Here is a 57,671-nt window from a genome sequence, read left to right on the forward strand (position 1 = left end):
CGCCGATCCCCGGCGACGGCGTGACCAGGCCGGGCGGCGGGTTCCATGTCTCGAGGCGGTCTTCGCTGCGATCGTGCGGATGACCCGGCGCTACGTCGCGCGCGCCTCAACCGCGGCTCGACCGACAAGCAGGGCGGAAGCTTGCCGCGCTCTGCCATCGGTGCCACATTATCCACGACGCAGCCGAGCATCGCAGGCATCGTTGTTTGAACGCTTACGAGCGTCGAGTGGTAGGTGGCGCATGCTTTTGCAGGAACCCCATGTGGCGTGAGTTCTGCTTCAACGCTGTCCAAGGAGCCATGCTTGAGCAGACGAATGAGCACCGGGAGCGGATCGCGGGTCGTCTTCCGGGTCAGGGAGTGGCGCGGGGACGCAGCTGCGTGGGCAACCGACCGTACAATGTATAAGGTCTATGGACGGCGGCATTGCGGCTCGGTTGCTAGACTTGCCGAACGTAGCGTTACCGCCTCGCGCTTGCACTCGTCTGTGAATCGACGCTGAGTCGTACTTGCCATCCTGCACCTCCTGGCTCCGCATAGCCTATCATCGGCGACCTCAAAATCGGCAAAAGGTCATGCGATGGATCGTCGCACGCGCTCATGATGGCACAAAGGCGACGCGCTGTCCCTCGGACGGGGTGATGCGTTCTACCTCGTAATGAGCTATGGTCGTTCCAACATGACATCGCGGCGATCCGACCGATCGGCAGATGCGCTTGCGCGGCGATGGCAGCCTGCGCTGTTCGCGTTCTTCCTGCGGCGGTTGCGCGATCCCGCTGAGGCAGAGGACCTGACGCAGGAGGTACTTCTGCGACTGCTGACCCAGCCTGAGGCTCGAGGGGACAGCTATGTATTTAGGATCGCGCAAAACCTGCTGGTCGATCGGCATCGTCGCCTCGCCATCCGCAACCGCCATGCCTTTACCACGGCGGCCGAGCCGCAGAGCGACCGCGACCCCTTGGATGCGCACGCGATCGTCGAGGGTCAGCAGCAGCTCGCGATCGCAACCGCGGTGTTGGCGCGACTGCCCGAACGTACCCGCGCGATCTTCATCCTCTATCGTTACGAGAAGATGAGCCAAGACGAGATCGCCGCATCGTTCGGCATTTCGGCAAGCGCGGTCAAGCAGCAGGTCGCCAAGGCCATGGCGGCGCTGTCCGCTGCTTTAAGAGACGCACAATGAGGCTGGTACGCAACGATGCTCTGGCCGCGTCCAACCGCGACGAGCAGGCCGCACTGTGGTGTCTGGAGTTGTCCGATGGCATCCTCTCCGCGGATCAGCGTAACGCTTTCGAACAATGGTATGCCGATGCCGAGAACGCCGCTGCATTTCAGCATGCAGCGGCGGCCTGGGACACGGTGGAGGCGATCGCCAACACGCCGGAGGTCGTACAGATGCGTAGTGAGGCGCTGGACACGTTCCGCCGCGTGAACCTGCGTCGATGGCGCGCTCCCCAGGCCCGCCTGCTCTTGAAATGGGTCGGCGGACTCGGCACAGTGGCAGCGGTGGTCGCGGGCATGCTCGCCTTTGTGACGATGCCAGAGCACGATGTTTTCCGCACAGCGGTCGGTGAGCGGCGCGTGACGATGCTGGAGGATGGATCACGTCTCTCCCTCGATGCAGATAGCGAAGTTGAAGCGATGCTCGATGGCAAGCAACGGGCGCTTACCTTGGCGCAAGGCCGCGCGAAGTTCGACGTCGCGCACAATCCGCTGCGCCCCTTCACGGTGACCGTGGGCGACACGCTTGTGGTGGCTACAGGGACATCCTTCAGCGTGGAGAAACTGGGCGGCGAGATCCACGTGATATTGTTCGAGGGCCGCGTCGCCATCTTGGACAAGGCCGGTGTTCCGGTAAAAACGGCGACCGGCGGGGCCGCCGATGCAGAGCTTGCGCCGGGACATGAGCTGACGGTTCCGTTCGCGGGCGGCACCGCCGCTCACGTCGCATCGACTGGCACGCGGGATGCCCTTGTCTGGCAGCAGGGACAGGTAAGCTTCGACGATGCGCCTCTTGGGTTAGCGGTGGAGCGGATGAACCGCTATTTGTCCGAGCCGCTGGTGGTCGGCGATGCGCGCGCGGCGCAGGTGCGGGTGACCGGCGTTTATGACGGAACCGATGCCGCAGGATTCCTGGAGGCATTGCGCCAATTGAATGGAGTGCGCGCCGAGCGGAGAACCGGAAAGGTTCTGCTGACGAGAGGATGACCGGGCAGGCCAAGCACAGGAAGGGACGGCGAAGCAGGGCAGGGCGGCCGGTTTTCTGGGCTGCCGTTCTCCTCGCTGTTTGTTCGGTTGCGTCCGCACAGCAACCGACCACTCGCTATGATCTGCCGGCGCAAGATCTGGGCACGGCACTACGGGATCTCGCTCGTGCATCGGGCCGCCAGGTTGCGTTCGACAGCCGATCCGTCGCAGGCAAGCGATCGCAGCGGTTGTCGGGGAATTGGAGTACGGAGGCGGCGCTGAGGCGACTGCTCGCGGGAAGCGGTCTCGGCTTCACCCGGGGCAGATCGGGCATCTTCATCATCGTGCCGCTGGAGCGAGCTCCGGCGAACCCGCCGCCCCCCGCCACGCCGCCCAGCGACGACATTATCGTGACGGCCCGCAAGCGCGAGGAGAGAGCGGTTGACGTGCCGATCGCGATCAGCGGGGTGAGCGGCGCGACGGCGGAGCGGAACGGTGCGGCCGATCTTTCCGCCGTTCTTCGCGAGACGCCGGGCGTGGCTATCTTCGACACCGGCGTGGGCCTCCAGAGGCTCGTGATCCGCGGTATCTCCACGTCGCTCGGCGCGAACGAGAACGGCTATTACCTGGACGACCTGCCGTTCACCGGCGTGACCGTGCCAATCGCACCGGACGTGCGCGCGTGGGATCTCGACCGGGTGGAGGTGCTGCGCGGACCGCAGGGAACGCTGTTCGGCGAAGGCTCCCTGGGCGGCACGGTCCGTATCCTGACCAAGGGGGCCCAACTGACCGGCTGGTCGACAAAGGGGCAGGATTACCTCTCCGCCACCGCCGGGGGCGGCACGAATGCCGGGTTCAAGGCGGCGCTCAACGTCCCCGTCATTCCCGACATGCTGGCCTTCCGTGTCTCGGGCACTGCGGAGCGCCTGTCCGGCTGGATCGACGACGATGCGGCGGGCGAGCACGACGTGAACGGCCAGCGCATCGTGACATGGCGTGCGCGGATGCGCTTCGATCCAGCCCGGCACCTGTCGATCGATGGAAGCTACTGGTCTTATCGGGGCCGCTTTCCCGCGAGCGCCAGCGCGACGGACGATGGCCAGCGGCCACGTACCGACGGGCTGGAAAACGACCTGCGCTATGACCTCTACAATGCAAGCGGGCGCTACGACATGGGCAGGACGGAGATCTTCTATGGCTATTCGCGCAGCGAATTCTCACTGCCGTGGCGGGGGCGCTACCTGGGCGGGACGCTGATCTCAGATATCGGCATCAAGGTGGGATCGCACGAGCTGCGCCTGGCGTCGAAGGGAGACCGGCCGCTACGCTGGACCGTGGGCGCCTATGCTCGTGATGCGTGGCGCCGTGACAATTTGCAACTTGCGCTTTTCGGCATCGACAATCTCAGCGTGACCAATTCGAAGGCTCGCGCGCTTTTCGGCGAGGCGACATGGACGCCGCCTTCCGCGCCGATCGACCTGACCGTCGGCCTGCGCTATTACCGGGAGAAGCTTGCCGGCTCGGCAACGGATGCCAGCACCGTCGGCCCGAACGTCGGCGATGTCTACAGGAGCTGGAACCCGCGCTTTTCGGTGGCGTGGCATCCCGTAGACGATGCGACCATCTATGCCAGCGCCGCCAAGGGGTTCCGTGCCGGCCAGCTTCAGCCGACTGCGTCGGCGAGGCTGGCCGAGGCGCTCGGCATCGCGCTGCCCGCCACGTTACGCCAAGATTCAATCTGGACCTACGAACTTGGAGCCAAGGTAGATCTGCTTCCACGGCTGACGCTGGAAGCCTCCGGCTATTACAGCGACTGGCGAGACGTGGCGGTCCGCGTGCCGATCGGCACAACCGGTTTCAATGGGTTGGTGAATTCGGCCGGCACAAGGACGATCGGCGGCGAAATGGCGGTCGCTCTGCACCCGATTCGCGGGATGACGCTCACCGGCAGTGCGTCTTACGCCGACGCCGTCTACGTCGCGACGGTGCCGGGTACAGGGATCGTCCGAGGCCGGGCAGTGGACGAGGTTGCAAAGCTGCTCGCAAACGCCGCCGTCGACTATCGCACCAGGCTGGGAGGGGATGCTCAGGGCTTTGGCCGGATCGGATTGCAGCACAGCAGCCCTCGCCGGTTCGTCTCCTTTCCTGGCTATCTGCCGGGGGATCGCATCAGCCGCATCGACGCTCGGGTCGGCCTGGAACTGGGGCAGGTATCGATCGCACTGTTCGCCGACAACCTGCTGAACGAGAACGGCGCTGTTAACTCCCGCACGGTGCAGCAACAGCCGTCAGGTCCGGACGACATCTTCGCCGTCCGGCTACGCCCGCGGACGCTCGGTATCGAGCTCAGCTTGGGGCTTGCCGCCAGACCGTAAAAAATGTCGCGGCGATGAAACTTTTTGGCAAAGTCTCGCTGTCCCGCGCGCGCGCTCATCCGTCTTAGGTTCACCGATACAAAAAACGGGGGCCTTCATCATGACGCGCATGACGTACAGTTGTTCGATGCTGGCGTTGCTTGCCGGACTTGCGCCGGCGGGCGCCCTAGCTCAATCAGAACCCGCAACGCCTGCCCCGACGGAGGCGAGCACGAGCGGCGGCGACATCATCGTCACCGCGCGCAAGCGCGAGGAGCGCGCCATCGACGTGCCGATCGCGATCACGGCTGTGTCGGGCGACACGCTGGAACGGCGCGGCGCGAACAACCTGTCAGACTTCCTCCAAGAGGCGCCTGGCGTCGGCGTCTATGACCAGGGCACCGGCACGCAGAAGATCACCATCCGCGGCATATCGACGTCGCTCGGCGGGAACGAGAACGGATTCTACCTGGACGATCTGCCGTTCACCGGCGTGACCGTGCCGATCGCGCCCGACACGCGTGCGTGGGACCTGGACCGGGTAGAGGTGCTGCGCGGCCCGCAAGGCACTCTGTTCGGCGAAGGGTCGCTGGGCGGCACGGTGCGCATCCTGACCAAAGGCGCGGACCTCGACAATTGGGAGGCACGGGGATCCACCTTTGTCTCCAGCACGCAGGATGGCGGAACGAACCGCGGAATAAAGGGCGCCTTCAACGCCCCGATCGTGCCCGGCGTGCTCGCGGTGCGCGTGTCGGGCACCGGCGAACGTTTTCCGGGCTGGATCGACAATGCGGCCACCGGACAGCGCAATCTCAACGATCAGACCTATACCACCTTCCGCGCCAAGGCGCGCTTTGATCCGACCGATCGGCTTACGATCAACGGCAGCTACTGGTATTACAGGGGCGATTTCCCCGGCGGCGGAAGTCAGGCGACGGACGATGGCGAGCAGTCGCAGGCGGCCGTTCTCGCCTCCAGCGCGCGATACCGGCTATATGGCGCCAGCGCCCGCTACGACCTGGGCGGCGCGGAGATCTTCTACGGTTATTCGCACAACAGCTTCGAGCTGCCGCAGTCGGGATCGCTATATGGTGGAACTCTGATCTCCGACATCGGGATCAAGGTGGAGGCGCATGAGCTTCGGCTCTCGTCCAGCGGCACCGGTCCGTTCCAGTGGACGATCGGGGGCTATGTCCGCGACTCCCGTCGCGAGGACAATTTCGTGTTCGCGCTGTTCGGCCTCGACAACATCGACGTGACAAAGTCGCGGGCGCGGGCGGCCTTCGGCGAGGGCACCTATACCCTTCCCTTCGCACCGATCGACCTGACCGCGGGACTGCGCTATTTTGAGGAGAAGCTCGACGGGTTCGAAGCCAATGCCGGCGTGATTACCACGGATGATGGACGCACATACAGAAGCTGGAATCCCCGCTTCTCGATCGCCTGGCATCCCTCGGCCGATGTTAACATCTATGCCAGCGCCGCCAAAGGCTTCCGCGCGGGACAGCTTCAGCCGACGGCGTCGGTTGCGCTTGCCGCGCCTCTCGGCATCCTCCTGCCGCGGGCGCTGGATCAGGATTCGATCTGGACCTATGAGGTTGGTGCCAAGGCGGATCTGTTCGAACGGCTGATGACCATCGAGGGCGCTGTCTACTACAGCGACTGGAAGGACGTGACGGTCCGCATCCCCATCGCGCAGACCGGCTTCAATGGCCTCATCAACTCCAACGGCACCAAGACCAAGGGGGCCGAACTAAACGTCGTCCTGCGTCCGGCTGCCGGCATGTCCCTGAACGCAGGGGGGTCGTACAATGATGCGACCTATTCGGGTGCGGTCGCCGGCACCGGCATCGTCGACGGCGCACCAGTCGACGATGTAGCCAGGTTCACGGCAAACGCCTCGGCGGACTATCGCACGACGGTTCGGGAGGGCTTGGATGCCTTTGGCCGCGTCGGCTGGCAGCACAGCTCGCCACGCCAGTTCGTGTCGTTTCCCGCCTATCGGCCGGGCGACACCATCGACCGCGTCGACGCTCGCGTCGGGGTCGACCTGAAGCAGCTGACGATCGCCGCATTCGTGGACAATCTCACGAACGAGACGGGCGCGACCAGCTTTCGCCAGGTGCAGCCGCTTGCGTCGGGTGCGCTCGATATCGTGTCCAACCGCCTGCGTCCGCGGACGATCGGACTGGAATTGACCGCACGCTTCGGCGGCCCGGCACGCTGAGGAGTCAACGACCATGCATAAGACCATCGTCACCACGCTCCTTCTCGCCATGGCCACGGGGGGCGCCGCGCAGGAAGCGCGGCCCGACCCACGTCGTCCCGGCACGCCCGTCCTGAAGGGCGCGCCCGATCGGCCGCTGACCGATCCGAAGAGCCTTACCTCGCCGGCACTTCCCGCGGCGCGGCCGGTGCCGATCGCCGACCTGTTCTTCACTCGCTCCAGCTATTTCGCGACATGGACGCCGGACGGGCAGGTGGTGATGGCCACTGACCTGACGGGGCGCACCAACCTTTGGCGCGTGCCGCGGGGGGGCTTTCCGGTCCAGCTCCAGCAGTCTGAGGACAAGACATATTATCCCGGCGCGACGCCGGACGGAAAGCTCCTGCTCTACGCCTCCGACGTGGGCGGGCGCGAGATCTACGACATCTTCGCCATACCGGCGCAGGGGGGCGCCGCCGTCAATCTCACCGCGACGCCGGACGCATCCGACACCGGGCCATTCGCCTTTACGCGGAATTCGACCCTGGTCGCCTTCAATCGGCGCGTTGCGGCCGAACCGAGCACCAACGTCGCGGTGATGTCGCTGGCGGACCGCAAGGTCCGGCTCTTGACGCAGGAGAAGGAAGCCGGCGTCTACTGGTACGTCCTCGATTTCAGCCCGGACGGGCGCTTCCTCTACGCCAATCGCATGAACGCCGCGCAGACCGGGAGCAGCGTCTGGCGGCTGGAGGTGGCGACCGGCACCGCGACGCGGATCGCGGGCGGACCGGCCGAGCCGTTCGAACGCGCGGGCGCGCTCTCGCCTGACGGCCGCGCCCTGTCGCTGACGAGCGAGAACGCGGCTGGACTGCATCAGGCGATGCTGCTCGATCTGACATCGGGCAAGCGGCTGCCGATCCGGCCGGGACCCTGGCCGCAGACGGCGGGCGCCTTTTCGCCGGACGGGCGGACCGTGATCGCCGTCGCCAATGTCGACGGCCGCGACGAGGCTTATGCCTACGACCGCGCAAACCGGACGACAAAGCGGCTGCCGCTGCCGGACGGCAAGGTCAGCGACCCCTTCGGCATCCTGCCCGGCTTCTCGCCCGATGGGCGGCAGCTGCTGTTTCCGCACGCATCCGGCAGCGCGCCGTTCGATTACTGGACCTATGACATGGCAACGGGAGCCACGACGCGACTCACCCGGCTGGGTCTCGCCAGCATTGATCCCGACACGCTGCCGCGCACCAGCATAGTCCACTATCCCAGCGCCGACGGCACGGTAATCAGCGCGGTGCTGTGGATGCCGTGGAATCTGAAGCGCAACGGATCGGCGCCGGTCGTCGTCCTCGCCCATGGCGGCCCAACCTATCAGACCTCCGACGACTTCGACCGCACGGCGACGGCACTCGCCTCGCGCGGGTACATGGTGATCGCGCCAAACGTCCGCGGTTCGACCGGATACGGCAGCGCCTTCGAACAGGCGAACCGGCGTGACCTGGGTGGCCGCGATTTGGAGGACGAGGCCGGGGCCGCGAAGTTCCTTATCGCGTCCGGCTATGCCGATCCCAGGAAGATCGGCATCACCGGCGGCTCCTATGGCGGCTTCATGACGGTTATGGCCGTGGCCCGGATGCCCGACTTCTGGGCAGCAGGCGTCGAAGAATACGGCATCGTCAATTGGAACACGATGTGGGAGCGCGGCTCGCCGGCACTACGCGAATATCAGCGCGCCTTGATCGGCGATCCGACGAAGGACAAGGCGGTCTACACGCGGGTCAGCCCGCTCACCTATCTGCACGACACGAAGGCGCCGCTTCTGGTGCTGCAGGGCGCAAACGACATCCGAGTGCCCGCGCACGAGGCCGAGCAGATCGTCGATGTGTTGAAGCAGGCGGGCCGGACCGTCGACGTGAAAGTCTATGCCGAGGAAGGCCACGGCTTTCTCAAACGCGAGAACCAGATCGACGCGGCGGAGCGGACAATCGCCTGGTTCGATCGCTATCTGACGGGTGCGAGCAGTGACCGCTAGGCGACTTAGGGCGATTCCGGCGATCACCATCGCCACATTGCTCGCTGCATCGGCGATGGCGGGGGCGCCAAGCGCCGCCTACCTGAACTTGCAGGAGCTCGCGTTGGTCGTGCGGGGCTCGACTCAGGGTTGGAACGTTACCCACAACCGCCTGCGCTGGCGCGGGGTAAAAGGTGACGGCACGGATCGCCATCCTGAACCTGGAGATACGGTAGCAGCGCAATATATCGGCAACCTAGTTGATGATGCAAAATTCTACAGCTCTTTCGACCGTAACAAACCGGCCACCTTCTCACTGGGCAATTTCTTACCAGTATGGCAAGAAAAGTTGCAAGTGACCGGCGTCGGCGATGTACTTGAAATGGCAATTCCCTCGAAGCTATACTATGTCGCACAGGACAAGGGGGCAATTCCCGCAGGCGCCACGCTACTTTCTTCTATCCAATCGCTTACGGTGAATGCGCCATTGAGTGCAAAGGGAGAATGAGGATGAGGTTTTTGTACACGGTGTCGGCCCTTGCCATGTTGTTGGCGTCGCCGGTTGCAGCACAGGACAAGTTTCGTTGGCTGGAAACCCCGACTGATTCCAAGGCTCTCGACTGGGCGCGTCAGCAGACGCAAAGGGCGCAGACGGCGATCGCCGCCATGCCCCAGCACGCGGAGATCGAGGCAGAGCTGAAGGCGCTGCTCGCGGCCGGCGATCCGCCGCCTGAATATCTGCTGTTCGGATCCGTAGCCCTGCGCTTCCAGCGGTCGGTCACCCATCCGCACGGCGTCCTGTCCGTCGGCCGCCGAGGCGCCGATGGTGTGCCGGGCGGCTGGCGCGACGTGCTCGACATCGACGCGCTGCGCAGGGCCGAGGGCACCGCCTACGAGTTTCACTTCGCCGCCACGTCAGTCGTCTGCGCGCCGCCGGACCATTTGCGATGCATCCTGCTGCTGTCGCCCCTGGGCGGCGACGAGACCGAACTGCGCGAGTTCGACCTGTCGACCGGGCGCTTCGTGACGGACGGCTTTCGCGCGCCCGCCAGCCGCACCTTCGTAGACTGGCTCGACAAGGATCGCCTGCTGATCGAGCATACGGTCGGCGACAGGCCCAAGCTGCCCACCGGCTGGCCCGCATCCGTGGCGATCTGGAAGCGCGGTACGCCGCTGTCGGCGGCGAAGACCGTGTATACGGCGAAGCCGACCGACGCGATCATGACGATCCGGGCGACCGGCGAAGGAGCCGACCGGGTCGGCGTGATCATGCGCGCGATCGATTACTCGACCATCGAGAATGTCGTCGTCCGCTCCGACGGTCGCGTCGAGGTCGCACCGCTGCCCCGCAAGACCAAGATGATCCTGGGCAATGCCGGGGGCGGCCGGATCATCGCGCAGCTGGGAGAAGCGGCCGAGGTGGCAGGTCGCACCCTGCCGGCGGAGAGCGTGGTCGCCTTCGACACGCGAACGGCCACGCCGGCGGCGCAACGGCTGAGCCTCGTCTTCACCCCCTCCGACGGCGAGTTCCTGAGCGACACCTATACCGGCATCGCCCCGACCAGGACCGGCGTGCAGATGGTGCTCAATCGCCGCGGGCTTCAGCGCCTCGTCACCGCGACTGCAACAAACACCGGCTGGCGGATCGAGAGCGGCAAGGATGAGGCGGTGGGCACCGCCGTCGCGATCCAGGCATCCGATCCGGACAGCGACGCCGTCGTGTTGAAGCGCGCGGGGTTCCTACTGCCCAGCCGGCTGGACCTTGCCGGCGACGGCGCGTCTACGACGCTCCATTCCGAACAGGCCGCGTTCGACGCGAGCGGCCTCGTAGCCGAGCTGAAGTCCGCGCCCTCGAAGGACGGCACTCCGATCGACTATTACTTAGTCCGTCCGCGGAAGATCAAACCCGGCGCGACGCCGCTGCTGATGACGGGCTACGGCGCGTTCGGGATCAGCCTTTCACCCGGCTATCTGGATTATGTCCAGGGGGGCAAGTCCATCGTTCCATGGCTCCGACGCGGAGGTGCGCTTGCGATCCCGCTAATCCGCGGCGGAGGCGAGCGGGGTGAAGCCTGGCATCAGGCCGCCATCCGAGAGAAGCGGCAAAAAAGTTATGATGATTTCGCGTCAGTGACCGAGGCAATCATCAAGGACGGCGTGACCACGCCGAAGCACATCGGCGTGTTCGGCAGCTCCAATGGCGGCCTGCTGGCGGCCGTCATGGGGACCCAGCGACCGGATCTGTACGGTGCGATCGTCAGCGATGTGCCGCTGACCGACCTCGTCCGTCTGCCCTACATGGGCATGGGCGCGGCCTGGCTGAACGAATATGGCGATGCCAAGATACCGGCGATGCTGGCTTCCATCAACGCCTACTCACCTTACCAGAACGTCGTAGCGAGCAAGACCTATCCGCCCTTCTTCATAACCGTGGCGACATCAGACAATCGCGTAGGTCCGGGTCACGCCCGAAAGCTGGCGGCAGCATTGGAGAATGCGGGGGCCACAGCCTATTACCTGGAGGATCAGGAGGGGGGGCACGGAGTCAGCGATCCGCTCAGTCGCCCCGAATTGATGGCAGACCGCATGACCTTTTTGCTCAACGCCCTGAAATAACAGAGAACGAAGCGGCGTGCAGGCTGCGTCGTCCGGTCGAATTCCTACCACCAATGCGAGCTTTACAGCATGTCGAGAGACGAGTTCGTCCGCCGCGAGGCGGAGTCGCGACCCTATCCGGCCGACCGAGTTCATAGTTCCCGAATGCGCTCCTCGCCCCTGACCGTGTTGCATCGCAACGTCACGCGATTCGTCAGGATCGAGGTGGAGGCTTGCGTCTTTCGCTATGCGGTGGGCGTACGCCGTCCGTGAGGGTCCCCCGGTTTCTCATCCAGGTCGAGGGTGAGTCTTCGGCGTTCTGAGCCTCACCCAGTCTTTGGTCCGGTCTTTATGGGAAAACCGGCTCTCTTTTCGTCAGGGCAGGCATGCCTGCCCTGACGAAAAAGCGCGCTCCATCGGGGTCTGGTCGCCGAGGGAGCTATGCGGACGGTGCTCGTTGTAATCGCGCCGCCACGCCTCACATTTTACCCGTGCGTCGTCCAAGCTCAAGAACCAGTATGCGTTGAGGCATTCGGCCCGCACCCGGCCGTTGAACGCCTCCGCGAACGCATTGTCGGTGGGCTTGCCAGGACGGCTGAAGTCCAGCACCACATCATGCTGGTAGGCCCACAGGTCGAGATCCCTCGAGATGAATTCCGGGCCATTATCCAGACGAATGCGCTTGGGACGACCGTGTACCGCGGCAATGCGGTCGAGCGTCTCGACCACGTCAGAGCCGCGGTAGCTCGTCCGTACGTCGATCGCCAGCGCCTCGCGCGTGAACGCATCGACCACGGTCAGCGCCAGCAATCGGCGGCCATCGAACAACGCGTCGGAAACGAAGTCCATCGACCACATCTCGTTTGCTGCCGCGGCCGCTGGCTGCCGGTCGCGGTTGGCGGCGCTGACGTTGCGTCTGGGCTTCTTGAGCCGAAGGCTCAGTCCATCATCCCGGTAGGGCCGTAGACGCGCTTGTGGTTCACGAACCATCCTTCCCTGCGCAGCAGAATGTAGATGCGGAAATAGCCGTATCGCGTCCGTGTCGCCGCCAGGTCACGGATGCGCAGCATGAGCGGCGCCTGACCCGGCCGATGCGACACGTAGCGCACCGACGACCGGTCAACGCCCAGCACCAAACAGCTGCGCCGCTCGCTGACACCATGAGACGCCTGAACGTGCGCGACGAGCTCGCGCCGTCGTCCAGGCGTCAGGGCTTTTTTGCCAGCACGTACTGCAGGACGTGCTTGTCCGAGCTCAGGTCGGCGACCAGCTGCTTGAGCTTGCGGTTCTCCTCCTCGAGCAGCTTCAGGCGCCGCAGCTCGCCTACGCCGAGGCTGCCGTACACCTTCTTCCAGCGATAGAATGTCTGCTCCGAGATCCCCATCCGGCGGATCACCTCCGCCACCGACGTACCCGTCTCCGCCTGCTTCAGCGCAAACGCAATCTGCTCCTCGGTGTGCCTCGTCTTCTTCATGTCCAGCTCCTTGCCCGCTGGCTTCAAAGGGCCGGAGAACTCTCACTCAAATCGGATGAAGAAAAAGGGAGGACGTCAAATGCCGGTCCGGAATGGCTTGGTCGGGACCGACCTCGACGTGGTCGACCTCGTTTGATGGTATGGCGATTCAGCTTGCGACTCGGCGCACCGATGTCTCTGCCGGCAGACGAAATCCAGCTTGCGGTCATCGAAGTAGGTCAGCCAAGCTGTCGCTGAACATCGATTGAAGAGTAGTCTCCCTCGGGTGCCTTGCCGCAAAGTTCACGTCACTTGCCGGTCAGCCCGGGTCGAAATCGACTCACCGCATCCGCATCGCAAGGCCACGTCGCTGCCGCACCTTACTTCCCCGACACCGGCCATCCATAAGGACGGTTGATGGCCCATCATCCGACTTATGAATTTTCTGGTGCGATTGAGGACTGGTAGACCACCAAACGAATTTGGGTGGCCTCATGCAGGGAGGAAGAGTGACCACTATGCAGCTCGGTCAACTCGGCAGGACGGCCGAGGTCTGCCAGATCAGAGTGATCGAGAGTCGATCACCCGTTTCCGCCACAACGCACCTTGAACAGGCAAAACGAGTAATGTCGTCTTGGACACCTGGCCGTTCGGCCTGTCCGCACGACGCAAAGGCCTAGTCGAGTGGTGCTTCGGCTCAAATCACCGAATATCACGCCACCGCGACTGCTTTCGCTCCGACACCGAATCGAAAGCGCTCTGCTTTCTTAAGCGGGCTTCGAGAGGTCGACGCGACAACGACGTCGCCCTTGCACCGCTCGAACACCTTCACCATCGCGCTGCCCGCCTCCGGCTCTGAGCTGCTAAACCTTGAAAGGAAATGGCAATGTTCAATCGCGAAGCTTCTTTAGAGAGAAGCGTCGGAACGACCTTGGGAAGGCGTTCGCTCCTCGGCCTTATGGCGGGTGGGGCCGCCATCTCTTTCGCGCCCCGGGTCGCCGCGGCTTCCGCGGCACACAAGACGCTCGACGTCGACGTCGGATCATCAAAGGGCCGGATCCGCAACCTGCAGGGCGTGAATCGCGGCCCTATCGCGGACTGGGACCATCCAGACCTCACCAAGCAGTACCGCGAGCTGCGCGTGTCGATGATCCGCACCCACGACTTCTACGGCGCGTTCGACATCGATTCGCGCTATCTCCGCAAGGGCGACCCCCAGCTGACCTCGGAGCATGTGCCGGTCGACACGCTGACGACGATCTTCCCGGACCCGAACGCAGATCCAGATCGGGCGTCGAGCTACGACTTCTCGACCAGCGACCGCGCCATGCGCGCCATCCTCGCCGCAGGCGCCGAACCCTACTATCGGGTTGGCCGCAGCTGGGGCGCGGACACCACCCCGCCCGATCCCGACCTGTACGCTCGAGTGGTAAGAAACGTGGCGCGCCACTACGGCGAGGGCTGGGCCGGCGGGTTTGACGCGCGCATCCGCTATTGGGAGATCTGGAACGAACCCGACTTTCCGGCACCCTTCTGGTCCGGGAGCCCGGAGCAGTACTATCACTTGTATGCGAGCGCCGCACGAGCGCTAAAGGCGGTCAATTCCGCGTTTCGAGTGGGAGGTCCTGGCAAGGCGTGGACGTTGCATGAGGACGCGTACCGCACCGCCTTCATCAGGTACTGCCGGATCAACGGCGTGCCCCTCGACTTCTACTCGTGGCACAGCTACACGAACGCGTCGGCGAACCCCTTCGACCTCGTGCGCTTCGGCCGCACCATCCGTGGACTGCTGGACGCAAATGGTTTCCCCAAAGCGGAAAGCCATGTGACCGAGTGGGCCTATGGGGCCGGCGTAGCGCCCGCCGGCCCGGTGGCCGACGCGGCCTACCGGGCCGCCGGCCTGATCTACATGCAGGACGCCCCCATCGAGGTGTCCACTCTCTATCACGGGCAGGCCCTCTTCGGCTCGGACGGTTCATTCACCAAAGCGGCCCACGCCGTCAAGGCGGTCGGGTCGATGCTGGATACGCCCATCAGGCTGGCCTGCACCGGAGCGGACGAACTGGGCTACGCGATGCTGGCGGGCAGGTCGGAATCCGGCGCCCGGCTGCAGATCCTGATCGCCAACTACCAACCGCCGGCCGTCAGTCCCATGTCGAAGCCCTTCTCCATCCCGGAGACCATGCCGTTGGAGACGAAGACATTTCTCGAACGCATGGTTTCGGAGGTGCCGGCCGACTCGTTCCTGCCGTTCGTGCCTCACGACTACTCGGACAACGGCCGGTACAACGTCTCGGTCCGGAACACCGGCTGGACGGGTGACGTGCGGGTCACCCGCCGACGACTCGATGCCTTGTACGATCTGACCGCGATCGAGGAGGTAACCCTGCCCGCCGCGAAGCTCGTTCTCACCCGCGACCTTCCCGCACCAGGGGTGGAACTGATCGAGTTGACGCCGGTCTGAAACCCCTTGGGGGCGGAGGTGCGATAGGGGACCGGGCTGCAGGTCCCCCAACGGCAGCACAAGTGACAGCAGGGAAAGCTTCGCACCAGCGGCCCTTGCTCACACGAAATGGGCCGCCGCTGTCACAGCATGGCGCTATTGCATGCCTGTCGCGCCTTCGATCAGTGCGGCGAGGTCTCTGTCACTTCGGAAGCCGAGCCGATCCGCCGCAGGCGTCGCCAGCGCCGGGTATGACCCGAAAGCCTCCTGCAGCGAACGATCCGGTGAGAAGGACACGAGATCGGGATCCACGAAAAGACTTGCCGCCAATTGACCTGCAGACACCCGGAGTGCGGGAAGCGTCACGGTCCATCCCGGGAGGTCCGCCAGCCCCGCCGCATGGACGATGTTCCAAGCGGCCTGTCGCGCGGACATCATCCAGAAGGTGGCCTCCGGCCCCACCGGAAAAACGAACCGATCCCCATGCTTCGCGGCATGGAAGACCCGGCTCAGGAATGCCGACCTAAGGCCGGCACCATCCCCCGGTCGCGCCACAATGCCAGAGAGCCGAAGCGCCAGCGTGCTCACGGCTCCGCGCCGATGCAGGTCCTCCAGGCCGATCTCCGCCATCCGCTTGTGTGCGCCGTAGGTCAGCACCGGATGGGCCGGCGTGTCATCGTCCACCGGTCCGCGCAGTTCACCCAACGCGGCGATCGAACTCGCGAAGATCAGCCTAGGTGGCGATGCGGAGCCCTGCCCGGCCAGGATCTCCCCGATCCTCAACGCGGCGTCCAAGTTGATGCGTCGCGAGAGGCCGGGATCGGCCTCGGCAGTCCCGCCCGGCACCGAGACTAGGTTGATTACCGTGTTCGCGCCGCTCAGGGCGGCCTCGACCGCCCCGTCGTCGTCGAGTTCGCCGACGATCCGCTCGAAGCCGCTGCCCGCAGGTACGGCGCCCGAGACCCTGTCGAACAGTCGCACCTCGCCGCGCCATCTCACCTGGGCGAGGTGCTCCGCGACCTCGGCACCGACGAAGCCGGCGGCGCCGACGACGACGAGCGTCACGCGATGCCGTCCTCGAAGACTCCATCGATCAGCACGAACGCCATCCTGCACGGCACGGACGAGCGATTGATCCAGCCGTGGTTGGTGCCCCTCTGGACTACGATGTCGCCCGGCCCGAGGGTGGTCTCGCCCTCGTCGACGAGGAGGGTGATCTCGCCGGAAAGGACGATGCCGTAGTCGACGGACCTCGTGCGGTGGAAGCTGGCGTGGCGGCGCGTCGGGTCCGCCACGTGGGCCTCCCTGCCTCCGATGCTGTCGAAGACGGTTTCGAAGTCGGTGTCCGACCTGTCCGGGGGAATGTCGAGAACCCGTATTCGCGTGCCACGCTCGGGTGGCGCAAGGATGAGGCGTTCCTCCGCCGGTTCGAGATCGTCTCGTCCGATCCGTGCCGGGGAGGAGCAGGTGTTCCAAACCTCGTAGAAGACGAGGCCAGGCTCGCCGAGCTGGTCGAACACCCGCGTGGGCGGGGCGTCGCTGACGATCACGGCCCTGTCGTCGCTTCGATGGCCGGTGACGATGCGGCGGAACGGCGTTCCGGGTTCGACGCTCATGAAGTGCGCTCCTGAAAGGTCTCGGCGATCCAGTCCGCGATGAAGGATCTGGCATAGGACGTGTTGTCGAGGCTGACGTGCTCGACGCCTCCGGTGCGATCGTCGAAGATCTTCAATTCGCGCTTCGGACTGTTGACCAGCTGGTCGAAGGTCCGATGGGCGTACTCCACGCCGATCTGCCGGTCCTTCTCGCCATGCGTCACCAGGAAGGGCACGTGCACCCGATCGAGCACTCCCTCCAGCGACACCCTCGGCGCGATCTGCAGGAACTCGTCCATGTCCGCCGCGCCCCATACCCAGCGGACGTGCTCCCAGTAGTGCGGTACCGGGTTCTCGCCCTCGCGGTTGAGCCGCTTCAACTGGACCTCGCCCCAGTTGTGGTTTGCGCCCCAGACGGCCCCCAGGGCGAAGCGAGGCTCGAACGCCACGGCTCGCGGAGCGTAGTAGCCGCCAAGCGAGAGGCCCATCATTCCGATCCGCGCGGGATCCACGTCGGCACGACCCTCGAGATGATCGACCACGACGGATGCCCAGCGTTCGGTGTCCGGCACGGCCGTCAGTCCATGGGTCCGCAGCGCCTCGCCCGTTCCAGGCTGATCCATGTGCAGGGTCGACACGCCACGGCGGGCCAACTCGGTCCCGAGCTTCGTCCAGACGAGCATCTCCTTGGAGCTGTCGAGGCCGTTCACGAACACCATCGTCGGCCTCGCGCCGTCCCCGCGCTCAGCGCGCGTGAACCAGCCGGGAATGACGCCGCCGCCGTAAGAGATCTCGACCCGCTCACGGTTGAGCCCTCCGAGCTCCGCGGCGCGTCGGAATGCATCGATGCCCTTGCGGAACACCGCCATCCTGTCGGCGTGCCCATGCGGCAGCATCCGCTCGGCCGTCTGATAGTACAGCGCCGCGCGGTCGAGCTTGCCGGACGCGGAGAAGGCGCGGCCGAGCGCCAGATCCTCCTCCGCCAGGTCCGACAGGCGATCGGCCATTTCGACCCACCTGGCCATGAATTGAACGGTACCGACATCCGCGCCCTGTAGAGCAGCCTCCCGCAACGGAGCGCACATCTCCTCGATCTCGCCGATCTGCGCGCCGCTCTCTATCGCGATGTCAACCGCCAGGTTCCAGACGTAGTTGCCCGGGAAGTAGGAGAACATGGCCATCAGATCGCGTGCTCGTCGTCGTTGGTCATCTGGTCGAGTTCGGCCTGATGCGGGTTTGACCTGCCTTTGCGGAACGCCTCGAACGAGCGCTCGTCGGCGTCGAAGTCCACCTCCCAGGGAATGTCGTCGCCCGCGAACATCGGCGGTATCCTGGCTGCCCACATGAGCGCGGCGAACTTGAAGCTCCAGGCCCGCGGCACCCAGTTGTCGTCGAGATAATCGGTGTCGGCGTGGTACTCCGCCTCTCCCCCATTCGGGTTGTCGACGTAGTAGTAGATCGCCGAGCTGAGCCTGTGCCGGGAGATGCCGCCGGAGCTGTTGACACTCGTGTTCCTCCAGCCGCGCTTCTCCATGATGTTCGCGCCGATCATCACCTCGTCGATGTCGTCCAGCCCGAAGGCTATGTGCATGAAGCCGTGCCCGTCCGGTGCGAACGGAAGATCGGAATTCACCCAGAAGATCGAATGATGCTCGTAGGTGCCGTCGGCCCGGGCGAAGATGCCCACGCCCTTGCTGTGATCGGAATATCGGAAACCCAGATGATCCCTGTAGAATTCGTACGATCCCACGTAGTCGGGCGAGAAGAAGACGACGTGGTTGATCGTCTTCGGTATCGCGCGCCTGCGCCACTGACGCGTCTGGTTGAGCCGCTTGATCGAGCCTGGAGTGTTGACGGGGTCGGCCACCGAGACGACCGCGCGCTTCTGCCAGACCCGCAGGCCGACATGCTGTCCGTCGGGCGCCTTGAAGAAGGCGGCGCCCTGGTCGTCCCTGATAACCTCGACCACCGTCTCAAGGCCTCGAACGAGAGACTCCAGGTTCGCCGCGGTGTCCACGCCCCAGACGGTGAGCCTTATCCCGTTGCCTTCGATGCTTCGTGGTGGCAATCGCGGATCGTCGTCGCGCATGACGACGACCTGCGATCCGCTGGACACCTCGAACGTGCCGGTCCGCTCGTCCGAACCCAGATCGACGAGCCCGAAGTCCCGCCAGAAGCGGGAACACTTGTCGACGTCATCAACCCCGAAGATGACGCTTTCGACTCCCATGATCGCCATCGCTAAACTCCTTCTCGACTATATATCCTGAGCCAAGGCGGCCTGCGCCCGGCCCATGCGCACGTTCAGTTCGGCGGGGGCCGCTGCGGTCTGCTGCATCCTCCCGATCGCGACGGATTCCTCGACGACCAGCCGACAGCGCTCCCAACGCCGACGTTCGAAGGCCTCGAAGGCGGCGACCGGATCCTCGTGGTCCGCCAGCGCCTCGGCGAGCGCGAGCCCATCCTCGATCGCTATCCCGGCACCGGACGCCAGATGCGGCGTCGTCGCATGTGCGGCATCGCCGATCAGGACCGTGCGCCCCCGGTGCCAAGGCAGCGGCAGGAGGAGTGCGTCCAGCGGGCGGCTAATGATCGTCTCCCCTCGTGCGATCGCCTTACGCACAGCTTCCATCGGGCCGGAGAAGGAAGCGAGCAGGCGAAGCAGCCGATCCGGCAACTCGTCGTCGATGAGCCGGCGCCGCTCGGGCGAGGTCTCGAGCAGCCACATGTACATGACGTCCTGCGACACGGGCATCAGACCGGCCGTGACCTCGGGCGTCACGAAGAAGAGGGGTCGATCGACTTCGGGCGGCCGGTCGGCTATTATACGCCAGCAGAACTGCCCCGTGTAGGTCGGCTCGCCCGCGCCGGGGAAGAGCCTGCCCCGCGTCCGCGAGAAGGCACCGTCTGCCGCGACGACGCAGCTCGCCTTGATCGACCCGCCGTCGCTGAGCAGCAGCGTGGTTCCCTCGGCATCCTCCAGGAACTCGTCGACCGTGACGCCGAGGCGGGTCGGTATGCCCAGCCGCCCGACCTTCTCCGCCATTATTGCATGCAGCGCGGGTCGCATGATCCCTCCTGCGGTCGGAAGCCCCGGCTCCACCGCATGCAGCGGCAGATCCGCCGCGATCGATCCGTCGGGCGCGCAGATCGCGCCCCCCTTCTCGATGAAGAAGCCCTGCTCCTTGACCCTCTCGAGAACGCCCAAGTTGCGCATCGCCCTGAAGGTCGGGCTCGTCAGACTGATGCCAGCACCGTAGACCCGCCACGCGGGATCCGCCTCGACGATCTCGCAGGCGAAGCCCCGCTCTACCGCGGCGATGGCGAACGCCATTCCCGCGATGCCGCCTCCAACGATCGCGACGGGTCCTCCTCCACCGCTTGCGGCCCCTCGTTCCATCCTCTCCTCCAGCTCCTTTGTAGCCTGCCGAGAAGTTAACTCCCTCACCGGCAAATCACCGAATGAATTGATCCGATCGGGATCGATAGACGCCGTTTATGATCGGGCCTACGCTCTAGGGGAGCGGCGCCGAATCGGCCGCACCGGCGCCTTCGGGTGTCCACGCAGGACAAGGAACACGTGGATCGACTAGGTTGGCGTCGGTCCGGGGGAGGTGTGTAATGCGGTTCAAGGGACTCGATCTCAACCTGCTGGGCGCTTTCCAGGTCCTGATGGAGGTGCGGAGCGTATCGCGGGCAGCCGGCATCATGAACCTCAGCCAGCCCGCGATGAGCGCCGCTCTGTCCCGCCTGCGGGAATTCTTCGCGGATCCCCTGCTCGTCCCGGAAGGCAAAGCAATGCATCCGACGCCCTTCGCGGAGAGCCTGTTGCCGCAGGTGACGGTCTTCCTGGGAGGCATCGACGCCATGCTCTCCTCCTCCTCGAAGTTCGATCCCGCGAACGCCTCACGCACCTTCCGGGTCATCACCTCCGACTACGTGATCACCTCCCTCCTCGTCCCGGTCCTCGAGCGGATGTCCTCCGAGGCGCCGAACATCAGGATCGAAATGGCGGCACCCAGCGACACGAGCGAGAGCCAGATAGCGGAAGGCCGCGCCGACCTGCTGATAACGCCCGACGTCTTCCTTCAGAACGAGCATCCCGCCGAGCTGCTGCTGGAGGAAACCCACGTCATCGTCGGCTGGGCGGAGAACCCGTCGATGCGGGTCGCGTTCGGTGTCGAGGAGATGCTGGCGGCGGGCTACGTCGGCGTCAGGATGGGCGCCCGCCGCGTGCCCGCCTTCGCTGATCGCCAGATGAGCACGATGGGCTACGACCGCCGGATCGAGGTGGAAACCTCGTCGTTCCTGACGATCCCGCCGCTCGTCTGCGGCACCGGGCGCCTCGCGATCATGCACGGCAGGCTCGCCGACAGCATGGAGAAGATCTACCCCCTGCGTCAGGTACCCTTGCCCATTCCGTTCCCTCCGATGCGCGAGATGATGAAGTTCCATCGCGCCCGAGTGGAGGACGAGGGGCTCGCGTGGCTGCGGCGACTTCTTCGCGAAGAGGCGAGCGCCTGCTCTCCCAAATGAGCCGCTCGGGAGCGTTCGGGCCTCCCGCTGCCTCCCCGCCCAGCGCGGCTTGACCACTTTCCGTTCGATCGACGTCTACTGCAAGGGGCCGAGTGGACGTACGTGCAAGGCCGTCGCCGCGAGAGATCGGACCAACGCGTCGATCGAAAGGAGCTCGCCGACGTTCCGTAGCCCATCATGCCGAGCCGGATGCCGGTTCGACGCCGATGCCCGTTCTCATCCCTTCATCACGGTATCGCTCGGAATTGGTGCGCTTCGGCCGACCATGACGTAGGCCGCCGCCGGCGGCCGGCCGCGGTCAGATCGGTCGAACGACCACGCGCTGGTCGAGCGAACCGAACGGCGACGCGTCTCCAGCCCTCATCGATACACGAGCACCGAAGGCCAGGAACGGCGTGAGCGGTCCACCGGTCTCGATCATCTCGATCGCGCGGCGCTCGGAGATGCACGTGGAGCCGACGATCGCATGTTCCTCGTTGGAGACGGTGCCCGAGCCGATCACCGTGCCGGCAGGAAGATCGCGCGTCCTCGCCGCGTGTGCGATCAGCTCGTGGAAGCCGTACGCCATCTCGCTCCCATCCGGCGAGCCGAACCGCTCGCCATTCACCTCGACCACCAGGGGAAGATGGACGCGACCGTCCCGCCAGACGTCGCCGAGCATCTCCGGCGTCACCGCGAATGGTGCCATGCTGCACGCCGGCTTCGCCTGAACCCAGCCGAAGCCCGTCCTCATCTCGATCGGCGCGATCGACCGAAGAGACCAGTCGTTGATCATGACGACCAGCTTCACGTGGTCGAGGGCCTCGTCGGCAGGGCAGCCCATCGGCACGTCGTCGACGATGACGCCGAACTCGCCCTCGAAGTCGATCCCGTCGTCCTCGCTGGGAAGCGGTACGTCCTCGGCCCCGGAGAGGAAGCGATGCGAAAGCCCCTGATACATGAGCGGTCGTCCAGCGGGCAGCGCAGGGAGGTCGAACGCCTTCTGCATGAGGACGCCGTGATTGGGGAAGGCGGATCCGTCCAGCCACTGCCATGCACGGGGGAGTGGTGCGGCGAACGTCGCCGTTCCGACGGCAACGCCCTGCCCCGCCTCCAGACGGCTGAACAGCGCACGCAGCGCCGGTTCCGCCCCGCTCCAGCTTTCGAGGGCGCGTTGCAGAGTGGGCGCCGTCTCCGAGGCCGACATCATGCGCGCCCCGTCTCGCGAGACGACGACCAGCGCGCCGTCCCGCGTCCCATCGTCGATCGTCGCGAGCCTCATGCGACCGCACCCTCGTTCGTCGCCGCCCGCGTCAGATCCGCCCGGCCCGCTCCGATCGTACCGACCACCGCATCCATGATGCCGATGCGAAACTGCTCCAAACCTACACTCCGCTCTTCCGTTCGATCCCGCATGATAAGATGCTTCACAGCCAGCAGAAGGGAATTGTTTGGATGGTTCGCCATCACCGTTCTGGATCGACTTCGCGACGGACGAGTATCAAGATCGAGCCTCGACGATGTTCTAGGTCCGGAGCCGGCAACCGGTATGACCCATCGTCCGACACTTCGCCTCGACCGTCCTCCCGTCGGTCGAGCGCCGAAGCCTCGCCTCTCATTCACCTAGGTATCGCAGCCTGATCGCGGCGCCGCGCTGGAACAGGAAGTATGCGCCGCTCTCCGGGAAATTCACCATCACAGCGTCGACACCCGCGGCGAACAGCCCCTGATCGGTCCATCTGCCGGAACGGACGTTCGTGATGACCACCGCTCCGCTCCCGTAGGAGATGCGTAGCGCAGTCTGACGTGATCGTTCGAGCATCTCCACGAGGTCGGCGCGACCGTCGTGATCCAGATCGACGCTCGCCGACCGGTGGAACCTGTAGCCCCTCGGAGCGCGATAGCTCGATCTTCTTCGGAGATCCTCATCTGTCGGGACCCTCCAACCGAGCCGTTGCGAATCGGACCTCGTGACGCCACGACTTTCGGTCGGGTCGCTGCCACGCGCCTCGAAACGCCCGCGCATAGAGGATGTGATCTTGGCCGCCGCATCGTCGTGGTAGGCTTGTCCCGTCCCCACGATGGCGGCAGCTTGGACCGCGAGCGCGCTCAGGATCACGACATGACCTCCGCCATGTAGCTGCCGAGGCGCTCGCGACGATCCTCCCTCGCGCGGATTTCCCTCATCCGATGAAGGGGAACGACCGCCAGGCAGACGGTCGTGGCGATCGCCAGGAACGGGTGCGGCGAGAAGATCTGCGGGACCATCATGGCGGATCCGATCAGCAGGAGAACATGACGTTTCCCCAACGTCATGCGTCCGACGAAGGCGGATGGGCCCAGCAGGACGACACGTCCCTGTCGACCGCTCATGTTGGTGGCCGCGAAGACGTGGCCGTTGATGCGATCCAAGCGGACGGTACCTCCTTCGAGGAGGGCCAGTTCGGCGGGCAGCTCCAGATTCTCGTGTGCGCCGGCCGCATCCTCCAACACCACGCTCACCACTCCGCGATGCACCGTGTCCACGAAGCCGCTGCCGCCCGCGACGAAGCCGGTTCCCCTGCCCGCCAGGCCGAAGACCGCGGACGATGCGCCGAACGTCGTGGATTGCTGCTGATAGGTGGCTTGGCGAACGCGGACGATCACGCAGTCGCCCTGATAGGCCACGCCACCGATGCGGCGTGGAGGTGCAAGCCAGGAGCGCAGGGCCGGCCCGCCGACTCGCGCGTCGTCGGCGGTCGTGGACTGGATCTCCATGCTAGCGGCTTCGCTCTTGGCGGAGCAATGCCAGCGGAAGGGGCGGTGGCCGACCCCACTCGCTCCCGCGTCGCGAAACGTTGCGACTTGCTGCCGAGCCCATGCGCGTCTCCTTCGCCTGGGTGCCGTTCGGCTCTCCAGCCGGCGGCACCGCTCGTTGAGACGAGGCGGTGCCGGCCCGTGAGCCGGAAGTTGGAAACTCGCTATCAGACGAGCGCGGACGCCTTTGGGCCCGAAGACCTTGGACATGCGCGTCCGCCTCCCGGCCGAATCTCGTTCGGGCCGGGCATACGGCTACTAATAGCGAGGTTTCCACGCCTCGGTCCGCCTGCTGGCGAACGCCGGCATCCTACCTGTAACCGGCGGCGGCGTTCAATCCTCCAAATCCACGTACCGGCCGCGACGCCTTGAGTGAAGACCGGTCCTCGGATCCGCCGTCCCCGCCGCGTTTGATCGCGATGCGGGGAAGCTTGAACTCGTTCGAGAGTTGAAGGGGGGTCGGGACGCATTGATCCGAGAGGCGCGATCCGGTCCAGGCTCTGCGAGGTGAGAGAGGATGATCGCACCAAGGCTTGCGCGAGCGGCGCGTCGCGCAGCGCCGTCACGTCGGCCGCGGACGCCTCGACGTCGAGCCCCATGTCGGGCTCAGGCGGCAACATCGCGCACAGGCATGCTCCGCGCCCGAGGCGGGCGGACACCATCTGATACTAGCCGCACGAGCGCAGCGGGGCGGTCGTCCATCGGACAGCGTCGTCTCGGAGACGCTCTCGCTGGAACCTCTTGCCCCCTACGAAGGCCGGGAGAGCGATGGGGAGCAGACTCACGGATCGGTCCTCCGCGCCGCCGGAATCTGCAGCCCGGTCCATCCCTCCTACCTTCCAATCAGCCGAGGACGTCAGCGGCCGCCGCTAGATCGAGGAGGCGCATGATGGACTTTGCGTCGACGGCCGCGATCGGCATACTCCCCAGCATGGATGCCGAGTCCGCCCCCACAGCCCCGACGCCGACGAGCCGCGCTCGCCTCTCGGACGTCTCGACGGCTACGGCTTGGCTGAGGGACCGCTGGCGAACGCCGAGACTTTCCGACGTCACCATCGCGGGAGCGTTGCTTCCGCCGATCTGGTTTGCCCTCGCGAGCTACGTGGGCATCTTCGGCGTGTCGACGTCGGAGGGCCTCGACGTGGAGCCGGTCCGTCTGGCCCTTGTCGCCGCGGTCTGCGCATTCGCCCTGCTGGTCGTTCTGGCCTTCTTCTCGCTTCCACGCTTCATGGAGAATGGCGTCGAAGGACCTATATCCGCATTGGAGACCGTTGCGAGGTGTTCGGCCTGCGCGGGGGCGATGCTCCTGTCACCATGGTTCGACTTCGCCACCGTCCTGGCCATCACCCTACTTCCGCTACTGTACGTGACGGCCAGGCGAACACTGACGGACGGCCGAAGGATCTCGCCTATATCCGCCGTCTGCAAAGACATGCCGCGTCAGGCCCTTGACGCGTTCCTGACGATCTCCTGGCTCGTCGAATGGACGACGCTCTGGATCCATGCCTGGTTCGTCGAGAATGCACCGTTCACACCGTCCCAGGCCGGCGCGGTCTTCGTGGGCATCGTCGCGGCGGGTTCGCTCGTGCAGATCGGCCTGCGCCGACTGGGACGGCTCTCCGCCGGGGCAGCCATAGCTTCGGTCACGGCGGGAATGGCGTTCGCCAATCCCGGCTTCGCCGGTCTGCTGGCGGGTGCATTGTTCCTGGTGAACGCCGGCGGAGGCCGGCTGGACGTCGAGGCGTCCGCTCCTGGCCGCCTCGTATGCGACATGGGCGCCTTCGGGCGCCACTTCCACGTCCGGGCGGAACGCGACGGCTGCACCTTCCTCGCGGCAAAGCGAAGGCTGCGCACGATCATGGCCAAGGACGGACGCGATCGCGCCGCGTATCTCGTCTCCCACCGGATCGAACCCGGAACGCCCGGAAAGGCCAACTGATCACCAGCGGCTAGAGGCCGCGACGGACGATGGCGCGCATGGAAACAGTCCGGGGCGCCCGCACCTGCGACGTCGACGATCGCGGATCGATGATCGTCAGGGCCGGAGCGCCGTCGCCGCGATGATCCCGACGCCCGGGCACCCACCATCCGATCCGCACCGACAGAGAAGCAGCTTCGATGGGGCGCCCCCGCTGAGCGACGTCGTCTTCCAAGACGCGCGAGCCGATCCGGAGACGGCCGATCGGCCGGACATGCGGCGCGACATCTCGGCGAGCCGGTTTGGTCGTGGATCGAAGACGAAGCTGGCCAGTCGCAACCACCTCCCCGTGCAAGACCGTGGGAGCGCAGCAGACACGCCCCTCCGCCTCCGCCCCGCTCGGCTGGGACGCAGCTCCAGGGAAATGACGACGGAGGGAACGAAAGAGCTTGCATCGTGTTTAGATTTGACTAAACAGCAAGGAACGCATGAGCCAAACCGCCGACCCGCTTTCACCTTACGGCTGCCGCACTCTCGTCGAGCACGAGGGGATGCGCGTCGGCCTCGGCAGCGAAGTCGAGGCGGCCTACGAGGGGTTCGAGCAACGCGTCCGCGACAAGCTCGAACGCATCATGTTCAGATGGTGCTGCGGCCATTCGATGACCGAGGAAATGTTCAACGGGAACGAGGGCCGAAGTCCGGGCGGCACGATGCTAAAGGCCTTCAAGTCCTTCAAGCACCGCATGTACGGCTTCGAGAAGCGGATTGGCGGAGTGCAGACCTTCGTGATCGTCGACCACGACCCCGCCAAGAAGCGGGACAGGGCCGATCAGAAGATCCTCAAAAGAGCCAGAGGCCGTGTTGATGCCTTTGGAAGGGAAAATTAGCATGAATGACCACAACCGCACCCAGCGCACGCTCGGCTCCGTCGAGGAGGGGTTCGTCGTCGACGTGCAGTCGTTCCTGCAGGAACTGATGGACGCGCGCGACATGAACCGCGCCGATCTCGCCCGAGCGATGGGAGTGTCGCGCGGCAGGATCACCCAGATCTTCTCCGACGACTGCACCAACCTCACCATCCGGTTCCTGGCGCGCGCCGTCCATGCCCTCGGTGACGAGCCGGAGATCGACAGCGCGACCACGCGCAGGATGCGGGAGGCGCGTCAGCGCTCGCGACGGGCCGAGCTCGTCGAGGCCGCCGACAACGTCGTCCCGCTATGGCAGGACGACAGCGCTCAGAAGGATCTCGCCTCGGTCGCTTGCGTCCACGACGACGCGCGTCTGACGGCGATCATGCGCGGCATGCGGGCCGCAGGAGGCTCCCGTTGAGCAAGGCCATCACCAGGGCACCCGAGGCGAGCGACGCTCCACTCGACTTCAGCAGCGACGAGTACAACCACGTGGCCCGCACCGCGCGGATGAGCGGTCTTCGCCTTCTCAAGTTCGCGATGGACGCGCAGCCGGAGATCTACTCCCGGGACGTCAAGCCCAAGCTGAGCTACGGACGCGAACTGCTTTCGTGCAGCTACGACGAGGAGTCCCGCGCGGTAGCCGCCATCTTCAGGTACAGCGTGTCCGCCAAAACAGGGCGGTCGAAGGCGTTTCTCTGCCAGGCGGACTACGCCGTGGTGTACGACATGGAGGAAGGCGCGAAGCGGGAGGCCGGCCTCGCCTTCTGCAAGCATGTCGGGGCGTTCGCCTGCTATCCCTACTTCCGCGCCGCGGTCTCCCATATGGCCTGGGGCTCGGGGATCGATCTCCCGCCGCTTCCCGCTATCGCCGCGATGCCGGTGGTCCCGAAGAAGCCGAAGGAGGAGAAGGCATGACCTCCTCCTCCACCTTCCGGGTACGACGAGCGTTCGCGGGATGGTCCGGTCGTCGATCAGGACGCGTCACGCAATCCAGCGGGCGCCTCCTCCAGGAGTGACCCTGAAATGAGCGACAACCTGAACATCCGCCGCCCCGCCGACGCCAGCCGCGTCAACGTTCACGAAACGTGGGAGGTGGAGTACTGGACCAAGAAGTTCGGAGTGACCAAGACCCAGCTCGAGAACGCCGTGAAGACGGTCGGCACCAGTGCCGCCGCCGTCGCCCGCCACCTCGGCAAGACGCTCTGATCCAGTCGACCCTGCCCATCTTCGGATGGGCGGGGCTCCGGGGCATATGCAGCGCACGCCCCCTCCCGAGGGAACCAGCGGACCGAAGACGGAGGCGTCCGTGGAGCGTCACACGTCCGGCATGGTGCAGGAAGGGATCGCGCCGGTCGGATGCGACGCCCTCGCGACGCTGCACCGCATGTGAAATGGTCGCGAAGAACCGCGCTACGCAATGCGGCTCGCGTCGGCGTTCCTCTTCGTAAGGGCTGCCCAGATGGGCGGGATGCGGCGTCCGACGACGCACCACGCGCCCCTAGGAATTAGGCGTCATCGCCGTGACGTCGCAGCAGATCGGGAGAACGTCCGCATGCCCCGTGGACCAAAGAAACCGTTCTTCGTCTCGAGCGTCCTTCTCGATCTGCTCGGCAGGGCGGACGTCGCGCCGCGTCGCCTCAACGCCGCGATGGATCGCCGTGTCGGTCGAGGCCTCGCCACATGGATGAATGAAGGGGACCCTCTCCCGAAACTGATCGCCCGCGCGTGCGGGGTGCCGATCACCTCGCTCTCGCGGGCGAACAGGCACCTTCTGCTTCGGGTGGAGAGCCTGGATCCCCACTATCACTATCACGAATATACAAAGGGGCATTGCATACTGAGGTTGCCGGGGCTCGTGGCGGACGGACTGCATCCCGCCCTGATCGGCGGACCCGCCCGGCGGCTTGCACTCGTCATGCCATCGATCGACGATCTCGTCGTCACCGCCGTCGAGACGAGAGCGGCCAGCGGCGTCACCGAAGCATCGCTCACGCCCGATTGGACGCGCTTCAGGTGAGCCGCACGCCCTGACGAGCAAACCTTCCTTCACGAACGTCGCCTGCACGGCTCGCGGAAAGGTGATCCGCGGCCCGACTCCGATCACGGACACCACGGCGGCTTCGGTGCGCTGCGATCCGCCTCCCGGCGCTTCCACGACGGACCTCCCATCCGCCTAATGGCCATCGGACGGAAGGTCACCGGTCTCGCATGGTACCTTCAGAAGCCATCGGCAGCGGCCGCCCGCGTGTGGCTCCTCCCCCGATCTGCACGCCATTCCGACTTTCAGCCCAGTCGTCCGAGACGCTCTCGCCGCGGTCTGCGGTTCGGCGGCATAATCATTCGACAACCATCTTGCTCCACACCATCGGCCATGACATCGCCAGTCCGCTTCCTCGACGACCCCGCTGCCACGGCATCCGTTCACCACGTCGCGGCAAGCTGCTGGTTGGGTCGGTTCGTGCAGGAGTTCGCCTGCGCCGAGGCCGTGGTCAGCGAAGCCCTCGCCTTCCTGGCGTCCCAGGCAAGCTGTGGAGGTCCCAGTCTGCTGCCGCACCTAATCGGCCAGCGCTTCGAAGCCCTGAGGCAGGTGGTCGCCGCCGATGGTCCCCTTGCGGCGTCAGGCGCCAGGGTGGCCGACATCCTCGGCGAGTTCGACGACCTGCACCGCCATCGCACCTTCATCTGCCACGGCTCCGCCTCCGTCACCGCCGACCTTTGCGTGGGATGGAGGATCGAGTTCAACCTCGTCGCCTTCCGAAAGGCCACGGTCGAACGCGAGACGATGACCCTCACAAATCCGGAAGCGGCGGTCATCCTGCATCGTCTGCGACAACTCCGGGTACGCCTCGACGGTCAGCTTCGTGGCATGATGGCATCCTTTCGATCGTGATCCTGCTGGCAAGTCCACATCCCGTCGCGCGTCATCACACGACGCATGCCGGAGCCCGCGTCCTTGCGCAGCCTGCCCGGCCGAGCGGTTCGCGCGTCGTCGAACGGCCTCGCCGGGACGGGGGCGTATAAATTACCCATCAGCGCCGTTGCCTTCATAACACTCCTGCGAGTGCTCACGCTTCCTGCGCGACGATCAGGGATGAACGCCGCAGATCGCCCCTGGCTCACTCCTCTATCGGCGGCTACCTCCGAAACGGTGTGATCTCCGGGTCGCTGGAGATCGCTCCGCCACGTATGTTCGGCGGAGCCGGACGCGATCGACAGCTGGCGTGTGATTACGCAGGTCGAGACGTTCCACCTCCTCGTTCCGGACTGCAGGACGACATGGCGAGGTGGAACTTCATCGCCGACGGGATGAACGAGGGCGCCGCCCGGCATTTCGTGACCCCGCACGCCGACCGTTTGCCCCCACCCTCGACTCAAAGTATCTGGCGCCATCGACGATCGCGCCGGGTCCACCGTCCCACGGCTCGCCGCGCCGCACCAACTCGACGTCCCGACGGGGGGAGACGCCTCAAGTCGACGACGTGCCATCGGATCCAGCTACTGCCCCCGCTTACGCTAATCCTACACGCGCAACTGAACGTCCAAAGGCACCGCCGAATTGTGGGCGGGAGCCGGTACGTATCTCAACTCGACCGACCTGGATCTCAGCCGCGGATTGTGGGCGCAGCCTCAGACGCTTGATAGCGGACCCGCTTCAAGGCAATCCATCCGGAGCGGACATCACGACGTTCACTCCGGATGGACCGTCTTCGAGGCATTCGTTCTAATCTGTCGTCCGCGCATCCCGCCGCCTGCGCCTAGCGGCCTTCATCGCGGCATACCTGGCACCAGCCCCTCTCTCCTTCAGCAGTTCGGTCGCGCAGTCCCACGGCAACTTCATCATGTAACCCAAGGTGAGCGCCCAGATCACGAAGTACGCTGGGAAGGCGTTGAAGCCGCCCGGCCAGTCGGCAAAGGAGCGCCTGACCGGTTCGGCCGCCGCCACCAGGACGGCCCCGAGGGGAGCGGCCAAGAGCGGAAGCGCGACGAACTTGAACTCATCGGCCCTCCGGACGGCGGCCATCATGGCCCGGGACCAGCCGCCGACCAAGACCGAGACGAGGATCATGACGCAGGCGACGAGGGTCGCCACGAGCGCCTGGAGATAGGGCGCACACTGCCACGCATACCATTTTGTCAGCGGATCCAGGTGCATAGCGGCGTCCAGCCTGGGCGGCAGCCAAGCGATCTCGGTGACCAAGTCCGTCGACAGAAACCACCAGAGCACGACGACGCCCATCGTCATGGCCGCCCATGCTGCCGATAGGCGCAACAAATAGTCAGCTTCAGTTCGTTCGTTCATCTTCGGTCCTCGACTAGAAATCACGGCACGTCGCGCCTGGACGACGGATGTAGGCCGACCGTATCGACCGTGGCTTCCGGAGAGATTAACGGCGCACCACGTCAAACGTCGGCAGGGCGGCGGAAGTGCAACTTCGCCCGACGTCAAGGCCGGGCGCGACGCAGCAGTTCGGGATCGTGACGCGACGGCGTGTTCCAATATGCTGACCGGCGTTCCTGCAATAGAGCGAAGACACTTTCCATGCTGGAGGAACACACGGCCGGTGCAGCGATGGGCATCTTCAACATCGATCCGCCGCGCATCTATCCGTCCTCATCGGCAACAGCGTGTTGCGATCGATGACCAAATGGGCCCGCATGTCCGAGGCGTCATCACCGACTTTCTGATGCACGACGATTTCCCACAGCCGCTCAGTTGCGTCGCCCTGCTGGATGAGGCTGCGCCCCTGTCCATGATGCTCAACTGCAGCCTTCCGGAGAGACCCGCGATCGGCCGTTTGCACCGTCCATTTTACCTTCTGGTGTCGGACGTCCGTTCGCTGGGTGGTTGCGGCTTGACGGGATGAGCAGCGACCTGGTTCTCAGCTCCTACGACGGGGGAATAGCGCTCCTGATCGCAGCACGGCTGCAGTCGACGCTCACCTCGGCTGACAGTCCCAGCCACAAGCGAGTGGCACCGGACGCCGTCAGGCAGCTAACACCTTATCTCGCCCAGTCTCTTTGGCGCGATAAAGTGCGGCGTCGGCCATCTCGATTGCCTTGGCTCGTGTCTCTCCACATAGGTTCGCGACACCTGCAGAAAAGCTGATACGCCACATCGGCTCGTCAGTTTCCCGCAATTTGAATTGACGTCTGCCGAGTGCTTCTTTTGCGACCTCCAGCATTGTGACCGTCGATTCCACATTGCATTGAACGACAATCAAAAACTCTTCTCCGCCCCAGCGACCAACGAAATGTCCGCCAAGCGATTCCGCCAGACTAGTCGCTACGGTTTTGAGCACTCGATCACCAACCGCATGGCCGTAATGATCATTGTAGCTCTTGAAACGGTCTATATCGCAGATCGCGACGCTTTGGTCGGGATCGTCCGGGTCGATCCGCGACAAATAAGCCTCAATTCCGCGACGGTTCGGGAGTCCGGTCAAAGCGTCGCGCTCGGCATCCCCCTGCGCTTCTTCCAGCTTCTGGCGAAGTTGATCGACTTGCGCGGTCGTCGCCGCGAGCTCGCGTTCTGTTCGCTGCGAGCGTTCTAGCGTGACGACCAACAGCTCCTGAAAGGTCACCGGATCGACAGCTCCGACATCGCCGATCTGCACGGCCAACTCGCGGCTGAACTCACCAGTAATTGCGGTGGCTGAGGCGGCAAGATCACCGAGACGCAGCGTGTGATGACGCAGAGCGTCGGACCCGTTATCGGAGGACGGAATCACAGGCTGGGCAGCACTACCTAAAAAGGTTTCGTGCAATTCGTCGGCCTCGGCTTGCGTTATCCGTACACCGTCGTCGATGATTGCCCCAATGGCCTTCGCAAGTTCGGGGTGTGTCTTGCCGCAAAATGCAAAGCCCAGCGCATAGTAGCGTGGACATGGCGGCAGACGCTGCTCTCCCAAAAATGCCAATGCGCGGGCGGAAATAGCAAGGGTCGTCTTCATGAACCGGCAGCGTAACGATATGCGGTTAAATTCAGGTAGCCATGTCGGTGGATGGCGTTCCCCGCGATTCCGTCCTAACAGCTCGGACCCACAATGCGACATTCGTCCGCCATTCTCAGCGGTCCAACTCCGGTCGCTTGTTCATCTGGCGCTGAACCGGGGTCGAGCGGCAAGCGCCCCGACCAACGTCGACCAACCGGGGTAGGAATATTAGCTTGCGTTCCTATGGCGTGAGGCTTGACAGAAGGCCGTCAAGCTTCCGCTCGCCCTCAAGGCTGATGCGGACGCAAGTCTGGCTGCACAAACGGCCAGGCTCCTCGCTAATGACGAGGCCGCGCTCCTGGAGCAGCTTGACCCACCTGACCATTACGATCGCCGAGCTGACGGTCAGCGCTGCAAGCTTATCCGCGTTTAACGATAGCCCCTCGATCTCGGCTCGATAAAGCCACACCAGCGCCTCCATCGCAGGTGCCCAGACCACCTCTGAGGAAAACTGACGTCGGCCAGCATCCATCGCGTTGCATAGCCGCTGGGCCGCTTTATGCTTGCGCGTCAGCCGCTCGTTTCCAAATGGTCGCTCAATCGGCTCTGTAGTTGCGCACATTATCGGCGGTCCGATGCCGTCTGTCACTCTCGTGACGTGGTTCTTTACCCACACAAGATTGCCATCACCGCGAACGTAACGCTTGACGATTGTAAATCCGGGTCCGTTCACCGCCAACCTGTTCAACGCCGGCTTATTTGCCGGCAGGTCGTCGATGTGCGTGAACGATAGAGCATGCTGTCCGATCAGCGTGTCGCGCTCGCGGCCGATTATATCTGCGGCCCGATCGTCGATGTGCAGGACCTGTTGCTCGAGATTAGTGATGATCGTACCGACCGGCTCCACGTTCTTCATCATTCGTTTGCTTCTGCTGCCTTGATCTTGGCGTTGACGTCTTGCAGCGCGGTATCGATTAGAGCTCCCAGGAACGTGTCGTCCAGCGCATCGATCGTCTCGAGCGCCTGCTCGAGCAAATCGCGCACTTTTATCAGCCGCTGAGATGATCCAACCATGAATTGGAGGATGTCTCAGCGCCAAGCGTGAGGCAACCAGGTTTCGAGCGGCCGCGGGGCAGATCTTGTCGCCAACCACCGCCCCCACCCTTGGATTGACAATGATGGACGCTGCGGTTCACCTTTCGCATAGAATTTAGTCGCTACGGCGGCTTCGTACTCCGGGAAAACGGACAAATGGCACGGATGGCGACGAAGCGCGGCAAGGACGAAACCAAGGCCGCCGAGAAGAAGGTCGAGAAGACCGGCAAGCCGGCGGGCGGGGCGCGCGGCGGCATAACGGCGCCCGTGACGCCGTCGCCGGAACTGGCCGAGATCGTCGGGACCAAGAACTTGCCGCGCAGCGAGGTCGTCAGCAAGGTCTGGGATTACATCAAGAAGCACGGCCTGCAGGATGCCAAAGACCGGCGCCAGATCAACGCGGACGAGAAGCTCGAGAAGGTGTTCGGAAAGAAGTCGGCCAGTATGTTCGAGATGAACAAGCATCTGAGCCGCCACCTCGCCGCTCCGAAAGGCTGATTTTGGCTTGGTTCGGTGCTCAGGCACGATCGGCTGACACGGCAGCAAGGTCGGCCTTGGATCAACCGGTGCGTGATTCAGCCATACGCCGCAGATGGCAGCGGGGGTTGGCAATATGCCTGTGCCTCGCCGCCCCTGGGTGCAGTCGAAGCGGTGGGAACGAGGCTCCGCCGCGGATCGATCAGGCGGCCCAATTCCCGCAGCAGACATCCACGATCGTCGTGCCCGTGACCGCGTCTCTGACTTCGGTTTCTAACGTCCTCGATGCGGAACTCCCCAAGAAGCTCTGGTCGATCAACGAGCGCAAAGCGGACTGCGTCGCCGCCAAGCGCGTGAATGTCGGTTTCGCCAAGCTGAAGGTCGTCCCGAAGCTCGGCTGCAGGATCATGGGACAGGTAACCCGGGGGCGCATCTCGCTGTCCGGGCGGAACAACGTTCTTCTCATCGACCTTCCCGTCAAGGCCAGCATCTCGGCACGCAAGGTGGGCGGCATCGTGAGCGAGACGGCGACGGGCGCAGCGATGGTGCACGCCGTGGCGCACCTCTCCATCGCTTCGAATTGGTCGCCAAAGGCACGGATCGCGATCAACTACGACTGGTCGACGCCTCCCGGCATCGACATCCTCGGTCAACGCATTGAATTCGTCGGCATGGCCGACAAACGGCTCAGGCCGATTATCGCCGATCTGGAGCGCACCCTCCCTCGCGAATTGGCGAAGCTGCGGTTGCAGCAGCAGCTTGCAGTCGCCTGGCGCCAGGGGTTCACGTCGGTCTCGCTCAATCGCGATGACCCTCCCGCCTGGATGCGGCTCACTCCCAAACGGCTCGGCTTCGGCGGATATCGGGTGACCGGCAACAGGATCGAGATGATCCTGGCCGCGGAAGCCGTGACGGAGACGTTCATCGGAGCACGCCCCGAACCGGCGCAACCCACTCCCCTCCCTCCGCCGAGTTCTCGCCTTGGCCCGAAGGGTTTGCGTTTCTTCATTCCGGTGTTGGCGGATTATGCGCAACTCGAACCCGTGATCGCGCGAGCCCTCCACAAGCTCGCCGCTAAGGGAATCACGCTTCCGGGCGTCGGCCCCGTCGACGCCGAGTTCGGCAAGGTCACAGTATATGCGACGTCGAACAACCATCTCGCCATCGGCGTCACGGCCAAGGTCCGAAGGCAGGGCAGCGCCGCTCTTACCGCCAAAGGGACGATATGGCTGACCGCGATCCCGTACAACGAACCGAACTCCCAGGTCGTGAAGGCGCGGGACGTCCGCATCGCCGGTGATACGGACAGCGGTGTCGCCAACCTGCTGCTGACGCTGTTCGGCGACTCCGGCGTCCAGGGCAGCATCCAGCAATCGCTCACGCATGATTTCGGCACCGACTTCGCGCGGCTCCTCGTCGACGTACGAAAGAAGATCGGCGAGCGCCGCGAAGGCGACTTCGTGTTCTACACCACCATCGACGACGTGCGGAACGGAAGCATCGTCGCAACCGGTAAAGGATTGTTCCTACCCGTGAATACGAGTGGGACCGCGACGATCGCGTACCGCCCGCGGGGGTAGGATCGAACCGACTTCGATCGTTGCGGGAGGTTCAGCCATCATGCGCCGGCCGGCAACGACGCCCATCGCGTCTCCGCAGACACCATGCTAGGCTCGCGCTGGGCTCACATGCCGATGCTCCGAGCCCGGAGGCGAAGCCATGCCGATAGACGCGTATCGGGTCGCAGAGCGGACTGATTCCGGCGGTTCCAGATGTTGGAGCCTGTGGTCGGACGGGAAACAATGCTGGATCGATGTCGTCTACCGAGATCGACGTGAAGCCGTGGCAATGCTGGCCCATCTGGTCGCTACCGCAGACAGGCGGGACCGACGTCGACACGCCCCCGACGCATGAGCGACCTGTCGAAAGCATGGCTGGGCCTTTACCTCGACAGCTGGAGGCTGGGTTCAGAGGCCGCTACGGTGATGACGCTGCGGATGCAGCGCATCGCGGGCGGCGGTTTGATGGGAGCCGCGGAGGCCGAGCTGATGGTGGCCGAAAAGGTAAGCGCCGCCATGGAACTTCAACGCAAACTCATGACCGGTGCGCTCGGCTCGACACCGCTTAGCGGATCTCAGGAGATCGTACGGCATTATCGGCGGAAGGTGGCAGCCAACCACCGACGGTTGAGCCGTGTGAGGTGAAATCCGTCCCTCATGGCAAAGCGGTAGCATCGGCATAGATCAAGATTGCCCGACACCACCGTCGCCAAACCGCGATGGCGGCGTTCGCTCCAGCCATTCCCGGGTGACCAGCAGCAGGGCGGCCATGATCACGGGGCCGACGAACAATCCGACCAGGCCCATCTCGGCGAGACCGCCGAAAGCGCCGACCAAAGCCATGAGGAACGGCAGTTCGACGGCGCTGCCGATCACGCTCGGCTGCACCACGTTGTCGCCGATCGTCATGACGACGGCAGCAAAGCCGAACAGCAGTCCTCCAGCGAGGATGTGGTCGGTACCCAGGAGGATGAGGCTAGCAAGACCGAACGCCGCCCAGGCACCGAACGGAACGAGCGCGAGAATGATCGTGAAGGTCGCGAAGAGCAGCGGCTGGGGCACGCCGGCGACGGCATAGCCGACGCCGATGATCGATCCTTCGAGGACGGACACCAGGATGGTGCCGTTCACCGTCGCGCGGACGGCGCCGGTGATGCGCTCGACGAACTCGCCACCGAACCCGCCGAACATGCCGACGGCGATCAGCTTCGCCTTCTCGGCAATCTGCACTCCTCGGGCGAGCAGCGACACCAAGGCGAGGAGCGTCACCAGGAACAGAGCTGACTCGCGCGCGACCTCGCCGCCGATCGACCGGATCCAGGCGATCACGGAGGTCGCACTGATCGTGCCAAGGAGGGCATGCGCAGCCTTCGCATCGCCGACATGCTGCTGCCAATACGTGGCGACGCGACCGCCGATCAGCGGCAGCCCCGGCAACCAGGACGGCATCTGGATGCCGTATTGCTGAGCATGGTTCAGCCAGGCCAGCGCGGTATCGCTCTCCTGTGCGAGGGACACCGCCGCAAGCGAGAGCGGCAGGATCACGAGGAGCGCGGTCGCGATGGTGAAGCCAAAGGCTAACCAGCCCGCCTTGTTCGAATATCGGCGGAGCGCGCGTCGGAACAACGGCCACTCCGCGATGGCGAGCACGGCCGCCCAGGCGATCGGGGTCAGGAACTCCAACGCCACCCATATCGACAGCCCGACGATGGCAACGGTGAGCCAGACCTGCCGCTGACGGATACGATCGTCGAGAGCCACCGGATCGGGCTTTGGATCGCCGCTTCTTGTAGTCATGCCGTCTGCATCCGTCGGTTGTGCATCGACGCTACGCCGATGGCCGGCACGGGTCCACAAGGGACGCGACGATCGCCCGCAATGCGGCTTTACAGTGGCAATGGATGAAGCGGATCTCTTCGATCTCCTTGTGGCGGCGGGCAGACCGGCAGCCGCCACGGGAGCTCAGGCATCATCGCGCGATGACATCGAGACGTCGGAACGTCGCCTGCTCAGCGACGACAACGTTCCGCCATTCTATGGCGGCTGCGACGGTACCGATCGGCAGGCTGCGGCGCCGATCAACACATCCTCAACGTTCGCGGTGAATGATGTGCCGGCTCTCAATCACGCCGCGCGATGGTCGATGCCGGATTGGAGGAGCGGGATGGGGCGAGCGGTCGCATGCCGATCGATGCGGGTTTGTTAGAAGACGGTGGATGGCAACGCCAACCGAAGGGGAAAATGGAATGTACATGCAGAACGACATCGTGGCCACCCCCGCGCCCGTGTTCAACATCAACCCGCCGCACGTCGACCCCGTCGAGAGGCGAGCAGAGATCGACCTTGTGATCGAACTTGCCACCGCCGCGATCCCCAAGGCGCAGATGAGGAAGCTAGGCCGCCTTTCGTACGCTCCCGCGCGCGACGACGACGACTTCAGCTACTTCGCGGAGATCCGTTCCGAGCCGATCGGCGCGTCGGGGCTGGAGTTCCGGTTCCCGATGCCGGCGAGCGAGATGGGGCGGAACGATCCGGTCGACATCGCGGCCGAGGTCGCTGACGGAGCCGTTCAGATCGCGCTGGGCGCGAGCAGGCTGAGGAAGGTCGTTGGGATCGTGCGCGAGATCGCGGACGATGCGCTTCGACCCGCAGTGGGCGGCATCGCCGAGGCGCGGATCGTGGCCATCGGCATGACGCCCGACCGGGCGGGCGGTGACGCCAAGGTCACGGTGGACGTCGAGATGCTCGGCGACGATCTGACCATGAACGTCGAGCGGGCGTGCGAGTTCGTCGAACACGGCGGGCTCGACCGTCTGGAGCAAAGGCTCCAGGAGTTCGCCGCCAAGCACATCGCGCGACGCGCGCTGCTCGCGCGTGCCAAGGTCTCGGGGACCCCGGGCTGGATCGACGATTCGGCGTCGCGCATCCTCGACCATGCGGGCTTCGACCGCGGCCAGGCCTTCGGCATGCTGCGATCGGATCGTCAGGTCGACTTCACGTTCCGCGGCAAGAACGGCCACGACACGATGGGCAGCGTCTACTGGGACGATGGCGTCGTGCGAGGATACGTCGAGGATTGCTCACGCGGCCGCGCGTTCCGCCTCGAGGCGAAGGTGCTGACGATCAAGTGCAGCTGCCTGCCGGCTACCATCGCCGCGAGCCTCGTCGGCCGGAGCCTGGGAGAGCTGATCGAGATCGACTACATTCCCGGCAACGCGCTCATCATCGAGGCCGAGGAGTTGGGGGACCGGTTGCAGCTTCGACTCGAGATCGGCGAAACGTCGATCAAGGAGGCGATCGGGTCCTGATCACCTGGACAGCGTGTCAGAGGCGCCGCGGACCAACATCGAGACGAGCCCGACGACCATCGGCACCCCGCCGGACGTTCGACCCCCGACGACATGTGGCAACGCTTGATGGATCGCGCATTTCCGCAAACCACAATTTCTCGCGATGACGTCACAGCAGATTCGGAAACGTCCACATGCATCTAACATCACGAAGACCGCTTTTCGTCTGCAACGTTCACCTCGCCCTTTCCGGCGAAGCCGCGCGGCGGATTGCCATGATCGCTCCATCGATCGACGATCTCCTGATCACGGGGCTGGAGATGAAGGTCGACCGCATCAGCGAGACATTGCTCACGGTGAATGAGCTCGTTTCGATCACTGAGGCGTCGTCGCGCCTACGTCTTCCGTCGTCGCTTTCTCTCTCGAGTGACCGTGACCCACAGGTCACGATGGCAGCATCCGAGCGATCAAAAATCGGATTCAATAAAAAGTCATTACATATAGGCGGCTTTATAAATTTCCACTTTTTACTGAACAAAACGAGCGCTCGTTCGTCTGATCGCTGGGCCATCGAGGAAGACGACTAGGATGCGACCGCGTGCGGCTATGATGTGCGACCTGACCAACCCGATGGCCGGCGAAGAAGAGGACAACGCGCACGCCGAAGTGCTGGCCAAGCTAGGTCCCCACGCGGCTTCGGCCGGCTTCTGGTACGTGATCGATGCCGACAGCCAGGAGATCCACCAACCGATCTTCTTCCATCTGTTCGACAGGCATGCACGGGACGGTGTCCGCCCAGCAAACGACCAGGACTTCGTGCCGTCCCACGCCTCAAACCGGGCCGCCGCGAACGAGCTGGTGGAGTGGCTCCGCTTCCTCAACCACATCGGGCGGCCATGGGATTCAGTGGATGGTCAGACCATCGGTCTGTACGCCAGCCTGCTGGAGAGCCGAATCAGCGTGCATACCGGCCGGAAGCGTGCGGCGGAGACCATCTCCCACAAGCTTTCCACGATCTACAACCTGTACACCTGGAGCAACGCCGCAGGCATCACGTCCGTCAGGTGGGACCGCGCCACCATACGAAGCAAGTACCAGCGCGCGGGCCGCGACAAGCGCGAGGCGTGCGACGACAGGATCCGCCCGTTCTCGCCTACCGAGATGCGCACGTTGCTCGATGCGCTCGGCCCCCTGCCGTCACTGAGGAAGCGCGGGGAGGGTTCCGGTAGGGACAGGCTGCTGTTCGAGACCGGCCTCCTCACCGGGATGCGCGGCGAGGAAATCTGCCATCTCTCAGCGCGCAAGATCAAGGCGCTCAAGCCGGATGCCAACCGTCCGAACGAGACGCTGCGGCTGTGGATCACCGTGACCAAGGGGCGTAAGGGTCGATACGTCGCGCTCCCCAACTCGCTCGTCATGGAGATGCAGCATTACATCAGGAACGAGCGGACGGATGCGGTCAGGGTCCTGATCGCGAACGGTGGTGCCGATCGAGGGTACCTGTTCGTCAATCTTCCCGACCATAGGCTTGCCGGCGCGCCTCTCAAGACGGGAAGCGTGCATAAACTCACCCACAAGCTGATGCTGGAGATCGGCTGCTGTGAGATCGTCACCGTAACGAAGAAGAAGCAAATGGTGAAAGTCGTCGCGGCGACTCACAGCTTCCACGACACCCGCCACACCTATGCCGTGAACCTGTACATCTGCCAGAGGAACGCGGGCGATCCGAAGCCATGGGAGACCGTCCAGCGGATGCTGGGACACAAGAGTTGGAAGACCACCGAGGAGTACTACACGAACAGCGTCGGCGTTATCGAACCGCTGCTGGGGATCGTCCTCGCACGCTACTGGGAGCAGGAAGCCGCATGACCGACAAGGTCACTCCTGGCGAGGAGATGTACGCCGATCTGGGCCGGGACGGGGTCGACGAGGCTACGCTAGTCGCCGCCATGCAGGGAGCGCTTAGACAGACGGACGGGGGGGACATAGTCGTCGCCGTGCAAGACGAGCATGGCGTGACGGAGGAAGTGACGCTGGACCTCCTTCGCGACGCTCCCAACCTCCGTACCGCGTTCGGCGCGTGGCTGGGCACGAGGGCTGCGGCCATGAAGAAGAAGAGCTTCAACGCACGTGTCGCGAACTTCTCCTACTTTCCGAATTTTCTTGAGAAGACCGGTCGTCTCTGGATACGCCCCCGCGACATCGACGATAGCCTGCTGAACGACTATCGTGACTGGCTCGACGATCTCGAGACGGACCCGAAGCGGATGAGAGGACGCCGCTCCGAAGACGTCAAAAACGACGACGCCGAAGGGGTCGTCGAGAGCAGGCCGCGTCGGAACCGGCGCAAGAAGGTGAGCATCCATTCCGCCAAGAGCGGCAAGCTCAAGGTCGGATCGAAGAGGCGCATCATGTCCGCCGTGCTGAAGGCGTTGCAGCAACTTCAGGCAGATCCGCACTGGGGTTTCGAGATCAGGCGCGGGATCGATCTCATCCGATCCAACGACTGGTCCGGAGTGGCGAACGACCTGAAGCCCGTCGAGATCCTGAACCGCCCCACGTTGAAGATGCTCGTGCGCATCTGTCGCGCCGAGGTGATCGAGACGACGCGGCGGCTGGAGGCGGCCTGGTCCATCGTCGACGCAGAGTCCGCTCCCGAAGACGGCGCCCCTCGCGAAACCGCCGTCCTGTGGGAACTTCGTGAACTCGACCGGTTCTTCGACGGCAGACCTCCCAAGCAGCAGGACGTTCAATCGTTGAAGGTCCCTTCCGGAGGGCGGAGGTTCCCGCTGCTCGCCTCGGTCGACAGCGCAAGCTACCGTCATCTGCTCGCCACCATCTATCCCAGCGGTCGACCGCTCATGCCGTTCCTCCTGCTGTTCGCCATCTACTTCCGGTACAATCGTAGCGTCGTGACCGCACTGAAGCGTTCAGATCTGACCGAACAGCCCTCCCTCCAGGGAGGAACGAGGCTGCTCGGCAAACCCTTCAAGAACCGTGCCGGCCGCACGCAGTACGCATCGTGGCCCGTCAACCGGGACAAGGACAACCCGGCCGTCATGATCGACACGCTGGAACGATGGACCAGCCGCGTCCGGAAGCACGCCGATGTCGGTCAGGCCAACCACATCTTCCTCGAACGGGCAGCCGGAGCAACCGTCCGCAGCCTTGCCGAGACGTATGCGTTCGACAAGGCGTTCGCATCATTCGTAGAGGATCATGAAGCAAGTCTGGGTCGCTTCGTCTTCCGCGCTCTGCGCCCGAGCGTGATCAATCTCGTCCACCATCTGTTCGATGGCGATCTGCTGGCCACCTCGCAGGCGGGCCAGCACGGCGTCGACGTCATGGTCGACCACTACCTCTTCGACGGCGCCCGCAAGGCCAACGAGGAGGCGCTGGTCCCCGCCCTCCATCTGCGGGAGGCCTGGCGCCAGACCGGAGGACGGGCGGACGCCAGATCGGACCGACGCGAGGGCGACCTATCGGCGGCTACGCCGGGCTTCACCTGCCTGGACCGGTACGCGGGCTACATCGCCCCGACCGACGAGGCGCTCGCCTCAGTGCCCGGAACGGACTCTCCGGATGGTGGCATGCGCCTGTGCACCGCGTACGGCATGTGCCCGAACTGTCGTTTGGCACGGATCGACGTCAGTTCGCCCGAGAACTACGCGCTGATAAGGAAGCTGCGGGAGGCGATCACGAGATCGGCGGCGACGATGACGGCCGAGAGCTGGATCGGCCGCTGGTCCGCCGTGGCGGACAGGATCGATCTGCACACGTTGCGCCTCTTCCCGCCTTCGGTCCGGGAGCAGGCCGATCTCGACATACCAGATCTCCCAACGGTCGAATGAGGAGCCCACCCGTGACGGATACCGCCGGATCCACCCCGACGAACGACGAGATCCCCGCTCCCGCGGCAGCCTGCGGCGACGCCGCGCGGGGCGAGATGACGACCACGGCGATCGCCGTCCGACAGCGGCGGTTCGGCATCCATCCATGCGACCCCGGTGCCGGGGGTTGGGTGTCGACGTGGAGCATGTGGACCTCGATGGTCTGGAAGATGGACTCGGCCACGCCGCGAATGCGAAACTCGGACTGCACCATCATCTGGGACGAGGAGGTGCCAACATCGATCACGGAGGCGCTCAAGACCCTCGCCTGGTCGATGCTCGTCAAGCGCTCCACGGGCAAGCCCCTGGCCCTGAGCAACTTCGCACGCCTCGGGCACAAGCTGCGGTACCTCGCGTACTGGATGATGCGGCGCGGATACCGCCACCTCGGCGAGATCACGACGGTAGCCGTCCGGACGTATCGGAAGGATCTGATCGAGCAGCTGTCCACCGACGAGAAAGGGGCATCGCGCGACATCGACGTCGACACCAACACCGTCGCCGGATACCTGCTCCTGCTGCAGTACGCCTACGAGCAGGCGGATCAGCTGCGTGCCCGCGGCGTCGCGCCGCTCGGCATTCCGCCCTTCGCTGCTTCGTCGGCCTGGGTGGTGGCGGAGGGCATCGTCACCGACGTCGAAGGCTTCACGCCGCCGCTTCCGGACGAGGTCGCGCTGCCCATCGCGAACACCGCCCACCTGTGGCTGGGGGTGCCCGCGGACGACGTCATGCGGCTCCAGGCCATCTGCTTCGAAGAGAGAATGGTGGGACGGTCCGACGTCGCGATCTCGCGCTCGATCCGAAACCGGCTGGAGACGTTCGAATTCGGCTCGATCGAGGAGGGCGGCCCTGCATGGCACCCGCCCTTCCGGGATCTGCTCAGAGCCTATTCCGAACGTCCGGCGCCCTCGTCCGAGGACGAGGAGGGCGCGCCTGTCGCCCTGTACGGGCTCGATCTGGTCGCAAGACTGATCGACAACCTGGTCGCCGCCTGCTCCATCGTGGTGCGGTACCAGTCCGGAGTCCGCCACGGCGAACTCTTCTCCTTCGCTCCTGGGATCGGCGTCGACGGCCTCCCCTCGTGCGTCACGTCAGAGCGATCCCTCAGCGGCGCCTACGAGATGTTCTTCGTGCACGGCCTGGTCGAGAAGGGCTGGGACCATCCGACGGAGACCAAGTGGCTGCTGGCGGCCAGGATCTCGTCCGACACGGTCGTGCCGGACGCCGTCAAGGCGCTCGAGATCCTCTCGCGCATCGGCGAACCGTGGCGCGAATGGGCAACCGACGCCGACGCGAAGAAGGCGCTGCTGCTCCGGATCGGCTTCAAGGGGCTGCCGAGGAAGCGCTCGGGCGTGGCTCCCCTCAGCTCCGAAGCGCTCGCCGAATCGATGAGGAGGTTCATCGTCGGACGCGTCGACCTGTCCCATCTCGACGCAAGCGACGAGCGTCTGCGCAGATACGCCGAAACCCGCGGCGCGGCGGTCCAGAGCAAGCAGTGGCGCAAGACGTGGGCGAACTGGGTGTACCGCGTCGACAAGCGGCTGCTGCCCGCCATCTCGCAGCAGTTCCACCATCAGTCGGTGGTCGTCACCGAGGAGGCGTACGTCGGCAAGGACGCCGTGCAGCTCGGCCTCGTGGAGAGCGGCGCCATGACGCGTGCGGTGGCATGGATGCGGCGCGCGATGGAGGGGGAGGCGCACGTCGGCGGCGGCATGAGGAAGAGTTCAGCGGCGGCACTGTCCAAGCTCGACAGGTCGATGGCCGGACTGTCCGGCGCCGAGAAGGACGACGGCATCCGGACCTGGCTGGTCGAGCGTGACGTGCGCATGTGGTTCGCGCCGCACGGCAAGTGCTTCATCGGCCTGATGCCCTCGGACGCGAGATGCCGCGAGGCGGGCGGCACCGTCGACTGGCTCGCGACAACCCCCGACTACGCGCACCGCACACCTCGCCTCTGCTCCGGCTGTCCGGCGTTCGCGGTCGACGAGGACGACCTGCCGTTCTGGACCAAGCGCTACCTGGAGAACCGAACCATCTGGGACGACGCTGTTTCGCGGCGCGTCGAGCATCTCTACGTCGTGGCGGACGAACGTTGGCGCCAGTCCATGGCGATCCTCACCTCGCTCGGCGTCGACATCGCCACGGTGGACCGGGAGGCCGGCATTGCCTCGGGTCGTTGAGCACGATCCTGCCGCCGCACGTCGCCTCGACCAGGCGATCGCCGCGATCGCCGAAGGAACGCCCGTCCATCCCGATCTCGCGGCGAAGGCGAAGAAAGGCTCCCTCAGGCTGAACTTCTCGACCGTCGCGCTGGAGGCGGGGGTCGCCAGGCATCAGTTCGACAAGCCCAAGTCACTCTACGCCGACCAGCACGCAGCGCTCGTCGCACGAATGGCCGAGAAGGGGCGCGCGGAACCGCTCGCTTCCCAGTTGGCGGAATGCAGGAGCAGGCTCGCTCTCGCGACGGAACGACTCCGGCGCAGTCAGACCTACGCCGGCCATCTGCTGGCCCACACCCGCGAACTCGAGGTGGAGGTCGCGCGACTGAACGAACTTCTCGCCGGCAGGCGGGACGCGGGCGGCGACACGCTGGTCGGGTCGAGCGCCCTCTTGGAACTCCCGCCGCCGATCCCAAGGCGGATAGGACCAGGTCAGGGTCGAAAGCGGGCGAAATGAGGTTCCGAGGGTCGAGCCCGGGTCCATCCGCGACCGCCCAGGTCCGGCGGCGCGGTCCGGGCCGCCACCGCCAAATCGGGTACCGGGCCGCTCCGTCCCAGCCGCCAGGTCGGAAACACCGCGACAGCCTTGGTCGGAGCTGCGGCCACAGGCATGCGGCTGCATCGGCGCCGCCAGCGATCGCCGACACCACACAACCGGAGGCGAAGATCCGCGAAATGGGAAGGGACGGCGCCGCTGGACGCACGGCCGACCTGTCGATGTTTCAGGAGAACTCCTCCGACGTCTCACGAAGTCCGCGGCGACTGGCAGCCGACGAGCCGCCGCTCCTAACCTTTTGGTCACCGCGGAAGCCTAATCGAGAACCCATGGGTAGACATCTGCAGCTAGCTCGCCAGGTCGAGGCGGACATAGCCTTCTTCGAGGATCTCGTTTCCGGCGACGCACCCGAGACCCTCGAAGGGCTCGCCAAGGCGCGCCTGGTGCTGGTGCAGTCCGTCAACGCCTACCTCGCGCATCTGGCGCCGCTGGTCTCCATCGGAAACGATCAGGAGCGCCTGCGTCCCTGGAGGGAGGCGTACGCAGAGGCGGCGGCGATGCGGGCAACCTACTCCCAGCACATCGGCCGCTTCTCCGCGTCCACGATCCAGACGCAATGGGAAGAGTATCGGCGAAGCTGCCGCGATCTCATCGACGGGATGCGGAGCCATCTCGCCGAGGTCACCTCATGGAAGGCCATCGACTGATCCGTCCGTCGACCTCGGCCGAAGCAGCGCGCCGATCGGCCACCGCTCGCCATCCCGACTGCGGCCGACGCCTTGCAGACGACCGCTCCACGAGGAACCGCAGCCCGGGCCGCCTGTGGTCCGCGATCGCGCGGAAGGCGTCCCTGACCTCGGAGCGCCGCAGATCGCACCAGCTATGGATCGTTTCCGGACACCTTCCCCATCTCGTGCGTCTTGCAACCGTGATACGCAATGAATAAGCTGAAATTCACATGAAGAAGGCAATCCTCGCCGTAGTCGCAGTACTTTGCTACTGCTTGTACCACTTCGACGCACACCCACTACGCCTTGTGGTCGTAGTGGGTGCCGCCTTCATTCTTCCCTTGTCCGTCTATCTCTTCATGTCGCTGCTTGCCGCCACCGCGCGGGTCTGGCGCGGCGGACGGTCGCAGTCGCGGGAATTCGAGCGGGCCGGCGTGACCCTCCGGCCGCTCCTGCGGGCGGAGGTGCGCCGTCAGGACAGCGGCTCGCTGATCTCGACGCGGGCCGGCATACGCATCCGATCCACGTCCAAGGGCATCGTGGTCGGCGAAACCCGGACCATCGCCAAGGACGTGTTCTAGGGGCGATGCCTGGGAATGCGGGAGACGAGCAGACCCTTCCCTGGGTCGGGGCGCAACGCAGCTACGCGGGCTGGGTGCCCAACGTACGGAGCCACCTCTCCTTCAGCGTCATCGGGGCGTCCCGACGGGCCGAGGCGTACTCCCGGGAGTTCAAGGGCCGTTCACGCCTGGTGATGGCTTTCGAGAGGCGCACGTCGCTCGACTATCCCCTCCCCGAATGGTTCGTGCGTCGGCGCTGGCCGGACCTCACCCAGCATTGGCTGCTGGAGGGGACCACCCGGCCGGTCCGCGTGTTCCATCCAGACAGCGACGATCCGGACCTCACCCGGGATCGACAGGGCATGCTCGTCGGCCGCGTCCACATCCTTCCCCATCAGGCCGAACCAGACTGGCGCGATCGGCAGGGCCATGCGATACTTCGCATCCGGGAGGAGCTGATGCTCGCCCCCTCCCGTCCGAGGGATGCGGAACTCGAGGCCCTGCGTGCCCAGATCGTCTCGCTCGCCACCCATGGTTCGCTGAACCGGATCGAGGTCCAGTTCGCCCTTCTGCGCACGGGCGAGGTGCGTTTGTGGTTCGCCGACGAAACCACCCCGTCCATCGAAGGGGACGGCGAGGACGAGGACGATCTGAGGCGGATCGCGGAACAGGCGTACTTCTTCGTCAAGGACGTCGTGCACGACCACACCCATCACGATCCGTCATCGGATCAGATCACGCCGCTCGTCGAGATAAATCCCCGCGACGCTGATCCCAGCCATGTCGGCGAGGTCGCATGGCGCCGGGAGACGCTGTGGAGCCTGTCGCGCGAGATCGAGCGGCTCAACCGCGACGGCGGCCTGGTGGACAGGCGACGCTCCCTCGGCATCGTCGCCTACGCACAGGCCTTCCAGTCCGGGCTGATGGGACATCTCAGGGACCCCTCATCGCCGACCGGCTTCAGAAAGGCGCCGGCGGTGTACGATTACGACTTCGCGCATCTGAAGGAGTCGATCAGGGCCAGCATAGACGTCGCCTCCACCGCCAAGGCGCAGGCGGTTCAGCTGACCATCGCCGTGACGGCGACGGTCATCTCGAGCATATCGCTCGCGGCGTCGCTGACCAGCGCCCACAACGGGTCGCAGATCAGGGACGAGAACGGCGGACCCGCGCACTCGATCGGCTTCGCCGAGGGCACCGCCGCCATAAGGCTGCTGGCGCACGATCCGTTCCTGTCGGGCGGAGTGGTCGCCATACTTCTGCTCGGGGTTCTCAGCGCGACGCTGGCGGATGGCGAAGCTGGTCTCTTCAATCCGCTGCAGCGCGTGATCTCGCAACTCTCCCGGGCAACCTCGATCAGCCTGGCGCGCAGTTCCCGCAAGCAGGTGGGCATCAACTGGGGGCTGCACGTTCTGGCGTCCGCGGCGGCGCTGTGCACCGCGATCGCATGCCTGTTGGTGCTCGTCGCAGCGCTCGGCGGCTGAGCGACCGCGTCCCTTTCGTCCCGGGTCGGCGGGCCGAACGCGCCCGGATGCGCATTCCCGCGGACCTGATCCCCAGCTCCAGCGCTCAAACAGCTTCCTCGCCCGCGGCGGACCCGGACGATCCGATCACGCGGCGTCATCGTGTCCCGACGCGGCCCGACGCTTCGACCGAGTGGGCATGGGAGAGCGTGGACGTCCATCCGAAGCGGCGTCCGGAAACGGCGCGACGATCGCACCGGCGAGGCGCGGCATCGCGGACGGCGGTTCGCGCGAGATCGGCTGGCGCACGGCCGGCGCCGGTTTCGACGACGTACGCCCGGTCCGTTCATCGCCCCCCGTCGGAGCATCAGAGCCCATTGCGGCCGTGGCGCAGTGGGCGAATGGAACGGCTCGAGATCGGCGCCTCCGCACCGAGTGTGCGGGTCATGCCCCAACCTCAGGGCATGGCGGGTTCCACACCTATGGGCTCAGCTAGGCGGCCACGACCCTTGCAGGCGAACCTGACTTCCTGACCAGATCGGCGACGTGGCTGGTGACGCCCACCTGACCGACCAGGACGATGCCGGTATCGCCATCGAGCGAACCAAGCAGGGATCGCAGCGCCTCGAGGCCATCGGATACCCGGAAGGACACCCAGTCGGAGCGTTCGCCCGGCACGAGAACCACGGCGTCGCTCTCGATAGCGCCGCGGTGGAGCTGGACCACCCAAGCGGATCCGCCATCGTGCACCCACTCCATCCGGACGGGTCCCAGGAGGCGCTCGGCGGAACGTGCGCGCTCCTCGACGTCGGCGATCACGGACGCCGGAAGCTCCGCGTTCGGCTCACGTCCCATCATGAAGTCGTCGCCTTCGCCCGCGACGCCTTCTATGAAGCGCGTACCACCTCGACCGACCACGGCCGCGCCGGAATGGACCGCCGGAACGGACTGCTGCGAAAGTACGGCCGCGATCCGGTCCTCGGAGGGATCCTCCTTCGCCAGCAGGGCGAAGGGGTCGAGCCAGCCCTTGTGCGTCGTGAACAGCCCCGGCTCCTGCTCGCGCGGGCAGGTCCGGATCCAGGTCTCGGTCCCGCCGGTCGGCCGCCCGAAGCGGAACGGCGCGACGCGGCGGGCAATCACGAGCGTCTCTGGCACGGGGAGCCCGATGAGGTGTCCCAGCAGTATGCCGTATGCCTTGTCGCCGATGTGTCTGCTGAAGCGGTTCGGCCAGATCAGGGAGGGGACGCCCCCCCCGCCCCCGTCCACCTCGTGCTCCCACAGCAGCGTGCGGGTGCCCTTCCAACCACGCGGCCGGGGATGAACGCTGAACTCCAGACGACCTTCGATGCCCGCGACGTCAGGTGCGAAGCCGTAGACCGTCTCCAGCAGGCGCAATCCGAGGTCGAGGGGCAGCGAAGCGACGCCGGGCGCCTCCACGCAGCGTGGCGTGTCGTCGGGAGCGAACTCGATCACGCCGGCTTGCACAACTCCGGACACCCCGCCATCGGCGACGTCGACGGTCTCGTTCAGGATGATGTGGAGGCCCTCCGCGAGGAGCCTTTCGCCATTCGCGGCGACCGCCTCAACATCGGAAAGGCCATAGACGAACTCGCGGCTCCGCGGATCATCCGGGGCGAAGCTCCTGACGTTCACCATCCCGTCAGGCGCGGCGGCGAGCAGCGCGGCTGCGGCCGACCTCAGGTTCCCGAAGTGATGGTTGGCCTCGTATCGCGCTACGCGGGAGTAGGTCTGGCGCGGCGGCCCGTCGACGACGGGAGCGAAGCTCACGAACTGCGCCACGTTGCCGATGGCGGCGAGTTCGTTCAGAGATCGATCCTTCCGGACCTCCATCAGATCTTCCTTGAGCATGCGGTTCGCGGCATCGATCACCATCCCTGAGACAGGGCGAACACGGGGGATTCGGGGCATGGCGACCGAAGGCGCCCGCGCCGACGTTCCGATCCCACGGCCTCTCGTTACCATTGCGCCTCGCCTTGGCCAAGCGAATGCGGTCGGACCGCGTCCAACCTCGCTGGGCCGATCCGCATCGCAGCTCCGACCCCGTTCAGCACGTCGATACACCCCCCCGGCATTTCATACTCGAAAGCACGAACTTCGTGCCCCGGAGCGTCTCGTCGTCCGGTATGGAGAGCCTGCCAATGGTCCGCCACGCGATCCGAAACCCGCCTGCGGAAGGTGCAGGAGGCCGCCCGTCCCCGACGAGACCACCACGCGGATCCAGCCCGCTCGGGTGGTGCGTCGACGGGACGCCCGAACGGGACGGCTAGGACGTTGCGGTCGCCGCGCCTTTCGCTCCGCCAGTGCCGTCTGCCGCCCGCAAGCCAGAGGTGAGTGACAACCTCCATCACCGACACCCCCGCTCGGAAGTTCGAAAGAGGTCGACGACGCTGCGCGGCGCCTCCGTGCCGAAGAAATCTCCGAGGTTCCTGGCGGAGAGGGCCGCGATGGGGTTGCTCCTCGGGAACAGAGCCTCTTCGTACATGGCGAGGGCGGCCTCGTGGTCGGGATTGGCCGCTATCGACCGACCGAGTTCCGCGCCATCCAGCAAGGCGAGGTTCGCGCCCTCCCCTGCGAACGGCGACATCAGGTGCGCCGCATCGCCCACAAGGGTCACGCCCGCGCGCCTAAGCCAGCGCAGGTCGGCGGGAAGCGCGTGGATCGGTCGGAACACGGGTTCTGCGACGCTGTTCGCGATGAACGCCACCAGATCGGGCGACCATCCCTCGAACCGCTTGGCGATCATCCTCAGACACGAATCAGGATCCAGGATGCGAACATCGCTGATGCCGTCCTCGGTCTGCCTGAGCGCCACATAGCCGGACGCGCCGCCATCGGCGTTGCGATGCGCCAGGATGCCGCGACCCGGAGCCACCGCTATCATCGTGCCGCTGCCGATCGCCGCGAGGCTCGCCGCGTTCCTGGGGTCGTCCGCGGCAAGTTCGATCTCGACCAGGCACATCCCCGTGTCGAGAGGTCTGGCGTCGGTCAGAAGCCGCCTCACCTTCGACCAAGCGCCGTCCGCGCCGACCAGAAGGTCGGTGGTGTCCGCGCTCCCATCGGCGAAGCGGATCCCGTGCCGACCGCTTCCCAGCGGCGTCAAGGCAGCGACCTTCCGCCCCCATCGGATCGTGCCGTCGGGAAGGGAGCGGATCAGCATCTCACGAAGGGCGCCCCTGTCGACCTCCGGTCTGGAGGATGCAGGATCGCCGGCATGGTCATGGAGGACGGTCCCATGGGCATCCACGATGCGCTTGGCGTCCTCTCCCGGTCGGACAAGCCTGAGGAAGTCACCATGCAGCCCCGCAGCCTGGATCGCGAGCTGTCCGGTGCCGACGTGGATGTCCAGCAATCCACCCTGCCGCCTGGCGGTCGGCGCAGCTTCGGCTTCGTAGATCGAAGCCGTCATGCCGTTCACGTGAAGAACCCGCGCGAGCATCAGACCACCGAGACCGGCTCCGACTATGGCTATGTCACTGTGCATGTGTGCGCTCCGCCCGCTGCCGCACCCGAGGTGCCGACGATTGTCCTGGAGACGCTGGCCCACCGTGCGACAGCAACGGAGGACGTGCCTGCGGCGGGTCGGGGGACGTGCGAAGATCCCAGGACGGCCGTTTTGCGCGACGACGGCTCGATACCGCATCGAAGAGGCGTCGGCAACGTCCGCGCCGTGAAAACGGAAGCGCTCACCCACTCGAGACCCTCGGGAAGGACGGCACGGGCAGAAGGAGCGCGCGCCGTCAGCGCAGATCGCCCTGCCAGCTAGACGGAAGGAGTCGGAACGTGGCGCCATCCCTGGCGCTCGATCAGCAGCAGCGCCTCGCGATCGACGACCCCCGCCAGACGTCGCGCGGTGGCGGTGTCGATGGTCAGGGTGGCCCCTAGGATCCGTACGATCGAGCGAGCGGTATGCGGATCAGCGAACCAGCGGCGGCCTGAATCCAGATGGCACCACGACCCTGAGGCCAGGGTGATCTCCAGCGCGACCGCGAAGGCGGGGCGACGGTGCAGGCTCGGCACGCCCGCGGACATCAGGTCCCTGCCGAGATCGGGCCCGCCGTCGGGAAGGGCCCCGCCATCCGGCTGGGCACCGTCGTCGAAGACGATGCAGTCTTCAGTCAGCCTCACATGGCCCCGCCGCCACAGTCCGGGGAGTTCCGCATCCGGTCTCAGCCAGACGCCCTTCTCGGCATCCTCGATCGGCCAGAGCGCAGACGCACGCCCCTCGCTCCCGTCGGGAAGTCTGCACCGCAGAGCGGTGTCCCATCCTTGAGCGCCGCCCAGCAGCTCGCTGGTCCCCACCCTCCGCGTCGTGAACTCCTCGCCAGGCATGGTCTCCGTGAGCAGACCTTCGCGCGACAGGAACGCCATCGCGTGCCGCAGGGCGCCCGCCGCCCCCCAGACGTAACTCCTGGCGGTCGTGTCGGCGGCGGCATTCACCACGTCGCCGCACCTCGAAAGGGCGGTCAGCGCCTCGGAGAAGAGCGCGAAGCCATCCGTCGTGGCGCTCGGAAGCGGAGGAGGCCCGCCCGATCCGCGTTCCGACACAGGGTCCACCACCGATGAGCAAACGAAGCCGGCCTGGTCGCCTGCGCTGCGGAGGTCGATCAGGTCACGAGTCAGCATGTCGAGTCATCTCCAAATCCGTTGATTGGAAAGGTGGCAGATCCGGCGATTTCAGGACGACATGGTCGCACGTTCGGTGCCGACGTCGAACTCGAAGAAGGTGCCCTGCAAGTGATCCCCCGAGCGATCGACGACGTAGCCGCGACCGTAGAGGAGCGGATGGCGCACGACCTGATCGAGCGGACGCCCGGTGACGGACGACCACATCGTTGCGGGCAGGTTGGAGCGATGCACGAAGCGGCCCCGTCCCGCCTGGGTGTGAAACTCGAACGTCTCGCCCATGACCAGAAGCTCGAGACACCTGCCGACGAGCTTCACCTCGGCGATCTCGGAGGATGGTTCCTTCTTCAGAACGAGGCTGCCCATCGGAGCCTTCCGGGCGTCGGCCGGCGAGGAGCGCGGCCATCCGACGTGCGTGCCGCCGCGTCGCAGGTTGGCGAAGGATGCGGCATGCGGTTCGACGTCGCCCGCGAGGCGCGGCCACGACGCCGTGGGGTAGAGGCGGCGAAGCGCCGTCGGCAGGTCGAGGCCGAAGCCGTCGAGCAGGTGAGCCACCGGCGAGGACATCTCGATGAGCTGGCTCCTGACGTAGCGCCTGAAGACGGCGCGGCGCAGCTGACCGCAAAGCTGGTCGACGTTCCGCATGTCGCGACGAGCCCTATCACCCGGATCGGAAATGGGGGCTTCGTCGATGGTCGGGTCGATTTCATCCTTCATGGCCAAGAACACTCCTCATCATCTGATCGGGCCAGGTCTCCCGCGTCCCGCTGGGACCGCCGTGGACCCGCTCCATTTCGACAGCCCCCCTTTGGAAGAGGCGTCATGCCGACGAGCTACGCCCGTCGGAACGGCACGCGTCGACAGCCGCACCGTCGGAGAGCGGATGGTCGCGGCGCGCCGCCAATCACCGGGTGACGCGATCAGGCCTGGATGCACTGCTGGATGTCGACGCCGAACGTGAGCGCGGCCGGCGAGGCCCACTCCATCTCGGTACGCCGGATGAGCTCGATGACAGCCTCCGGGACGAGCGCCAGGACGATCGGGGACGCCCGCGGGAAACCCAGCCGGATGTCGGCGACGTCGGCGACGTCGGGACCGTAGCGACCGACGAGCCTCGATCGCACCTCGCGGCTGTTGCGCGCCATGGACGCGTGGAAGGCCTGGATCATCACGTTGTCGCGACTGTCGAGGATGGTGGCCGTGTAGAGACGGAGGCGGCGTGCACGCCTGGAGGCCGCCCGCTCCGACTCCGCGCTTCGGCCACGTTCGTAGAGGTAGTCGGGTTCGCCCTCGTCGAAGTCGTCGTCGAGGCCGCCCGACATGAGCGCGTCGACCGCCTCACGGTCCACGTCGAGCCCGAGGCCGAGACCGTGCACGAGGATGCCGCGGACGCAGTCCGTGCGCTCCAGGCAGGCATCTATCGGCCTCGCGCCGCCGAACACGTCCCGCGGAGCCAGCATCCACGTCATCGCATCGCGCGACGCCGACTCGCGCTGGTATCTCGCGCCCGCCTCGGCGGCTACGAGCGCCACCCTCGAGATCGCGCGATCCGTGGTCAGCACCACGCGATCGTCCACCCGGTCGCGGCCGAGTGGATCGTGATACGTCGGCGCGACGTCCTCAATAGATACCGAACCTTCAACATGGTCGTGCGACATGGCGATCATCTCGAACCTCCCTTGCTCCGTGTCGGACCCCGCTCGGGTCCGCCCCACGTCACGAGCATAAAAGCTCGATTAGTTCAAAGGTTCCGGAACCATTATTACCGCGCTACGGTTTGACGATCGTTCGGCAGTCTCGGCGACCGTCGCCCGCAGGCCGGACCGGCATCGGCGGTCCTCCCCAGAACCCGATAGCCCGCGTTCCGCGGGAGTTCGGCGCCGACCTCGCCACCGTTCGAGCCTGGACGGGAATCGATCTGGTCGAGCCGAACAGCACCATGAACCAACACAGGAGGATGCAACGATGAAAAGGAACTTCGCAATCGTAGTGGTGGCGGCCCTGACGCTTGGCTGTTCGCGCAACGTGGAGCGGTGTCGGGACGATGGTCAGGCGAGGGCGCCAAGCGCATGCGCGGACGGTCGCGCGGCCCCTTGGCCGAGGCCGATCAAGGGTTGAGACGTTCGCAGCAGGTCGCCCGGTGCGGGCTTAGGCGACGGCTTGCCCGCGTCGCGAGCCGATGGATCCCATCATCACGGCACCCACGGTTCATTCGCACCAGGGCGTAGGCGAGATCGCGATTGTGCCGATCAGTCCTCAAGCGACGCGGGCGCAGCCGCAGCCGTAGTCGGCGCCACGCCATGGTCCGCCGAGCCCTACGATGCGCCGGTCGTGGGATCCGGTGGCGGTTCAGCTGCGCAACCAGCCTACGAGCATGTCGCCGAGCAGAAGATGATGCAGCCGTGGGCCGTCGTGCAGCGAGCCCAGCTGAGCGGTCACGTCCATCGGGAAACTGTCGCCTTGCGGTGGCGGGATGGCGCGCAGCCGCCGAACGTCCGCCTGGCGTACGACCGATGGCAAAAGAATTGGCCTCGGGAGGCGATCGGATACGGCGTATCGCGAAGGGGGGGCCGCCTGGCGGACGCGCCGTTGCGAGAAGGTATGATGAGGACTTGCGGCTGACCATCCTCAGATGGCGCGTTGATCGTGGCGTCGCCTGTCGTGATCCGCGACCGGCGCGTGCATGAGCCTTGGGTCAGCGGAACCGTTCGCGGGCGGTAACGCGCTCGACCAGCGGTCCGGTCGACGCCGGTTTCGCCTCCATGGCGTAGACGTTGGCGGCGAGCCAGAAGCGTTCCTGAACGAGATCGTCGCGATCGACCTCGCGCCACCAGACCTTCATGCCGTCGGAGGCATCCCACCGGTAGCCGCGCGCGCGCAGTTCGTCCTTCATGTCGAAGTGCGCTCCCTTCGCCCGCACGACGAAGCTGTCCCGCGCCCCCATCGCCACCATCTCGGCGAGGGCCGTCGTACCGTCGCCATCACGGTGCCGAAGCATCTGGATCAGCGCGTCCACGTCCGCCGATGCCCGATGACCATTGTGGTAGAAGCCGTCCTGGACGAGCAGATAGCCCAGCGCGCGGCCATCGAAGCCCCGCCTGCGCCAGTCGATCTGGCGCATGGAACAGCACCAGGGCAGCCCCTTCGCGCCCGGGAGGCGCGCCTCCACCCAGTTCCTGTCGAACGCGGCGTTGTGGGCCACGACGAAGCTGGCGGAGTTGAGGAGCCGCGTCGCTCCGTCCTCGTCGATCTCCTCGCCGACGAGATCGATGTCGGTCAAGCGGGTCAGCGACACGATCTCCGGGGAGAGCGGCTCGCCCGGATCCTCGCGCCACTGGAAGGCCTCGTCGATGTCGGTGATCACGCCCTGACGATCGTAGCGGAAACGTCGGATGGCCATCTCGATGACCTTGCCGCGACGATGGTCGAGCCCGGTCGTCTCGACGTCGATGGCGACCCCGACGTACGGACCTCTGCCATCGCCGTCGCCGGTCGGCCCTTCGTCCAGCCTGAGAGGATAGAGAACCCGCAGGTCATTCGAGGTGGCGACGCCGTCGCTGCGAGCATCGTCACGACCTTCCGCTTCGAGGAACTTCGAACCATCGTTGCGCCCCTCCTCCGACACCTCTCCCATGTAGCGAAACTCCTCTATGCGATCGGTCGACCCGCGCGGATTCCCACGCCGCGGTAGCCGTGGATGAAAGAGCAGATGGTTCAATTGTTCCGGATAATCTGAACTATTTGCTTGGTTTCATCCATGAAGCCAAGCCGGTCACGGCTCGCGGATCCGTGAAGTCGGCTCGCCGCCCACGATCCCGCAAGGGGTCATCGCCTCGGCGATGATTCCCGGACGTCTTGCGAAAGGCAGACGATCCGCCGTCAGCCTATCGAGGAAGCGATCGCCTCAGCCGCTTTGAAGAGGGGAGGCAGCACCGGGTTGCCGTTCGAGCTTCGCCAGAACAGGATGTGCTCCACCGATGGCGCGTTCGACAGGGTACGGAACACCACACCCTCCGGGGCGAGATTTCGCAGGGATTGGGGCACCAGCGCGATGCCGATCCCTTCAGCCACGAGACCGACGATCGTCTGTTGAAGCTGCGCCTCCAGGCGGACGCACAACTCCTGCCCGTCCAGTCCCAGATAGCCGACGATCGCCTGATGCAAGGCGGGCGCCACGTCAGCCGGTGACGCTATCAGAGGCTCGTCGGCAAGGTCGTCCGGCGTGATCTCCATCCTGCCGGCGAGCCGGTGGTCCGCTCGTGCCGCCAGGCACAGAGGTTCGCGGTGCAGGACCTTCGTTGCAAGTCCACGAACGTGCCCGGGGCCGAAGCTGA

General features: G+C 65.3%; 48 protein-coding genes and 1 pseudogene (1 of these 49 only partly in view). 28 read left to right on the forward strand and 21 right to left on the reverse strand.

Annotation, left to right across the window (positions count from 1 at the left end):
* Window positions 1-678 precede the first annotated feature (678 nt).
* From ACTZQ5_RS05895 to ACTZQ5_RS05925, 7 genes are all read left to right on the forward strand, one after another.
* Window positions 679-1,182, forward strand: coding sequence for an RNA polymerase sigma factor (locus ACTZQ5_RS05895; RefSeq protein WP_443584231.1), 504 nt, complete (start codon window positions 679-681; stop codon window positions 1,180-1,182).
* On the forward strand, window positions 1,179-2,207 hold the full coding sequence (locus ACTZQ5_RS05900; RefSeq protein ID WP_443584232.1) for a FecR family protein: 1,029 nt from the start codon (window positions 1,179-1,181) through the stop codon (window positions 2,205-2,207). The genes ACTZQ5_RS05895 and ACTZQ5_RS05900 overlap by 4 nt, the downstream gene beginning before the upstream one ends.
* Window positions 2,204-4,561: a TonB-dependent receptor gene (locus ACTZQ5_RS05905; protein WP_443584233.1), complete on the forward strand. Its 2,358-nt coding sequence runs from the start codon at window positions 2,204-2,206 to the stop codon at window positions 4,559-4,561. The genes ACTZQ5_RS05900 and ACTZQ5_RS05905 overlap by 4 nt, the downstream gene beginning before the upstream one ends.
* Before the next feature lie 100 nt (window positions 4,562-4,661).
* Window positions 4,662-6,767: a TonB-dependent receptor gene (locus tag ACTZQ5_RS05910; RefSeq protein WP_443584234.1), complete on the forward strand. Its 2,106-nt coding sequence runs from the start codon at window positions 4,662-4,664 to the stop codon at window positions 6,765-6,767.
* A gap of 13 nt (window positions 6,768-6,780) precedes the next feature.
* Window positions 6,781-8,778, forward strand: a complete 1,998-nt coding sequence (locus tag ACTZQ5_RS05915; RefSeq protein ID WP_443584235.1) for a prolyl oligopeptidase family serine peptidase — start codon at window positions 6,781-6,783, stop codon at window positions 8,776-8,778.
* Window positions 8,759-9,265, forward strand: coding sequence for an FKBP-type peptidyl-prolyl cis-trans isomerase (locus ACTZQ5_RS05920; RefSeq protein WP_443584236.1), 507 nt, complete (start codon window positions 8,759-8,761; stop codon window positions 9,263-9,265). Before ACTZQ5_RS05915 ends, ACTZQ5_RS05920 begins: the two co-directional genes overlap by 20 nt.
* A 2-nt stretch (window positions 9,266-9,267) precedes the next feature.
* Entirely contained in the window at window positions 9,268-11,373 is a 2,106-nt protein-coding gene (locus tag ACTZQ5_RS05925) for a prolyl oligopeptidase family serine peptidase (RefSeq protein ID WP_443584237.1), read from the forward strand.
* A 354-nt stretch (window positions 11,374-11,727) separates the two neighbouring features.
* Here ACTZQ5_RS05925 and ACTZQ5_RS05930 read toward each other — a convergent pair.
* Window positions 11,728-12,826, reverse strand: a pseudogene (locus tag ACTZQ5_RS05930) (IS3 family transposase).
* 865 nt (window positions 12,827-13,691) lie between these two features.
* On the opposite strand from ACTZQ5_RS05930, the gene ACTZQ5_RS05935 reads away from it, so the two are divergent.
* A complete protein-coding gene (locus ACTZQ5_RS05935) occupies window positions 13,692-15,269 on the forward strand; it encodes a GH39 family glycosyl hydrolase (RefSeq protein ID WP_443584238.1) in 1,578 nt (525 codons plus the stop codon).
* Between the two features lie 135 nt (window positions 15,270-15,404).
* Here ACTZQ5_RS05935 and ACTZQ5_RS05940 read toward each other — a convergent pair whose 3' ends face one another.
* Genes ACTZQ5_RS05940 through ACTZQ5_RS05960 form a run of 5 tightly spaced genes read right to left on the reverse strand, consistent with a single transcriptional unit; the run spans window position 15,405 to window position 20,243 of the window.
* A complete protein-coding gene (locus ACTZQ5_RS05940) occupies window positions 15,405-16,313 on the reverse strand; it encodes an NAD-dependent epimerase/dehydratase family protein (protein WP_443584239.1) in 909 nt (302 codons plus the stop codon).
* Complete coding sequence (locus ACTZQ5_RS05945; RefSeq protein ID WP_443584240.1) at window positions 16,310-16,864, reverse strand: cupin domain-containing protein; 555 nt, start codon at window positions 16,862-16,864, stop codon at window positions 16,310-16,312. The genes ACTZQ5_RS05940 and ACTZQ5_RS05945 overlap by 4 nt, the downstream gene beginning before the upstream one ends.
* Window positions 16,861-18,024 (reverse strand): alpha/beta hydrolase family protein, encoded by a 1,164-nt coding sequence (locus ACTZQ5_RS05950; RefSeq protein WP_443584241.1) that lies wholly within the window; start codon window positions 18,022-18,024, stop codon window positions 16,861-16,863. The genes ACTZQ5_RS05945 and ACTZQ5_RS05950 overlap by 4 nt, the downstream gene beginning before the upstream one ends.
* Window positions 18,024-19,082: a VOC family protein gene (locus tag ACTZQ5_RS05955; protein ID WP_443584242.1), complete on the reverse strand. Its 1,059-nt coding sequence runs from the start codon at window positions 19,080-19,082 to the stop codon at window positions 18,024-18,026. Before ACTZQ5_RS05955 ends, ACTZQ5_RS05950 begins: the two co-directional genes overlap by 1 nt.
* 18 nt (window positions 19,083-19,100) lie before the next feature.
* Window positions 19,101-20,243: an FAD-dependent monooxygenase gene (locus ACTZQ5_RS05960; protein ID WP_443584243.1), complete on the reverse strand. Its 1,143-nt coding sequence runs from the start codon at window positions 20,241-20,243 to the stop codon at window positions 19,101-19,103.
* 221 nt (window positions 20,244-20,464) lie between these two features.
* Between ACTZQ5_RS05960 and ACTZQ5_RS05965 the strand changes: the two genes are divergently transcribed.
* Window positions 20,465-21,379, forward strand: a complete 915-nt coding sequence (locus ACTZQ5_RS05965) for a LysR substrate-binding domain-containing protein (RefSeq protein ID WP_443584244.1) — start codon at window positions 20,465-20,467, stop codon at window positions 21,377-21,379.
* Window positions 21,380-21,677: 298 nt separating this feature from the next.
* On the opposite strand, the gene ACTZQ5_RS05970 is transcribed toward ACTZQ5_RS05965, so the two are convergent.
* The 3 genes from ACTZQ5_RS05970 to ACTZQ5_RS05980 form a co-directional block, all read right to left on the reverse strand.
* Window positions 21,678-22,640, reverse strand: coding sequence for a fumarylacetoacetate hydrolase family protein (locus tag ACTZQ5_RS05970; protein WP_443584245.1), 963 nt, complete (start codon window positions 22,638-22,640; stop codon window positions 21,678-21,680).
* 333 nt (window positions 22,641-22,973) lie between these two features.
* Window positions 22,974-23,477 (reverse strand): hypothetical protein, encoded by a 504-nt coding sequence (locus ACTZQ5_RS05975; protein ID WP_443584246.1) that lies wholly within the window; start codon window positions 23,475-23,477, stop codon window positions 22,974-22,976.
* On the reverse strand, window positions 23,474-24,115 hold the full coding sequence (locus ACTZQ5_RS05980; protein WP_443584247.1) for a hypothetical protein: 642 nt from the start codon (window positions 24,113-24,115) through the stop codon (window positions 23,474-23,476). The genes ACTZQ5_RS05975 and ACTZQ5_RS05980 overlap by 4 nt, the downstream gene beginning before the upstream one ends.
* Before the next feature lie 925 nt (window positions 24,116-25,040).
* On the opposite strand from ACTZQ5_RS05980, the gene ACTZQ5_RS05985 reads away from it, so the two are divergent.
* The 7 genes from ACTZQ5_RS05985 (at window position 25,041) to ACTZQ5_RS06015 (ending at window position 29,873) form a co-directional block, all read left to right on the forward strand.
* Window positions 25,041-26,093, forward strand: a complete 1,053-nt coding sequence (locus tag ACTZQ5_RS05985) for a hypothetical protein (RefSeq protein ID WP_443584248.1) — start codon at window positions 25,041-25,043, stop codon at window positions 26,091-26,093.
* A 467-nt stretch (window positions 26,094-26,560) separates the two neighbouring features.
* Entirely contained in the window at window positions 26,561-26,959 is a 399-nt protein-coding gene (locus ACTZQ5_RS05990; RefSeq protein ID WP_443584249.1) for a hypothetical protein, read from the forward strand.
* Between the two features lies 1 nt (window position 26,960).
* Window positions 26,961-27,401, forward strand: coding sequence for a helix-turn-helix domain-containing protein (locus ACTZQ5_RS05995; RefSeq protein ID WP_443584250.1), 441 nt, complete (start codon window positions 26,961-26,963; stop codon window positions 27,399-27,401).
* A complete protein-coding gene (locus ACTZQ5_RS06000) occupies window positions 27,398-27,898 on the forward strand; it encodes a hypothetical protein (RefSeq protein WP_443584251.1) in 501 nt (166 codons plus the stop codon). The genes ACTZQ5_RS05995 and ACTZQ5_RS06000 overlap by 4 nt, the downstream gene beginning before the upstream one ends.
* 108 nt (window positions 27,899-28,006) lie before the next feature.
* Window positions 28,007-28,189: a DUF3606 domain-containing protein gene (locus ACTZQ5_RS06005; RefSeq protein WP_443584252.1), complete on the forward strand. Its 183-nt coding sequence runs from the start codon at window positions 28,007-28,009 to the stop codon at window positions 28,187-28,189.
* A gap of 346 nt (window positions 28,190-28,535) precedes the next feature.
* Window positions 28,536-29,000, forward strand: a complete 465-nt coding sequence (locus ACTZQ5_RS06010) for a hypothetical protein (protein WP_443584253.1) — start codon at window positions 28,536-28,538, stop codon at window positions 28,998-29,000.
* Window positions 29,001-29,354: 354 nt separating this feature from the next.
* On the forward strand, window positions 29,355-29,873 hold the full coding sequence (locus tag ACTZQ5_RS06015) for a hypothetical protein (RefSeq protein WP_443584254.1): 519 nt from the start codon (window positions 29,355-29,357) through the stop codon (window positions 29,871-29,873).
* 831 nt (window positions 29,874-30,704) lie between these two features.
* On the opposite strand, the gene ACTZQ5_RS06020 is transcribed toward ACTZQ5_RS06015, so the two are convergent.
* The 4 genes from ACTZQ5_RS06020 to ACTZQ5_RS06035 form a co-directional block, all read right to left on the reverse strand.
* Entirely contained in the window at window positions 30,705-31,283 is a 579-nt protein-coding gene (locus ACTZQ5_RS06020) for a hypothetical protein (protein WP_443584255.1), read from the reverse strand.
* A gap of 685 nt (window positions 31,284-31,968) precedes the next feature.
* A complete protein-coding gene (locus ACTZQ5_RS06025) occupies window positions 31,969-32,934 on the reverse strand; it encodes a GGDEF domain-containing protein (RefSeq protein WP_443584256.1) in 966 nt (321 codons plus the stop codon).
* A gap of 223 nt (window positions 32,935-33,157) precedes the next feature.
* Window positions 33,158-33,835 (reverse strand): PAS domain-containing protein, encoded by a 678-nt coding sequence (locus tag ACTZQ5_RS06030; protein WP_443584257.1) that lies wholly within the window; start codon window positions 33,833-33,835, stop codon window positions 33,158-33,160.
* Window positions 33,832-33,990 (reverse strand): hypothetical protein, encoded by a 159-nt coding sequence (locus tag ACTZQ5_RS06035; protein ID WP_443584258.1) that lies wholly within the window; start codon window positions 33,988-33,990, stop codon window positions 33,832-33,834. Before ACTZQ5_RS06035 ends, ACTZQ5_RS06030 begins: the two co-directional genes overlap by 4 nt.
* A gap of 186 nt (window positions 33,991-34,176) precedes the next feature.
* Between ACTZQ5_RS06035 and ACTZQ5_RS06040 the strand changes: the two genes are divergently transcribed.
* From ACTZQ5_RS06040 to ACTZQ5_RS06050, 3 genes are all read left to right on the forward strand, one after another.
* A complete protein-coding gene (locus ACTZQ5_RS06040) occupies window positions 34,177-34,509 on the forward strand; it encodes an SWIB/MDM2 domain-containing protein (protein WP_443584259.1) in 333 nt (110 codons plus the stop codon).
* 68 nt (window positions 34,510-34,577) lie between these two features.
* A complete protein-coding gene (locus ACTZQ5_RS06045; RefSeq protein WP_443584260.1) occupies window positions 34,578-36,068 on the forward strand; it encodes a DUF4403 family protein in 1,491 nt (496 codons plus the stop codon).
* 330 nt (window positions 36,069-36,398) lie between these two features.
* Window positions 36,399-36,692, forward strand: coding sequence for a hypothetical protein (locus tag ACTZQ5_RS06050; protein WP_443584261.1), 294 nt, complete (start codon window positions 36,399-36,401; stop codon window positions 36,690-36,692).
* A 39-nt stretch (window positions 36,693-36,731) separates the two neighbouring features.
* Here the strand turns inward: ACTZQ5_RS06050 and ACTZQ5_RS06055 are convergent, their stop codons facing one another.
* Window positions 36,732-37,808 carry an AI-2E family transporter gene (locus tag ACTZQ5_RS06055; protein WP_443584262.1) on the reverse strand — a complete coding sequence of 359 codons (1,077 nt, stop codon included), beginning with the start codon at window positions 37,806-37,808 and terminating at the stop codon, window positions 36,732-36,734.
* A 491-nt stretch (window positions 37,809-38,299) separates the two neighbouring features.
* On the opposite strand from ACTZQ5_RS06055, the gene ACTZQ5_RS06060 reads away from it, so the two are divergent.
* The 9 genes from ACTZQ5_RS06060 (at window position 38,300) to ACTZQ5_RS06100 (ending at window position 48,714) form a co-directional block, all read left to right on the forward strand.
* The gene (locus ACTZQ5_RS06060; RefSeq protein WP_443584263.1) at window positions 38,300-39,355 is read left to right on the forward strand and encodes a hypothetical protein; all 1,056 of its coding nucleotides are present in this window, start codon (window positions 38,300-38,302) and stop codon (window positions 39,353-39,355) included.
* Between the two features lie 176 nt (window positions 39,356-39,531).
* Window positions 39,532-39,924 (forward strand): hypothetical protein, encoded by a 393-nt coding sequence (locus ACTZQ5_RS06065; protein WP_443584264.1) that lies wholly within the window; start codon window positions 39,532-39,534, stop codon window positions 39,922-39,924.
* A gap of 19 nt (window positions 39,925-39,943) precedes the next feature.
* Window positions 39,944-41,206: a tyrosine-type recombinase/integrase gene (locus tag ACTZQ5_RS06070; protein ID WP_443584265.1), complete on the forward strand. Its 1,263-nt coding sequence runs from the start codon at window positions 39,944-39,946 to the stop codon at window positions 41,204-41,206.
* The gene (locus ACTZQ5_RS06075; protein ID WP_443584266.1) at window positions 41,203-43,188 is read left to right on the forward strand and encodes a hypothetical protein; all 1,986 of its coding nucleotides are present in this window, start codon (window positions 41,203-41,205) and stop codon (window positions 43,186-43,188) included. Before ACTZQ5_RS06070 ends, ACTZQ5_RS06075 begins: the two co-directional genes overlap by 4 nt.
* An 11-nt stretch (window positions 43,189-43,199) precedes the next feature.
* On the forward strand, window positions 43,200-45,407 hold the full coding sequence (locus ACTZQ5_RS06080) for a hypothetical protein (RefSeq protein WP_443584267.1): 2,208 nt from the start codon (window positions 43,200-43,202) through the stop codon (window positions 45,405-45,407).
* Window positions 45,391-45,903, forward strand: a complete 513-nt coding sequence (locus ACTZQ5_RS06085; protein WP_443584268.1) for a hypothetical protein — start codon at window positions 45,391-45,393, stop codon at window positions 45,901-45,903. The genes ACTZQ5_RS06080 and ACTZQ5_RS06085 overlap by 17 nt, the downstream gene beginning before the upstream one ends.
* Window positions 45,904-46,271: 368 nt before the next feature.
* Window positions 46,272-46,649 carry a hypothetical protein gene (locus tag ACTZQ5_RS06090; RefSeq protein ID WP_443584269.1) on the forward strand — a complete coding sequence of 126 codons (378 nt, stop codon included), beginning with the start codon at window positions 46,272-46,274 and terminating at the stop codon, window positions 46,647-46,649.
* Window positions 46,650-46,900: 251 nt separating this feature from the next.
* Window positions 46,901-47,251: a hypothetical protein gene (locus ACTZQ5_RS06095; RefSeq protein WP_443584270.1), complete on the forward strand. Its 351-nt coding sequence runs from the start codon at window positions 46,901-46,903 to the stop codon at window positions 47,249-47,251.
* Between the two features lie 5 nt (window positions 47,252-47,256).
* A complete protein-coding gene (locus ACTZQ5_RS06100) occupies window positions 47,257-48,714 on the forward strand; it encodes a hypothetical protein (RefSeq protein WP_443584271.1) in 1,458 nt (485 codons plus the stop codon).
* A gap of 471 nt (window positions 48,715-49,185) precedes the next feature.
* Here the strand turns inward: ACTZQ5_RS06100 and ACTZQ5_RS06105 are convergent, their stop codons facing one another.
* The 7 genes from ACTZQ5_RS06105 to ACTZQ5_RS06135 form a co-directional block, all read right to left on the reverse strand.
* On the reverse strand, window positions 49,186-50,586 hold the full coding sequence (locus ACTZQ5_RS06105) for a hypothetical protein (RefSeq protein WP_443584272.1): 1,401 nt from the start codon (window positions 50,584-50,586) through the stop codon (window positions 49,186-49,188).
* Between the two features lie 472 nt (window positions 50,587-51,058).
* Window positions 51,059-52,195, reverse strand: coding sequence for an FAD-dependent oxidoreductase (locus ACTZQ5_RS06110; protein ID WP_443584273.1), 1,137 nt, complete (start codon window positions 52,193-52,195; stop codon window positions 51,059-51,061).
* Window positions 52,196-52,473: 278 nt separating this feature from the next.
* Window positions 52,474-53,337, reverse strand: a complete 864-nt coding sequence (locus ACTZQ5_RS06115; protein WP_443584274.1) for a hypothetical protein — start codon at window positions 53,335-53,337, stop codon at window positions 52,474-52,476.
* Between the two features lie 51 nt (window positions 53,338-53,388).
* A complete protein-coding gene (locus tag ACTZQ5_RS06120; RefSeq protein WP_443584275.1) occupies window positions 53,389-54,054 on the reverse strand; it encodes a hypothetical protein in 666 nt (221 codons plus the stop codon).
* Window positions 54,055-54,257: 203 nt separating this feature from the next.
* Complete coding sequence (locus tag ACTZQ5_RS06125) at window positions 54,258-55,004, reverse strand: hypothetical protein (protein WP_443584276.1); 747 nt, start codon at window positions 55,002-55,004, stop codon at window positions 54,258-54,260.
* Between the two features lie 1,028 nt (window positions 55,005-56,032).
* Window positions 56,033-57,055 (reverse strand): 3'-5' exonuclease, encoded by a 1,023-nt coding sequence (locus tag ACTZQ5_RS06130; protein WP_443584277.1) that lies wholly within the window; start codon window positions 57,053-57,055, stop codon window positions 56,033-56,035.
* A 161-nt stretch (window positions 57,056-57,216) separates the two neighbouring features.
* Window positions 57,217-57,671, reverse strand: partial view of a LysR family transcriptional regulator gene (locus ACTZQ5_RS06135; RefSeq protein ID WP_443584278.1) — the 3' portion only. 436 nt of this gene lie beyond the right edge of the window; 455 of the gene's 891 nt are visible here — the last part of the coding sequence; its start codon lies beyond the right edge, outside the window — the gene reads right to left on this strand; the stop codon is at window positions 57,217-57,219.

The sequence above is a fragment of the Sphingomonas cellulosilytica genome (assembly GCF_052321755.1).
Taxonomy (GTDB): domain Bacteria; phylum Pseudomonadota; class Alphaproteobacteria; order Sphingomonadales; family Sphingomonadaceae; genus Sphingomonas.

Coding starts and splice junctions, on each gene's coding strand:
- ACTZQ5_RS05895 (WP_443584231.1), top strand. CDS start 679: ATGACATCGCGGCGATCCGACCGATCGGCAGATGCGCTTGCGCGGCGA.
- ACTZQ5_RS05900 (WP_443584232.1), top strand. CDS start 1,179: ATGAGGCTGGTACGCAACGATGCTCTGGCCGCGTCCAACCGCGACGAG.
- ACTZQ5_RS05905 (WP_443584233.1), top strand. CDS start 2,204: ATGACCGGGCAGGCCAAGCACAGGAAGGGACGGCGAAGCAGGGCAGGG.
- ACTZQ5_RS05910 (WP_443584234.1), top strand. CDS start 4,662: ATGACGCGCATGACGTACAGTTGTTCGATGCTGGCGTTGCTTGCCGGA.
- ACTZQ5_RS05915 (WP_443584235.1), top strand. CDS start 6,781: ATGCATAAGACCATCGTCACCACGCTCCTTCTCGCCATGGCCACGGGG.
- ACTZQ5_RS05925 (WP_443584237.1), top strand. CDS start 9,268: ATGAGGTTTTTGTACACGGTGTCGGCCCTTGCCATGTTGTTGGCGTCG.
- ACTZQ5_RS05935 (WP_443584238.1), top strand. CDS start 13,692: ATGTTCAATCGCGAAGCTTCTTTAGAGAGAAGCGTCGGAACGACCTTG.
- ACTZQ5_RS05945 (WP_443584240.1), bottom strand. CDS start 16,864: ATGAGCGTCGAACCCGGAACGCCGTTCCGCCGCATCGTCACCGGCCAT.
- ACTZQ5_RS05950 (WP_443584241.1), bottom strand. CDS start 18,024: ATGGCCATGTTCTCCTACTTCCCGGGCAACTACGTCTGGAACCTGGCG.
- ACTZQ5_RS05955 (WP_443584242.1), bottom strand. CDS start 19,082: ATGGCGATCATGGGAGTCGAAAGCGTCATCTTCGGGGTTGATGACGTC.
- ACTZQ5_RS05960 (WP_443584243.1), bottom strand. CDS start 20,243: ATGGAACGAGGGGCCGCAAGCGGTGGAGGAGGACCCGTCGCGATCGTT.
- ACTZQ5_RS05965 (WP_443584244.1), top strand. CDS start 20,465: ATGCGGTTCAAGGGACTCGATCTCAACCTGCTGGGCGCTTTCCAGGTC.
- ACTZQ5_RS05970 (WP_443584245.1), bottom strand. CDS start 22,640: ATGAGGCTCGCGACGATCGACGATGGGACGCGGGACGGCGCGCTGGTC.
- ACTZQ5_RS05980 (WP_443584247.1), bottom strand. CDS start 24,115: ATGGAGATCCAGTCCACGACCGCCGACGACGCGCGAGTCGGCGGGCCG.
- ACTZQ5_RS05985 (WP_443584248.1), top strand. CDS start 25,041: ATGATGGACTTTGCGTCGACGGCCGCGATCGGCATACTCCCCAGCATG.
- ACTZQ5_RS05990 (WP_443584249.1), top strand. CDS start 26,561: ATGAGCCAAACCGCCGACCCGCTTTCACCTTACGGCTGCCGCACTCTC.
- ACTZQ5_RS05995 (WP_443584250.1), top strand. CDS start 26,961: ATGAATGACCACAACCGCACCCAGCGCACGCTCGGCTCCGTCGAGGAG.
- ACTZQ5_RS06005 (WP_443584252.1), top strand. CDS start 28,007: ATGAGCGACAACCTGAACATCCGCCGCCCCGCCGACGCCAGCCGCGTC.
- ACTZQ5_RS06010 (WP_443584253.1), top strand. CDS start 28,536: ATGCCCCGTGGACCAAAGAAACCGTTCTTCGTCTCGAGCGTCCTTCTC.
- ACTZQ5_RS06015 (WP_443584254.1), top strand. CDS start 29,355: ATGACATCGCCAGTCCGCTTCCTCGACGACCCCGCTGCCACGGCATCC.
- ACTZQ5_RS06020 (WP_443584255.1), bottom strand. CDS start 31,283: ATGAACGAACGAACTGAAGCTGACTATTTGTTGCGCCTATCGGCAGCA.
- ACTZQ5_RS06025 (WP_443584256.1), bottom strand. CDS start 32,934: ATGAAGACGACCCTTGCTATTTCCGCCCGCGCATTGGCATTTTTGGGA.
- ACTZQ5_RS06030 (WP_443584257.1), bottom strand. CDS start 33,835: ATGATGAAGAACGTGGAGCCGGTCGGTACGATCATCACTAATCTCGAG.
- ACTZQ5_RS06035 (WP_443584258.1), bottom strand. CDS start 33,990: ATGGTTGGATCATCTCAGCGGCTGATAAAAGTGCGCGATTTGCTCGAG.
- ACTZQ5_RS06040 (WP_443584259.1), top strand. CDS start 34,177: ATGGCGACGAAGCGCGGCAAGGACGAAACCAAGGCCGCCGAGAAGAAG.
- ACTZQ5_RS06050 (WP_443584261.1), top strand. CDS start 36,399: ATGAGCGACCTGTCGAAAGCATGGCTGGGCCTTTACCTCGACAGCTGG.
- ACTZQ5_RS06060 (WP_443584263.1), top strand. CDS start 38,300: ATGCAGAACGACATCGTGGCCACCCCCGCGCCCGTGTTCAACATCAAC.
- ACTZQ5_RS06065 (WP_443584264.1), top strand. CDS start 39,532: ATGCATCTAACATCACGAAGACCGCTTTTCGTCTGCAACGTTCACCTC.
- ACTZQ5_RS06070 (WP_443584265.1), top strand. CDS start 39,944: ATGATGTGCGACCTGACCAACCCGATGGCCGGCGAAGAAGAGGACAAC.
- ACTZQ5_RS06075 (WP_443584266.1), top strand. CDS start 41,203: ATGACCGACAAGGTCACTCCTGGCGAGGAGATGTACGCCGATCTGGGC.
- ACTZQ5_RS06090 (WP_443584269.1), top strand. CDS start 46,272: ATGGGTAGACATCTGCAGCTAGCTCGCCAGGTCGAGGCGGACATAGCC.
- ACTZQ5_RS06095 (WP_443584270.1), top strand. CDS start 46,901: ATGAAGAAGGCAATCCTCGCCGTAGTCGCAGTACTTTGCTACTGCTTG.
- ACTZQ5_RS06100 (WP_443584271.1), top strand. CDS start 47,257: ATGCCTGGGAATGCGGGAGACGAGCAGACCCTTCCCTGGGTCGGGGCG.
- ACTZQ5_RS06105 (WP_443584272.1), bottom strand. CDS start 50,586: ATGGTGATCGATGCCGCGAACCGCATGCTCAAGGAAGATCTGATGGAG.
- ACTZQ5_RS06110 (WP_443584273.1), bottom strand. CDS start 52,195: ATGCACAGTGACATAGCCATAGTCGGAGCCGGTCTCGGTGGTCTGATG.
- ACTZQ5_RS06115 (WP_443584274.1), bottom strand. CDS start 53,337: ATGCTGACTCGTGACCTGATCGACCTCCGCAGCGCAGGCGACCAGGCC.
- ACTZQ5_RS06120 (WP_443584275.1), bottom strand. CDS start 54,054: ATGAAGGATGAAATCGACCCGACCATCGACGAAGCCCCCATTTCCGAT.
- ACTZQ5_RS06125 (WP_443584276.1), bottom strand. CDS start 55,004: ATGATCGCCATGTCGCACGACCATGTTGAAGGTTCGGTATCTATTGAG.